At 46.7% G+C, this 57,353-nt stretch carries 48 protein-coding genes, 1 other RNA gene and 1 pseudogene; 11 read left to right on the top strand and 39 right to left on the bottom strand.

All coding sequences use genetic code 11. From position 1 onward, the window contains the following. Positions 1–633: 633 nt before the first annotated feature. The 8 genes from GKG43_RS11725 to GKG43_RS11690 form a co-directional block, all read right to left on the bottom strand. Positions 634–1,689: a PTS sugar transporter subunit IIC gene (locus GKG43_RS11725; RefSeq protein ID WP_055154937.1), complete on the bottom strand. Its 1,056-nt coding sequence runs from the start codon at positions 1,687–1,689 to the stop codon at positions 634–636. Between the two features lie 401 nt (positions 1,690–2,090). After that, complete coding sequence (locus tag GKG43_RS11720) at positions 2,091–2,675, bottom strand: helix-turn-helix domain-containing protein (protein ID WP_050640160.1); 585 nt, start codon at positions 2,673–2,675, stop codon at positions 2,091–2,093. Between the two features lie 286 nt (positions 2,676–2,961). Further along, entirely contained in the window at positions 2,962–3,696 is a 735-nt protein-coding gene (locus tag GKG43_RS11715) for an amino acid ABC transporter ATP-binding protein (protein WP_129879123.1), read from the bottom strand. A 39-nt stretch (positions 3,697–3,735) separates the two neighbouring features. Further along, positions 3,736–4,401 (bottom strand): amino acid ABC transporter permease, encoded by a 666-nt coding sequence (locus GKG43_RS11710; RefSeq protein ID WP_050640161.1) that lies wholly within the window; start codon positions 4,399–4,401, stop codon positions 3,736–3,738. Between the two features lie 12 nt (positions 4,402–4,413). Then, complete coding sequence (locus GKG43_RS11705) at positions 4,414–5,073, bottom strand: amino acid ABC transporter permease (RefSeq protein ID WP_050640162.1); 660 nt, start codon at positions 5,071–5,073, stop codon at positions 4,414–4,416. An 83-nt stretch (positions 5,074–5,156) separates the two neighbouring features. Further along, on the bottom strand, positions 5,157–6,023 hold the full coding sequence (locus GKG43_RS11700; protein ID WP_050640163.1) for a transporter substrate-binding domain-containing protein: 867 nt from the start codon (positions 6,021–6,023) through the stop codon (positions 5,157–5,159). A 45-nt stretch (positions 6,024–6,068) separates the two neighbouring features. Further along, the gene (locus GKG43_RS11695) at positions 6,069–7,241 is read right to left on the bottom strand and encodes a Xaa-Pro peptidase family protein (protein WP_050640164.1); all 1,173 of its coding nucleotides are present in this window, start codon (positions 7,239–7,241) and stop codon (positions 6,069–6,071) included. A gap of 46 nt (positions 7,242–7,287) precedes the next feature. Further along, positions 7,288–8,292, bottom strand: coding sequence for an asparaginase (locus GKG43_RS11690; RefSeq protein WP_055154936.1), 1,005 nt, complete (start codon positions 8,290–8,292; stop codon positions 7,288–7,290). A 245-nt stretch (positions 8,293–8,537) separates the two neighbouring features. Here GKG43_RS11690 and GKG43_RS11685 point away from each other — a divergent pair, with 245 nt between their 5' ends. Next, positions 8,538–9,506 carry an AraC family transcriptional regulator gene (locus GKG43_RS11685; RefSeq protein ID WP_050640166.1) on the top strand — a complete coding sequence of 323 codons (969 nt, stop codon included), beginning with the start codon at positions 8,538–8,540 and terminating at the stop codon, positions 9,504–9,506. 192 nt (positions 9,507–9,698) lie between these two features. On the opposite strand, the gene GKG43_RS11680 is transcribed toward GKG43_RS11685, so the two are convergent. Together GKG43_RS11680 and GKG43_RS11675 are read right to left on the bottom strand one after the other, a co-directional pair. Continuing rightward, the gene (locus GKG43_RS11680) at positions 9,699–10,658 is read right to left on the bottom strand and encodes an aminopeptidase (RefSeq protein WP_242843829.1); all 960 of its coding nucleotides are present in this window, start codon (positions 10,656–10,658) and stop codon (positions 9,699–9,701) included. Positions 10,659–10,761: 103 nt separating this feature from the next. After that, positions 10,762–11,706 carry a DUF1177 domain-containing protein gene (locus GKG43_RS11675; RefSeq protein WP_055154935.1) on the bottom strand — a complete coding sequence of 315 codons (945 nt, stop codon included), beginning with the start codon at positions 11,704–11,706 and terminating at the stop codon, positions 10,762–10,764. 97 nt (positions 11,707–11,803) lie between these two features. Between GKG43_RS11675 and GKG43_RS11670 the strand changes: the two genes are divergently transcribed. After that, the gene (locus GKG43_RS11670; RefSeq protein ID WP_050640168.1) at positions 11,804–12,955 is read left to right on the top strand and encodes a PucR family transcriptional regulator; all 1,152 of its coding nucleotides are present in this window, start codon (positions 11,804–11,806) and stop codon (positions 12,953–12,955) included. A gap of 10 nt (positions 12,956–12,965) precedes the next feature. On the opposite strand, the gene GKG43_RS11665 is transcribed toward GKG43_RS11670, so the two are convergent. After that, a complete protein-coding gene (locus tag GKG43_RS11665; RefSeq protein WP_050640169.1) occupies positions 12,966–14,651 on the bottom strand; it encodes an OPT/YSL family transporter in 1,686 nt (561 codons plus the stop codon). A gap of 263 nt (positions 14,652–14,914) precedes the next feature. Here GKG43_RS11665 and GKG43_RS11660 point away from each other — a divergent pair, with 263 nt between their 5' ends. Next, positions 14,915–15,970, top strand: a complete 1,056-nt coding sequence (locus GKG43_RS11660) for a DUF917 family protein (protein WP_173020101.1) — start codon at positions 14,915–14,917, stop codon at positions 15,968–15,970. Between the two features lie 865 nt (positions 15,971–16,835). Here the strand turns inward: GKG43_RS11660 and rd are convergent. Beyond that, positions 16,836–16,997 carry a rubredoxin gene (rd, locus tag GKG43_RS11655; protein WP_025656450.1) on the bottom strand — a complete coding sequence of 54 codons (162 nt, stop codon included), beginning with the start codon at positions 16,995–16,997 and terminating at the stop codon, positions 16,836–16,838. A 240-nt stretch (positions 16,998–17,237) separates the two neighbouring features. On the opposite strand from rd, the gene GKG43_RS11650 reads away from it, so the two are divergent. Next, positions 17,238–17,504, top strand: coding sequence for a hypothetical protein (locus GKG43_RS11650; RefSeq protein WP_055154933.1), 267 nt, complete (start codon positions 17,238–17,240; stop codon positions 17,502–17,504). A gap of 429 nt (positions 17,505–17,933) precedes the next feature. Here GKG43_RS11650 and GKG43_RS11645 read toward each other — a convergent pair whose 3' ends face one another. From GKG43_RS11645 to GKG43_RS11630, 4 genes are all read right to left on the bottom strand, one after another. Further along, positions 17,934–19,355 (bottom strand): ABC transporter permease, encoded by a 1,422-nt coding sequence (locus GKG43_RS11645; RefSeq protein WP_055154932.1) that lies wholly within the window; start codon positions 19,353–19,355, stop codon positions 17,934–17,936. Continuing rightward, positions 19,324–20,850, bottom strand: a complete 1,527-nt coding sequence (locus GKG43_RS11640) for a hypothetical protein (RefSeq protein ID WP_050640172.1) — start codon at positions 20,848–20,850, stop codon at positions 19,324–19,326. Before GKG43_RS11640 ends, GKG43_RS11645 begins: the two co-directional genes overlap by 32 nt. Next, a complete protein-coding gene (locus tag GKG43_RS11635; RefSeq protein WP_050640173.1) occupies positions 20,837–21,559 on the bottom strand; it encodes an ABC transporter ATP-binding protein in 723 nt (240 codons plus the stop codon). Before GKG43_RS11635 ends, GKG43_RS11640 begins: the two co-directional genes overlap by 14 nt. Positions 21,560–21,809: 250 nt before the next feature. Continuing rightward, on the bottom strand, positions 21,810–22,064 hold the full coding sequence (locus tag GKG43_RS11630; RefSeq protein WP_050640174.1) for a hypothetical protein: 255 nt from the start codon (positions 22,062–22,064) through the stop codon (positions 21,810–21,812). A gap of 107 nt (positions 22,065–22,171) precedes the next feature. Between GKG43_RS11630 and GKG43_RS11625 the strand changes: the two genes are divergently transcribed. After that, positions 22,172–22,390 (top strand): helix-turn-helix domain-containing protein, encoded by a 219-nt coding sequence (locus tag GKG43_RS11625; protein ID WP_129879121.1) that lies wholly within the window; start codon positions 22,172–22,174, stop codon positions 22,388–22,390. A 250-nt stretch (positions 22,391–22,640) separates the two neighbouring features. On the opposite strand, the gene ung is transcribed toward GKG43_RS11625, so the two are convergent. The 10 genes from ung to GKG43_RS11575 all read right to left on the bottom strand — a co-directional run bounded on the left by ung (position 22,641) and on the right by GKG43_RS11575 (position 35,042). After that, positions 22,641–23,309 carry a uracil-DNA glycosylase gene (gene ung / locus GKG43_RS11620; protein ID WP_050640176.1) on the bottom strand — a complete coding sequence of 223 codons (669 nt, stop codon included), beginning with the start codon at positions 23,307–23,309 and terminating at the stop codon, positions 22,641–22,643. A 126-nt stretch (positions 23,310–23,435) separates the two neighbouring features. Then, positions 23,436–24,197, bottom strand: a complete 762-nt coding sequence (hisF, locus tag GKG43_RS11615) for an imidazole glycerol phosphate synthase subunit HisF (protein WP_050640177.1) — start codon at positions 24,195–24,197, stop codon at positions 23,436–23,438. Beyond that, positions 24,197–24,817 (bottom strand): imidazole glycerol phosphate synthase subunit HisH, encoded by a 621-nt coding sequence (gene hisH, locus GKG43_RS11610; RefSeq protein ID WP_050640178.1) that lies wholly within the window; start codon positions 24,815–24,817, stop codon positions 24,197–24,199. The genes hisF and hisH overlap by 1 nt, the downstream gene beginning before the upstream one ends. A 15-nt stretch (positions 24,818–24,832) precedes the next feature. Further along, positions 24,833–26,245 (bottom strand): sodium:alanine symporter family protein, encoded by a 1,413-nt coding sequence (locus GKG43_RS11605; protein WP_050640179.1) that lies wholly within the window; start codon positions 26,243–26,245, stop codon positions 24,833–24,835. 275 nt (positions 26,246–26,520) lie between these two features. Then, positions 26,521–28,065, bottom strand: a complete 1,545-nt coding sequence (locus tag GKG43_RS11600; RefSeq protein ID WP_243125850.1) for a HAMP domain-containing sensor histidine kinase — start codon at positions 28,063–28,065, stop codon at positions 26,521–26,523. Beyond that, positions 28,062–28,742, bottom strand: a complete 681-nt coding sequence (locus tag GKG43_RS11595) for a response regulator transcription factor (protein WP_055154930.1) — start codon at positions 28,740–28,742, stop codon at positions 28,062–28,064. The genes GKG43_RS11600 and GKG43_RS11595 overlap by 4 nt, the downstream gene beginning before the upstream one ends. A gap of 120 nt (positions 28,743–28,862) precedes the next feature. Continuing rightward, positions 28,863–31,949 (bottom strand): FtsX-like permease family protein, encoded by a 3,087-nt coding sequence (locus GKG43_RS11590; RefSeq protein WP_129879120.1) that lies wholly within the window; start codon positions 31,947–31,949, stop codon positions 28,863–28,865. Positions 31,950–31,958: 9 nt separating this feature from the next. Then, positions 31,959–32,663 (bottom strand): ABC transporter ATP-binding protein, encoded by a 705-nt coding sequence (locus tag GKG43_RS11585; protein ID WP_055154929.1) that lies wholly within the window; start codon positions 32,661–32,663, stop codon positions 31,959–31,961. A gap of 235 nt (positions 32,664–32,898) precedes the next feature. Continuing rightward, positions 32,899–34,143 carry an MFS transporter gene (locus GKG43_RS11580; RefSeq protein ID WP_050640183.1) on the bottom strand — a complete coding sequence of 415 codons (1,245 nt, stop codon included), beginning with the start codon at positions 34,141–34,143 and terminating at the stop codon, positions 32,899–32,901. A gap of 77 nt (positions 34,144–34,220) precedes the next feature. Beyond that, the gene (locus GKG43_RS11575) at positions 34,221–35,042 is read right to left on the bottom strand and encodes a zinc dependent phospholipase C family protein (RefSeq protein WP_025656434.1); all 822 of its coding nucleotides are present in this window, start codon (positions 35,040–35,042) and stop codon (positions 34,221–34,223) included. 978 nt (positions 35,043–36,020) lie between these two features. Here GKG43_RS11575 and ssrA point away from each other — a divergent pair. Continuing rightward, positions 36,021–36,365: a transfer-messenger RNA gene (ssrA, locus tag GKG43_RS11570) on the top strand. Between the two features lie 191 nt (positions 36,366–36,556). Further along, positions 36,557–36,673, top strand: a pseudogene (locus tag GKG43_RS23345) (Fic family protein); the annotation flags it as partial. Between the two features lie 20 nt (positions 36,674–36,693). Here the strand turns inward: GKG43_RS23345 and GKG43_RS11560 are convergent. From GKG43_RS11560 to GKG43_RS11500, 13 genes are all read right to left on the bottom strand, one after another. Further along, the gene (locus GKG43_RS11560) at positions 36,694–37,863 is read right to left on the bottom strand and encodes an S-layer homology domain-containing protein (RefSeq protein ID WP_050640185.1); all 1,170 of its coding nucleotides are present in this window, start codon (positions 37,861–37,863) and stop codon (positions 36,694–36,696) included. A gap of 116 nt (positions 37,864–37,979) precedes the next feature. Beyond that, entirely contained in the window at positions 37,980–38,942 is a 963-nt protein-coding gene (locus GKG43_RS11555) for a Gfo/Idh/MocA family oxidoreductase (RefSeq protein ID WP_050640186.1), read from the bottom strand. A gap of 32 nt (positions 38,943–38,974) precedes the next feature. Further along, entirely contained in the window at positions 38,975–39,847 is an 873-nt protein-coding gene (locus GKG43_RS11550; protein WP_129879119.1) for an alpha/beta hydrolase-fold protein, read from the bottom strand. Between the two features lie 15 nt (positions 39,848–39,862). Continuing rightward, positions 39,863–41,554, bottom strand: a complete 1,692-nt coding sequence (locus tag GKG43_RS11545; RefSeq protein ID WP_129879118.1) for a glycosidase — start codon at positions 41,552–41,554, stop codon at positions 39,863–39,865. Next, a complete protein-coding gene (locus GKG43_RS11540) occupies positions 41,551–42,492 on the bottom strand; it encodes a hypothetical protein (protein WP_330581553.1) in 942 nt (313 codons plus the stop codon). Before GKG43_RS11540 ends, GKG43_RS11545 begins: the two co-directional genes overlap by 4 nt. 89 nt (positions 42,493–42,581) lie before the next feature. After that, entirely contained in the window at positions 42,582–43,193 is a 612-nt protein-coding gene (locus GKG43_RS11535; RefSeq protein WP_050640189.1) for a YesL family protein, read from the bottom strand. Between the two features lie 108 nt (positions 43,194–43,301). Beyond that, positions 43,302–44,183: a polysaccharide deacetylase family protein gene (locus GKG43_RS11530; RefSeq protein ID WP_050640190.1), complete on the bottom strand. Its 882-nt coding sequence runs from the start codon at positions 44,181–44,183 to the stop codon at positions 43,302–43,304. A gap of 68 nt (positions 44,184–44,251) precedes the next feature. Continuing rightward, positions 44,252–45,730, bottom strand: coding sequence for a PHB depolymerase family esterase (locus GKG43_RS11525; protein WP_129879117.1), 1,479 nt, complete (start codon positions 45,728–45,730; stop codon positions 44,252–44,254). Positions 45,731–45,889: 159 nt separating this feature from the next. Further along, positions 45,890–46,750 (bottom strand): alpha/beta hydrolase family protein, encoded by an 861-nt coding sequence (locus tag GKG43_RS11520; protein ID WP_129879116.1) that lies wholly within the window; start codon positions 46,748–46,750, stop codon positions 45,890–45,892. Between the two features lie 121 nt (positions 46,751–46,871). After that, a complete protein-coding gene (locus tag GKG43_RS11515) occupies positions 46,872–48,107 on the bottom strand; it encodes an MATE family efflux transporter (RefSeq protein ID WP_129879115.1) in 1,236 nt (411 codons plus the stop codon). Beyond that, on the bottom strand, positions 48,104–49,519 hold the full coding sequence (locus GKG43_RS11510; RefSeq protein ID WP_129879114.1) for a serine hydrolase: 1,416 nt from the start codon (positions 49,517–49,519) through the stop codon (positions 48,104–48,106). Before GKG43_RS11510 ends, GKG43_RS11515 begins: the two co-directional genes overlap by 4 nt. A gap of 91 nt (positions 49,520–49,610) precedes the next feature. After that, positions 49,611–50,813 (bottom strand): MFS transporter, encoded by a 1,203-nt coding sequence (locus tag GKG43_RS11505; protein ID WP_055155133.1) that lies wholly within the window; start codon positions 50,811–50,813, stop codon positions 49,611–49,613. 207 nt (positions 50,814–51,020) lie between these two features. Then, on the bottom strand, positions 51,021–52,550 hold the full coding sequence (locus tag GKG43_RS11500; RefSeq protein ID WP_129879113.1) for an ABC transporter substrate-binding protein: 1,530 nt from the start codon (positions 52,548–52,550) through the stop codon (positions 51,021–51,023). Between the two features lie 421 nt (positions 52,551–52,971). On the opposite strand from GKG43_RS11500, the gene GKG43_RS11495 reads away from it, so the two are divergent. The 4 genes from GKG43_RS11495 to GKG43_RS11480 are packed head-to-tail and all read left to right on the top strand — an operon-like array spanning position 52,972 to position 57,163. After that, positions 52,972–53,919: an ABC transporter permease subunit gene (locus GKG43_RS11495; RefSeq protein WP_129879112.1), complete on the top strand. Its 948-nt coding sequence runs from the start codon at positions 52,972–52,974 to the stop codon at positions 53,917–53,919. 18 nt (positions 53,920–53,937) lie between these two features. Then, positions 53,938–54,819, top strand: a complete 882-nt coding sequence (locus tag GKG43_RS11490; RefSeq protein ID WP_129879111.1) for a carbohydrate ABC transporter permease — start codon at positions 53,938–53,940, stop codon at positions 54,817–54,819. Between the two features lie 13 nt (positions 54,820–54,832). Continuing rightward, on the top strand, positions 54,833–56,293 hold the full coding sequence (gtfA, locus tag GKG43_RS11485; RefSeq protein ID WP_129879110.1) for a sucrose phosphorylase: 1,461 nt from the start codon (positions 54,833–54,835) through the stop codon (positions 56,291–56,293). Between the two features lie 30 nt (positions 56,294–56,323). Beyond that, the gene (locus GKG43_RS11480; protein WP_129879109.1) at positions 56,324–57,163 is read left to right on the top strand and encodes an alpha/beta hydrolase family protein; all 840 of its coding nucleotides are present in this window, start codon (positions 56,324–56,326) and stop codon (positions 57,161–57,163) included. The last annotated feature ends 190 nt before the right edge of the window (positions 57,164–57,353 follow it).

Here is a 57,353-nt window from a genome sequence, read left to right as displayed (position 1 = left end):
CAACGGCATATACAGCCCCAGCGCCTCCCCGGCCTCCCTGTCATAAAGCTGGCTCATCCAATCGGCAGGAAAACTCGCCAACCGGGTGGGATCCCGGACCAGGGCAGCGGATGTGGATTGGCTATGCGTATCTTTTCATCTTCAAGATGTGTATAAACTGTAAGCTGTATCACCTTGCTTATGTACACCTACTGGGGACATAAAAGTCCCGCCAATTCAATACCATACGCTGCCCCCGCTTGAGGCCCCTCCTTAGAAACGAGCTTTTTCCTGCCGGTTGGATGCGCCAGCTCCATGAAGGGATAGCCGAAAACCTCTCGGAGAACATCCATGTCCTTTCAAAAACGCTCAAAGCGGACCTTAGAAATTCTTGGTGGGAAACGGCCCTGAAAATGGAGAGATTTTTGGATTCCGAATCCAAAAATCAGCTGACCCAGCGCGAGAAATCATCGGATTTCTCGTGATGTGTCAGTGGTGCTCCATTTTCAGGGCTGTTTCCCGCCTAGAATTTCTTAGGTCCGCGGCCGCGTTTTTGAAAGGACATGGATGTTCTCCGGGAGGTTTTCGGCTATCCCTTTATGGAGCGTCCCCCATCCGCGCCGAAACTAAAGCTCGTCGCTAAATCCCGATTTCTTATAGTTCCAGCTTCATATCCCCAAATTTGATCCATTTTCGTTTCCGCATGAATTCGGATATGCCCAGCGTCACAAATGCCGGAAGCAGGATCTGTATTACAAGTATTTTAATCAATACCATCATGGGGGGTTCCGTCTGTGCCATCACCTGCCAAGTCATGATCTGTCCCACAAGCCCTGCTGTTCCCATTCCCGATCCGGTTGCGTTGTTCGTCATATGCAGTACCATAGTCCCCACCGGCCCGAGCACCGCGCTGGATAATATGGCCGGCAGCCAGATAATTGGCTTCCTGACGATATTAGGTACTTGCAGCATAGAGGTTCCAATGCCCTGTGCGAGGAGTCCGCCGATCTTATTCTCCCTGTAGCTTGCTACGGCAAAACCAACCATGTTGCAGCAGCAGCCTATCGTAGCTGCACCTGCTGCCAAGCCCGAAAGATTCAGTATAATTCCTAATGCTGCAGAGCTGATCGGCAGAGTCAGGATCATCCCCATAAGCACGGATACTACGATGCCCATAAGAAATGGCTGCTGCTCAGTCCCCCAGTTAATCAGTGATCCCAGCCAGTTCATAAACCTGGATATCGGGGGTCCCAGAAGCAGTCCCACTGCCGAACCTGTCCCAATACACACCAGCGGGGTCAGTATAATATCCAGTTTGGTCTTTCCGGAAATCAGAATCCCAAATTCAATCGCTATGTAAGCCGCAACAAAAGCTCCCAGAGGCTCGCCCGGTCCTGCAAAGACCATGGCGCCGTCCTGTATCACTTGCCCGGCCAGAAGTTTTCCTGCAAAAGCGCCCGCCATACCAGCTGTAGCAGCCGATACCGTCACCAGCTGGCCGGCTTCCAGTTTCCTGGCCACACCAACGCCAATCCCGGCTCCCGTCAAAGCAGCCGCCACCTTCCCTACCGCATAAACCAGGTCTCCCGCAGTCCCGCCCATAAAAGTGCCGATCTGCTGGATAATTGTTCCAATAATTAAAGTAGCAAACAGCCCCTGAGCCATCCCGCTGAGCCCGTCTATGAAAATCCTGTCAAGCAGCTTCTTCATCCTATAATCCCTCCTGCACATACACTTGTCTTGTCACTCCCCGCTATTCTACCACAGATCCCCCCTCTCGTCCAGAACCTCTGCCAATACAACTTAACACATCTTAGCCGTGTCATTCTCTGTTGTAACAGTTCAGACAGGCCTGAACTGTTACACATCCAGTCAATTGTAATTCACCTGCGGCGAAGGGATGCTGTACTCCAGCAGCGCAGATTTAGCACGGTTCGAAATAAAGACAGAATGAGGGGCATATCGTTTAATAGACGGTATGCCTGTTTTGTTAGCTTGTATTCTAATGTTCGACACAACTTGGGGTTTAATAATTATTTTGATAGTAAAACTGTTCTCCACGTTTCCATGTTGTTAAATCAAGCAGTGTAAATCTTATTTCTTTCCCAGCGTTATATCTCCATATAAAACAATCCGTGTTGATTGCAGTACCAAAGCAATCTCCCGTGTGCGAAAATAGGAATACGCACTTGTAGCCCCCATTCAGGGTATTGCTTTTTAATCATGATACTGTCTCCTGTCAGCAGAGCTACAAATGCAATATGGTGTTCCCGTTCCATTGCATGGCTGGAAGTGATATAAAAATCATTTTCAACCATTTCTACATTTAACTTATCATCATCATTTGCTTTTTGGGGCTGTAATGATTTCATTTTCTTCCCGCAGCAAGATATGTTGGTATCTGTCATTGCGGTAATCATGTTCCCGCAGGCAGGACAGATATAAAAGTGCATTTTTTTCATATTACCTCCCAGAATCTCGTTAGCATTTAGTTCACCGGATAGCAGTTTTTCTAAATCAACATTAAAGATTTTTGATAACGAGGGCAGTAAGGACAATTCTGGGCAGCCTAATCCTCTTTCCCATTTACTAACTGCTTTATCGCTTATATTCATCTGATCAGCTAATTGTAATTGAGTCATATGATTTTCTTTTCTTAGCTGATAAATCAATTTTCCGATTTTCACATTGTCCATTGTTATATCCTCCCCTGTATACAAGTATAAAACTTTCCAATCTATTTACAATAAACGCTCCGTAGAGTTTATCATATTTTCTCTTATATTGTACTACTTTGAGGCTTTCGGGCAAACTAAATAATATAGGAGGCGGGGGATTTTGCGCCCTAAGATAAGAAGGATTAGAAAAAGCAAAAGAAATCCTATGGTAAATCAGATGCTAAAAACACTGAATTCCATAGGATTTGCTTATTCTTTGATAAGGAGCTTAAAAATCGGTATTATCCGACACCCCCTCATGAACTCATTCTCCGATAAACTGAAGAAATTTGGCGATCCGTTCATTTTCTTTTCTCACTACGGAAAAGAAGTTTTCTGCAGTTTCATCTGCAGCCGCGATTCCTTTATCCATGAAGATGATTCTGCTTGCAACATGTCTGGCAAACTGCATTTCATGCGTGACACATAACATGCATACCCCTTCCCCCGCAAGCGTCTCGAGTATCTTGAGCACCTCGCTGGTCATCTCCGGATCCAGTGCGGACGTTACCTCATCCAGAAGAAGCGCCTTTGGATTCATCATCAGCGCCCTTGCTATGGCAATTCTTTGCTGTTCACCGCCGGAAAGTTCATTGTGCATGGCTTGTGCTTTAGATTCCAGGCCTACCTTTTTCAGGTAAAAATTGGCTTTCTCCTCTGCTTCCTTTTTGTTCATCTTCAAGAGTTTCACCGGACTCATGGTCAGGTTCTGCATGACATTTAAATGTGGAAACAGCACAGTTTTCTGGAAGACCATTCCGCAGTCCAGACGTATCTGCCGCAGATTCTTTTTTTCTTTTACCGACAGCCCGTTTACAATGATGTCCCCGCTGTCAATCGTCTCTAAAGCGTTAATGCACCTCAAAAGTGTGCTTTTGCCCGTGCCGCTGGGACCGAGCAGGACGGTTACGCCCTCCTGGTTAAAATCAACGCTAAAGTCTTTTAAGACGGTCAGGTCACCAAAACTTTTGGTAACATTCTTTACTTCAATCATAGACATCTTTTCTGTCACCTCTCTTATCCTGATAGCAATACTGTTCTAATAGTGGAACGATAATTTCTTCTCCAGACTCTTTGCCAGTCTGGACAGCGGACTGGATATCACGTAATAGATCAGAAATACAATTCCATAGATCAGGAACGGCTTTAACGTACGAAGAGCCAGATTCTGTCCCAGTTTTGTAAGATCCATGATTCCTATCAGTGCAACTAATGAAGAACACTGTAATTGTGATATATAAAGTGTTATAGCCTGAGGCACAAGAAGTCTCAGCGCCTGTCTGGATATCACGCTTATAAAAGTTGATGTTCTGCTGTGCCCCAGAGCCAGGCCTGCCTCCCACTGTCCCTCCGGAATTGCAGACACACTGTTGTGAACCAGAACGGCCATAAACGCGGCCGTATTCAAAGACAACGCCAGAATTGCGGCCGGAAACGGATCCAGCATGATCCCTCCGATCATCGGCAGACCATAAAAAATAAGAAACAGCTGTGTAACCAGAGGTGAATTCCGCAGAGGCTCAATCACAATCAACGGCAAGGCCTTTACTACTTTATTCTTGGAGCACCGGATCAATCCAAGAATCACTCCCACGATGGTTCCGATCAGCAGGGACATTAATGTGATATATAAGGTAACTCCCGCAGCCCGAAGGAACTGCATGGCATCATTGCCGGTCAGATTTGCATAATCATAAAATGACATTTCAGTCCCTCCTTATAATACAATACGGATTTTTTTGTCGATGAACTTCGCAATAAAGGAGATGATATATGTAAAAACACAATAACATAGCAATATCATCAGATAAATCTCGAAGGGTCTCGAGGTCCTGCCAACAATAATTTTGGCCGCTCCCATAGTCTCTACTACCGTAATGGAGAAGCAGACTGAAGAAGTCAGAACCAGATTAATAAAGTTATTCACAAGTGACTTAAAGGCGAGCCTGAAAGAAATTGGAAGCACAAAATACCAGAGTGTCTGCATTTTTGTATACCCAAGAGCCTCGGAACATTCGAAGTATTCTTTCTTAACAGCCAAAAGACCGGCCCTGATGATTTCGCAATTCTGGGCACTTGTGTTGATCCCCAGAGCAATGATAGCCGTGACCATCGCATCCGTCTGGATTCCAAGCGCCGGAAGTCCATAGAAAAAGAAGAAGAGCTGAACCAGAAACGGCGTATTCCGGAGAATATCCACATATACCGTTGCAAAGATACGCAAAATACGGCTCTTTGACTGTTTAAACAGTGCCATTACCGTTCCCAGCACGAGCCCGATCACAAGGCACCAGGCCACGATAATCACCGTCATCTTCATCCCGTCCAGCAGCATATCCCCATATACATTGAGAAAATTAAAGTTTAACTTATACATTTTAAGCACCCTCACCTCCTCATCCTATTGATGAAAGGATGCCCGCCCTGTCAAGACGGGCATTCGACATATATCTTATGTTATTACCACAGATAATTTAACTCTGCCGGTTTGGTTCCCCACCAATTCTCATAAGTATCAGCCTGCCATCCAGAACTGATCTGCCATGATACAAACATGTCCAGATATCGGGCAAATTCTATATCACCTTTTCTGCATGCTGCGCAGATAGGATCTGATGTATACATTTTCTCCTGTGCCTCCAGCTTATCGTTCTGGGATGCCGCATATTCTACTACCGTATTATCTTCGAAAGCCGCATCCGCTTTTCCCTGTTCAACCTGAAGTACAGAATCTGTAAAATTATCTACATAAAGAATGTTCGCCTCGGGAGCATTCTCTGTCACCAGTGCCTCACCGGTAGAGCCTCTGTTTACTGATACCGTTACATCCGGGCTGTTCAGATCTTCCAGTGTGTGCAGATCTGATCCTGCCGCTGTCAGCATCTTTATTCCGGCACGGAGATATGGGATAGAGAAATCGACAGACTGTGCGCGTTCCAGATTGCCCGTTACATTCGCAAACAGGACGTCTACACGTCCGGATGTTAATGCCGGAAGCCTGGTTTCTGCATCTACATTTACAATCTCCACTTCGACCCCAAGCACCTCTCCAAGGCGGTTGGCCCAATCAACGTCATATCCCATTTCTTTTCCGCTGTCATCAGTGAAGCCGATTGGCGCTCCGTTTAAAGAACATCCTACAACGATTTTCCCTTTTTCTAAAATAGAATCCAGAGTTGCGCTTCCGCTGCCGCCTGCTTCCCCTGCTGCCGCCGGATCATTGGATTTTCCCGATTCTTTTTTAGATGAGCTGCATCCGGCAGCCAAACCAGCGATTAATCCAATTGTTAACATCACTGCTATAACCTTTTTTGTTCTCTTTTTCATGACTTCTCCTCCATTCTTTTGCGGTCTTTGGTTTCACTAAATCTTTTACTTTTGAATCCACTGAGGACTATCGGTCAGCTTTCTGGCTCCTGCCTCCGTGATCAGATACCCGTCTTCCATCCTCATTCCTGATACATCCGCCTCGAAAAGCGGGATGTCGATCGAAATCACCATATCCTTTTCGATGACAGTGCTGCTGGATGGACCGAAAATAGGTGGTTCAAACTCAATCACGCCAACACTGTGAAGCCCGGAGTACATAAAGTTTTTCTCATATCCCGCCTCCTTCATCACCTGTCTTCCCATCTCCTCAACACGGCTTCCAATGTTTCCCGGAACCAGATTCTCTGCGCACAGGTTCTGCGCCCTGATCATCGCCTTTACTGCTTTCTCAGCCTTTTCCCCCGGGTTCCCCACCAGCACAGTTCTTCCGCAGGCTCCGTGATATCCCTCATATCTGGGAGCGAGTGTAATCACCACAATATCATTTTCTTCGATCACCCTCGTTGTCGTCCGGGCGAGAACATGAGCCGCATTGGGGCCTGATGAGACAATCGGGTCGATTCCATAACCCTCACATCCCATTTTCCGCATAACATACTCCGCTTCCGCTGCAATCTTCCTTTCTGTTATTCCCGGCCTCACCGCTGCAATCGCTGCCTGCATTCCAGCGTTGGCTATCTCATATGCCCTGCATATGACAGCGATTTCGCTTTGAGATTTTATGCCTCTTAAAGGTGCCAGAAGCTGGTCCGTGTCCACCAGTTCTGCATCAGGATAAGCCCGCAGTAAGGCTTCATATAATTCTGCCCCCATATATACCTTTGCTGCCAATCCAATCCTTTCAGGTTCTTTTCCTGCATACTGCCGGATAATCTCCTTCAGCGTTTCTACCTTTGAAAACGGATAATCCTCATCCTCCGCCGCCAATTCGGCCAGCACCTTGATCTCCCTGACAGCTGCTCTCTCTCCTGCATATCCGTCAGTCTCCGGCCCGGTTAAGATAAGGGGCTCTCTGTCTGGTACAAACATGACCAGTACCGGCTCAAAATGTGTCTGAAAATCTGTATAGTATCTTGCATATGCATTGCCATAGGTAGCTCTGTCATCACTGTATGCCAGAATAATATCCAATTTCCGTTCCCGCATAACAGCCTGTACTTTTTCCCATCTTTGCGGGTATTCTGTCCTCGGAATCCTGATTAACTCATCCTGCATGTTGCATCTCCTTTTCGCTTTCTCTTTGTACTGTATTATTCTCTACTTATTCCTTAAACAGCTTAAAAACTGCTTTCCGATACCCCACCATTTCCTTATTATCATTGACGACCGCTGCCGGATACAGCTCCTTAAGCTGCTCCGCCACCTCCTGATTGTCATAGTCAAGCTCTTCAAACACCCTCAGAACCGCGGCTGCAAATTCATCATGGCTGCCATCCATGATCTTCACAACGACTCCTACGCCAAGCGAACGGATTCCCAGTGCGTATACTCCCATCGCGCCGCTTTTTCCCAGCAGGTCGCCGCTGGATGCCAGTACCGAACATACAATGTCTTTTCCCGCGATCATATGGGGATATTGATGAATCATATTTATGTTTTTGATCACTGCCGTCTGCAGTACCAGATCCTGAATCAGTTCCGGACATACAAGCCGCAGATAGGAGGTCGCTATTGAGTGGAACGGCACGGCATATACCGGAACACCGCAGCCATCGACGCCTGTCCTTATGTCTTTTGCTGCCACATCCGTCATCATGGATATAATCCTCAGGATTTCCTGCTGAGTCCGGCTGTCCCGTCTCCAGTAACCGGATACCTCCTCCCCCAGCTCTCTCGCCAGCAGCATCATGCCCAAATGCTTTCCGGAACAATTGTGGTATACTTTACGGGGCGGCATATGATTCTCAATCAGACGGTTCCTCTCTGAGAGCCGGTTTGGATATGTTGGCAGCATAATCATCTGCTCTTCCTTCAGTCCGGTCTTTTGCATGATTGATTCCAATACTCTTACATGCTCTTCATCGCCCCAGTGAGATCCTGAGAACAGTGCTGTCTCTTCCTCTGTAAGGCCATACTTCTGATCCAGTCCATGAATCAAAACCGGCAGTGACTGAATCGGTTTTGAAGCACTCCTGTAAAAACAGGTCCAGTCAGTATCCCCCACTGCTGCCGTAATTCCGTCTTTGTCTACCACACAGGCAGCTCCGTGATGGACACACTCTAAAATATCCTCCCTGTATTCTTCAAACAGTACTTTCGTATTCACTTTTCACTCCTTTCGATATTATCATTTTCTCTTTTTTTACATTTTTAAATTTAAAGTCAAATAAAAGTATGATACAATGGATAACACCAATAGGTCTGAGAAAAAACTGTTAATTGTGCACAATATTCATTCTTTTTTTTAATTTTTTTTATCCATTTCCTTTAATTATACTCATATTGCCCGGGATGTCATTATTTTATCTTGTACAAAAATATCACTATCTTGGCTTAGAGGAGGAATTTTGAATGATTAACAAGACAAATCAAAAAGCGCAGAATCTCGTTGACTTTCCGCAGTATCAGGCTACTTTGGCTGAAACACAGACCGGAGCTCCCTTTATTCAGTACAATCTTGATGTCACCCCCGATTCACAATGGTTCATAGCACACACAAACCCGAAAGCCAGGGCGCGACTGCCTTACGTGCAGGAGGTCGGGGAATTCGTAACGGGAAAAAATTACATGACAACCCGGCAGGGCTTACAATCTTATCTTCTAAAAATCACGCTGGATGGACAAGGCTATATCAACTTCGACGGGAAGCATTATACACTTTCCCCCGGACAATTTTTCTGGATCGACTGCCGAAAGCTGAACTATTATGCCATCGATCCGGACATCCCGCACTGGAATGTGATCTGGATGCATTTCTGGGGAAACTCGACGCATGACTATTACGATAGTTTCATGGAGCTGAATAACAACAGCCCTATCGGAACCATGAGAAACAGCGATGCCGTTCAGCTGCTTCGGAAATTAATCGGATACTACAGCACATACATCTACAGTGATTACCAGACCGACATTAAAGCCGCGTCCATCATCACCACGCTAATGACCTGCTGCATGGAATCTGCCATACACGACAAAACAATGTCGCTCAAGAAGCAGCCTCCCAAATTTGTTCCGCGGGCTCAGGAGTATATTACAGAACATTTTAACGAACGGATTACCCTGGACTCTCTTGCAGAAGAATTTTACGTCAACAAATTTTATCTGCAGAAACAGTTCCGGCTCTATGTCGGAAGCACCCCGGGTGAATTCCAGCGCAGTATCCGGATCGACAAGGCCAAAGAGCTGCTGCGTGTCACCACAATGTCCATCAATGACATATCGGAACACTTAGGCTTCGAAAGCGTCGGATATTTTATCCGCTGCTTTAAGAAAGAAGACGGGAAGACGCCGCTGCAATACCGGCGGGAGTGGGGAGTATAAAAAAGAATCCGGCAGGAGCACACTGCCTCATAAGCAGAAAACATGCCGCCACGTCTGTGGCCGGACGCCGAATTACCTTTTTTGTTTCCGGTATCGGTATTACCGCTCAAATGCAAAAGAGGCTGACGCACTAAATAGTGCTTCAGCCTCTTTTTCATCCACATATTGCGGCAATGCATTTTCAAACATATTCTAGCGCAGGAACACGCCTTTTTTCATGATTAGTTCATCGTCCAGGTACAAATCGGGTTCCAGGATGATTCCATCCATATGGCAGTCCGCCTTATTGGTTCCGCCAAATGAAGTATTGCTTCCGAAAGCAATATGAACAGTTCCATACACTTTCTCATCCTCCAAAATATTTCCGCAGAGGACGGCGGCATGATTTGTTCCTATCCCCAGTTCCGCTGTTATGCCGTTTTCAGGTTTTGCAAACAGGATCTGCAATGTCCCGCTGTCTCCTTCCAGACTTTTCAGCCGGCCCTTTTCGATGGTTACGGTCAATGGCTCCTCAAGTATTCCCATTGCTTCCATTGAGCCGTCGATGACCATGCTTCCGTTCACACCGTCTTCCAACGGGGCGATGTATGCCTCTCCTGAGGGAAGATTGCCCGCCTCGCCGGGATTGCGGTAAACCCCTGTACTGGGTACACCGTTTCTTCCCTTCAGATTTAGTGTCAGAACATGTCCGTCCTTTTCGATCCTGGCCATGGATGCCTCTGTTAGCATCTGGGCATACCGCTTCGTATCAGCCTCTACCTTCCGAAAATCCGCAGTCATCGCCCCTTTTGAAAACATTTCCTCTGTGATCCCCGGCATAGTGCCGATTCTCGCACCGGCTTTTGCCGCGCCGATCCTGGCATTGGTGTGTGTCATGGAATGCTCTGTAATGCAGATTACCACATCCGATGCACACATGGCCGCTGCTATGGCGGCAGGCGGCTCTTCTCCGGAAACGCTCCGATTCTTCATGCACATAAAAAGTGCCTCGCAGTTCATACCTAAAGCGGTCTCATACACCTGGTATCCCAGATCATACTTATCCAGATCCGCGACCACCAGCACCTGCTCGCCCTCTTTTACATCCATACAGGCCATAAGGAGATTCTCTGCGCTTTCCCTGATATCCATCTCCGTTTTTCCCGTCTTCATTTCAGTTTCCTTCTTTCTGCTGCATTTTTTAACAGTTATTCTGCTTGCTTCAATCCACGCTGGATAATTTCAAAGTGTACGGCTGCAGCTTACTTATTCATGTTTATTCCCGGCCGTCTCCCAAAGTCTGCAGTTTCTTCATAGATCCGTATAGTTTCTGAATACGCGCAAATTCCTCTTCATCATAAAATCTGCACTGTTTTCTTCCATATGACTTCGCTGCCTCAATTACAAACCGGGTCGTCATTTCCACATCCGCACCATGGGTGGCTCCAGTACCGCATCCCGGTACCGCGGTCTCCGTCGTAATTGCAACACCAACCACAGGAACATCCGTGGCAACAGCCGGCTGAAGCACGCTGTTGAGGTGATAGAGGTCATTTCCGTAAGGTGTGATGTCCTGTGTGGTAATTGGAAATACATAAGGTGCTTTTCCCGTCGTTATCTCCACAATGTCCAGCAGATCCTCGCTGATTCTAAGGATATACCCCTCCTTAACGGTCGGAGATATTGCAAATCCCTTATGGTTAATCACTCGGTTTCCCTTGGTCGTGTCGACTGTCAGAATCGCATCCATATCCTCTGTAATCTCTTCGTCATTGCACTGCTGCATGCTGACCGGTGAATCCATGAAGTCCACCGGTTCATGCGGTTCCGTCGGTGCATCCGCACATACGTGTGTCACGAGAACCACATCTCCCTCCAGCGTATCCCCCTTTTTCTGCATATCCAGAAGCTTGGCTGCCGCGGTAAGTACGGTCAGTGCGCCGTCACCGTCAGACACGAAACCAATCCGTTCGGGACGCGCGCCAAGGCCGCCCAGCCTGCCGATAATTCCCAGGGTCGGCGCATCGCCGCCGCTTCTTTTTCCATTGCTTCCATGGACACATACCTTTACCACATCCGTTTTCCCCTTGTCTCCGTAAATTGGATATGCCTCCACATCCGCATCCTTCTGGATGCTTCTTAAGTATTCCTCTACTCTCCTGCCGTCGGCATTGATATCATCCAGAATATCATAGAGTTCCAGCATCTGCTTAAAAACCATTTTCTCATCCTCGCAATTTCTTATATTGTTTCTTCACATTGATTTGTGAAATCTTCTGTTATATAATTTGTTAAAACACACCCGGAGGTTTTTCATTATGAGCGTTATTACTGTGTCTGACGTTCTGCACCTGCCCTCTCTGTCCGGCGCCAGGATTAAAGCCGGTACGGACGGCCTGGACAGACAGGTAGAATATGTCAGTGTTTTTGATAATTACATCAGCGAACTGGACTTTGCATCGCTTGACACCAAATCCAGGAATTCCTTTTTTATGACAGCTTTCTATCACGGCAAGGACGATCCCCAGTACATCCTCTATGCCCTGAAGTATTTTCATGCCATTCATACCGCAGCGCTCTGCATTATTGACGAAAATATGGACGAACTGCCCGAAGAAGCTTATGCCTATGCCAATCAGTGCGGACTGCCTATATTATTTATCGACAAGGATGTCCCTTATTCCATTATTATTTCCGAGATAACGGAACAGCTGCTCTTTTACAAAAACCTGAACAGCCAGGAGGAGATTCTTGCCCAGCTGGCTGACAGGGAGCTGTCTGACAATAGAAAAGCGATGCTTATCCAGCGTCTGAATCCTTACTTTGCCAAAAATGTATTATGTTTTTACTGCCGCGTGGAAGCAGGCATGCCCCTGCCCCGTCCGGCTCTGGCCGAAAAATTCAGCCGGGACGTTTTGTTTTTTGCTGCGGGATACCGGGGAGGCATTTTGATTATCCGCTCTTTTAAGGATAATTCGCCCCATGCGATTGATAAATATATCTCACAGACTGCGGCCGCCATCTTTGAAAGCTATCCCGAATGTATGGCTGGTATCAGCAGCTGCTGTCCTCTTTACAGCCTGGGGGATGCCATTTCACAGGCGTACCATGCCGCTTCCTCCTGCCCGTACCAGCCAGGCAAAGTCATATATTTCCGGGCTCTTGGAGTACTGCGCCTCTTTTTAAAGCTGGAAGGCCACCCTGCCATAGATGAATTTTATCTGGAGACAGCGCAGCCTATTTTAGAGTATGATGAAAGATACCATTCTCATCTGATGCATACCATTCACGATTTTATTGAGAACGATATGGACTATACCAAAACAAGCAAGGCGCTCTTTGTCCATGAAAACACCATACGCTATCGGATCAACAAGGTAAAAAATATGATTCCCTACGGGCAGAGCGATACCGATTTTCTCCAGACTCTTTACATACTGTATATCATACGTAAGTTAAAGGATTATTAACGCAGCTGCGCTATTTGGACTTGAATGCCCCCAGCATGGAGTTGGCAAAATCATGCAGCGCACATCCAACCAGGGAGCCCGCGCCAAGAATCATCAGGATATCATCGTTTTTCGGATTCTTCTTAATTACAATAATACGGATGATAGTGGCAATGATGACGGTCAATCCATATATGGTTCCGCCCACCAGGATACCGGTGGCAAACAGGATTCCAACCTGGTGGTTTCCTCCTGCGATCTGAATGACGGCCCCCGGAATTGCCCAGATCGCCAGCCATTTCAATACCTCAATTGATGAACCCGCTTCAATCGTGGAGGCATATGTAGCGTTAATCGGCGGGAACAGCCCCTGTGAGAAGTATGTTTTTGCAAAGATAGCAACAATGACAAATGCCACTGCAAAACCAAGCAGCTCTGAAAAATACTGCTGTTTTCTGCCTGCCTTCTCAAACTCCGGATTTTTTCCGCTTCCTCTCAGTATATAGCCCGCTTTCAGGTCATTACCCATATCAGAGAAACACGGTCCTGTTGCCGCGGTAAAACCTGCCAGTACTGCCAGAGGGAGCTTCGGAAAACCGATCAGCATACCCAGAATTAAAAAGATGAGAGCCGTGGCAAATCCGGGAAACCATCCGGAATACATGGCGGAAACCCCTACGATCAGCTCGGATACAAGCGCCGCTACCGCTGCAAATAGTATCCATAAGATAAACATGCCCGGCTTCATCTCATACCACAGCCCCGATACAATTGCCAGTCCCAGGGCAATTACCAGATATGCGATAAATCCTTTTCCAAGAGCACTCCGCATATCTTTGATCGAAGTTCCGAACTGGCCTGCCGCCGAAGTTTCTTTATCCACTTTCTTAAACAGCATTCTGCCGCACTGGACCAGGGATATGATACCTGCCCCAATCATGATTCCATGCCCCATATAATTCAAAGCAACATGATCTGCCGCAACAAACCCTTTTCCAAAAATATCCTGTGCAATGACAAAATCATGTCCGAACACGGTAAATGCAAACGCATTGCTTTCAATAATTCCCACGATCAGGGCGCCTACACCGAATGCTCCGATAGCCAGTACGCTTCCCACCCATGCAACGCCGAATAAATCCATGGGTATTCCGGCCATAGCCCCTGCCCATCCGGCAACAGCGCCGATCACAAGCAGCCCGGCACGTTTTCCCTTTCTGACAGTCGCAAGAATCGTCTCAGCCGTGGCGATTCCAGGAGGCCACGGTGCATCGGCAGGAAACATCGGCGATCCGAATGACTTGTATAAAATTGTAGCATCTACAATCGTTGCAAGTGTAACACCGATCAGCATCGGATACATGAATTCCGTGTATCCCATAATATAAGGAACACCGATCGTCAGCAGCATACAGTTTGCCGCCGAGAATGTTGCCCCTGATGTCGATGTCTGTACCAGATTCTGGCAATGGATATTCTTAAATTTTTTCAAAAACCGGATGGGTATCTGACTGATCAGAACTGCAAGCAGCGCTCCCACCACAGAAGTATCCGGGGCCACCCCCGTATGTGTCAATACCTGCATCCCTACGATAGCTCCCAGCACACTGGCTATGACGGCTATTATAAAAATGCCCGGTTCCATTAATTTTGGCATTTCTTTGGAGTACTGTTCCAGTATCTCTTCGGAGCTGCCATTTTCTCTGTTGTCACTCATTATTCTCTCCTTTCCCTTTTGCACGATTTACACCGGATAGCGTGTAAACATAGTAATAATTATACAATTTTTCTTATTTTTATGCTTTGTTGATTTCTACAATAATTTGATATTTATTTTTGTAGGATTCAGGAATTGACGATTTTTTCATACGGCTTATGATGTAAGTATACCCAAAGGGCACCCCGTAACACATGCCCTGCGGGCGGTTACGCAGCGTTTGGCTGTCCAAAATACAAATTAAAATAAAAGGAGCAACACCTATGATATTTGACAAAGAATCCATACAGGATCTGCTGATCGGCAGCCTTCTGCTCGGAGGCGGTGGCGGAGGCTGCCCCAAAGAGGGGGCGGAACGCGCACTATCTGCACTGAAACTTGGAAACGTAGAATTGATTACTATTGAAGAATTAAAAGAGCGAAGCAGTGACGGCTGTATCGTCACGATTTCCGGAGTTGGTTCTCCTGCTTCGGACACTGCATATTATTCAGACGATGTATATCCCAGGATTCTGGAGCTGCTGGGCACACAGTCCGAAACCCCGATTGCAGGATTTATTTCCTGTGAACTGGGGGCTTCCTCCTCGTTTGAACCATTTATCCCCGCCGCGCTCTCAGGGCTTCCCATCATCGACGCGCCCTGTGACGGCCGCGCACACCCGCTCGGAGTCATGGGCTCTCTTGGCCTGGAGAACTCCGGACAGACCGTCATCCAGGCTGCAGCAGGCGGAAGACCGGAAAATAAAACATATACCGAATTAACAGTAAAAGGTACTGTCGAGAATACAGCCTCACTGGTTAGAAATGCGGCTCATCTGGCAGGAGGAGCAGTCGCCGTAGCGCGCAACCCCGTTTCCATCCCCTACCTGGAAACTCACGCCGCAGCCGGCGCGTACGCCCAGGCTATAAAGCTGGGCCGCGCGTACCGCACCGCTGCTTCACCCGCCCTGGCCATAGAAGCCGCCCTTTGCCAGTTAAACGGCAGAATCCTCTGTACCGGAACCGTAGAAAACTGTACCCTCGAAACCCGCAATGCCCTGGATTACGGAACCTTCCGTATCTCCACTGCCTCTATTCCTTGCCAGATTGGTTTCTGCAACGAATATATGTACGCAGCCATCGGTGGGGAACGGCTTGCCGTCTTCCCCGACCTCATCACAACAATTGAAACCAACACAGGCAGAATCATCGCCTCCGCAGACATACAAGAGGGAATGGAACTGACCGTAATCAGCGCACCCAGAAGTGAGCTTAAGCTTGGTGCGGGACTGTTAAACAAACAGAACTATCTTCCATTAGAGGGGGTTTTGGGGGAGTGAGTTTTTTTTAGAAGGGGGCGCTGTGCGGAAGTGGAAGATGCCTCTCCTGGATGCGGTATTAGGGCATAAGCGCCGCTAATCAAAATCGGAACCGGCATGGTGAACACCGCGGACACTTGCGAGAATTCTGATGAATTCTCACTGCGGGTCTGCTTGCTTCCAGGCCTTGTGGGCCTGGAAGCAGTTCACATGCCGGTTCCGATTTTGATGAAGCGGCGCTAATGCCCTAAAAGACGCATCCAGGAGAGGCATCTTCCACTTCCGCACAGCTGGTCTCATCCAAACTGTAGTAAAACCACTCTCCACGGGGGAACATTGGCGGGAGCAGCGGATTGAATCGAACTGGTGATACGTTGATTGTGCCAGGAAATTTTTGTATATATGGAACAGTTATCATAATTTGAATGTAAACTGTGACAATATGAGTTTTGTATTGTAGCCGAGATCCACACAAGACTTTATTACTACACCTTAATATTATGATCCGCAATTTACATCTTATCTTTCCCCGTTTTATCCCCTCCCGTGCAGCGTTCTCCTGCCGCCGGCCGCAGCGCAGCCTGAGGAAATCGGGATGTTTTGATGCTGTCCGGGAAGGCTTATGCTGATTTTGGAAGCCTCTAGCGGGTCGTAGAATTGCTTACTGCGAAAAAGCCGCATCTTATGGAGGATAATTGATCTCCAAATCAATTATCCAGAGCGTCTGAGCTTAGAAAGCATCGGCTTTCTAAGTGAATACGCTCGGTTCCATAAGATGCGGCTTTTTCGCAGTTAGCAATTCTAGACTAAGCGGCCGGTTTCCAAAATCAGCATAAGCCTCCCCGGACAGCATCAAAACATCCCGATTTTCTCAGGCGGCCCCCCCTTAAGCCTCCACTACAAAGACATCTTTGCCAAGTCCGCACCAGGGGCACACCCAGTCGTCCGGCAGGTCTTCGAATGCTGTTCCTGGCTCGATCCCGCTATCCGGGTCTCCCTCCTCCGGATCATATACGTAGCCGCATGGTTCACACACATATCTTTTCATCTGAAATTCCTCCTCTATTTATTTAACATCATAGTATCATAATACTTCTATAAGTATTTTCTTCCAGCACCAGTTTTATACCCCGATTCATTACCCTTTCCAAAAACCCCCGTAAAATAAAGCAAAATGTTACTATTCACGGCCTATGAGCTGTGCATAGTAACAGTAAAATCTTAACATTTACATCCCATCTTCCAAATGCTATACTAATAGTTATCCAAAAAAGAAAGAGGTCAAACTATGTTCCGTCTATGGGGAAAAGAAATTAAAGACAATAAAATGCTCCGCGACACTGTCATCTGCGACGAGACAGATGACACCCGCACCCACAAAATTTTCAACGCTCTCGACGCTATCTGCTACGAATTCGATCTAAGCAAGCCCATCTGGCTGGACACCACAATAGCCGAATTCAAACGCCACGCCAAAACCCGCTTCTACCAGGACAACTTCGTAGACTCCATAGATTTCGACTACCTCGAAATCCAAATCATCGAAGAAGATTAGTTCTGTTTAACAGCAAGTTAATTATTATTCGAGGTAACTAGATTCTCCCCTCTAGCCACTCCGCCTCAAAAGAATCCCCTCCGCCCTCCCGTCACCCGCCAGGATGCAGGATGCACCCAGCGGTATGTTCCCGCCAGGCGGCAGAAGCAGCGTGAAACGGATATAAGAGGTTCTGGCAACATTGGATCCGCTGTTAGCAGGAGTTAAGGAAAAAAGAAGGAAAAACGGGGTAAAACTTGTAATTCCGAATTACAAGTTTTCCTGGCCCCAGCGCGTGAAGCCATCAAGGCTTCACGTGATGTGGCCGGGTCGCCCCGGTTTTCCTTCTTTTTTCATTTACTCCTGTTTACAGCCGCTCCTGTTGCAAGAACCTCTTATATCCGTTTCACGCTGCTTCTGGCACCTGGCGGGGACATACCGCGCCCCCTTCTACTCATTGCGGATAGCCGCCAGGGGACTCAGCCTCATTGCTCTCAGCGCCGGGAAGTATCCTGCCGCCATCCCCACGAACACCGCGAACACCAGAGAAGCCATTACCAGCCACGGCGGGATATAAGAAATATTTCCGTCAAGTCCCATGGCGCTTCCATTACCCGTAAGGAAGTTTATAACAAAAGACATAATAAAGCTGAGTATATTACCTGCTACACCTCCGATAAAGCCGATAAATGCAGCCTCCAGCAAGAACATCTGCTTAATATTCCTGAGTCCGCATCCCAGAACTTTTATAACACCAATTTCTTTTGTCCTCTCATAAATGGACATCATCATTGTATTAGCAATTCCGATGGCAGCAACCAGAAGGGAAACTGCACCGATTCCTCCAAGCACTGCCTGAACCATAGCAAACTGTTTTTTCATGCTTTCCATATATTCTGCATTCGTTGTTACCTGGAATCCCATGTTTCTGATAACGGATGACAATGCATCCACATCGTCGATATCTTCCGCCTGCACTGCCGCAGAGGAATACACGAACTGTTTATACGGCTTGCCTGACTTGGTACTTGGCTGTCCGGGTATCACGCGTCCCCTGAATTCACGTTTGAGCAGATCTTCCAGCTTATTGATGTCGCAGTAGACATAGTAATAATTAGCATTGTAACTTTCCATATCTCCCGCCACAACACCGCTTGCCTTTACCACATGCTTTTTCGGAGGAAGCTTGGAAGTCTGGGAACCGCTTCCGCCATTTTCTCCCCCGCCGGATGCGCCCATACTGTTGTTCTGGCTCTGAAAATATCCGTCCTGATCCAGAATCAGGAACATCTGGTCATTTGCCAGGTCAACGTCCGGTACTTTTCCTGTTTCCCAGTACCCCTTCCCGGTTGACTTTTCATAGAATGAGGTCAGCACACCATTTCCAAATACCAGTTCCAGACTGGAACTGTTTGGGTCCGGAAGCCTTCCGCCCTCAGCAAGTTCGATATTCTGCTTTTCCAGAGCTTCAGGGGTCATTCCCTTCAGCTGCAGGTAACCCATATACTTTCCCTTCAGCGCAATTGCGCTGAGTTCCAGTACTGGATCTGCACTCTTTACATGTTCCAGCTGCCTCAGCTGCTGGATTACATCGTCAGTTATATACTTATTAGGTTCCTCCTGATCGCCAGAGCTTCCCCCCATGCTGACATACATCCCGCCTTCGCTCTGTTTTCCGGTTACAGTCAGGCTCGTCATGCCTCCCGACTGCTCCACCTCACGGTACATCGACTCCTGCATTCCGAGCCCAAGCGATATCATAACTACGATGGATGCTGTTCCGATCACGACTCCCAGGATGGTCAGAAAAGTACGCAGTTTTCTGCGTTTGAGGTTGCCACTACTCATCCTCAGTAAATCGATCCACCTCATCCACCAAGTCCTCCTCTTCTACAGACTCCTTCTTTTTCTTTCTTTTCTTCATGACTATGATAATAACTATGACCGCTGCAACGACCACTACAGCGATTATGGCAGGTACCAGCGGAAACCCTTTCTCTTCCGGCATCTCTGCCATTGTTGTTATATCCATCGGCGCCTGTTCCGGGGTGATCTGCAGTGAAAATTCCTTTTCGACTGTAGAGGCCTTTCCCGCATCATCTTCGTAGGAAACAATCATCTTGAACTTCTGGTTACCCGCTGTTTCCTGCATGGCGGTCACGATTCCGTCTATTGAGCCGGTTGCTCCGGAATCTACATTTCCTACGAATACTTCTTTTGCTTCAATTCCTTCCCCTTCAAACTTCACTTTTACATTGTACAGCTTAATTCGTCCTGTATTATAAAGGCTGCATGTAATATTGGCCTCTTCTCCAACTGCCACTGCCTCCGGTGCAATTTCCAGCTCACTGAATTCAAATCTTGCCGCCTGTTTCACTGGAATAGCCAGACTGGAAGAGCTTTCATACTGTGTTGCGCTGCTGTCCTCGTATTTCATGGACATGGATATACTGTACGGTTTTTGTACCAGATCTGCCCTGGCGTTCAGGTCAATAGAAATGTCCTGGGTTCCGCCTGCCGGAATACTGTCCAGATAAATCGTGCTGGATCCGGAGGATGGCAGAAATGCCGGCGCCTCCGCAGCTCCCTCTGTCCCTGAGGACGGCGCCTGCAGGTCAAACAGCATATTGGATACCGCTGTTCTTGTAGATGTATTTTTCAGATGTACAATCAGCTTGAAATCGCTTCCGGCATTTACAGCGCCTGGATCTGTATTAAAACCTGTTACAATAACACGCGGAACGGAATTATTTCCGGAAGGTGCTTCACCACCGCCTCCTCCGCTTGTAATCACAGGTTCATTATTAGAAATACCACCGTTGTCCTGAGGCTCCTCCGGGGTATTCGGCTCTTCCGGGGTATTCGGTTCCTCCGGAGTATTCGGATCCTCCGCCGGTTTCTTCTTTTCCAGTGTTTTTACGTAAACATACTTTGTTGTCTCATACTGCTGTTTTCCATCATTGCAGGTAATCTGAAACGTAAGTTTGTAATTCTTTTCGCCGGCATCTGCACGTACGGTCAGATTATCCAGTTTTGTTTCCACGGTCTCCCCCACTGGGATATCTACTGGAGGAAATTCATTATTCAAATTTTTTATCTCAAAAGGCCATGCAGAAGCATCATCAATAATGGGCGCTATTTTAACATTCTTCGCATCCGCTGTGCCCTCGTTCTTAAGTTGTATCAGCAGTTCCTGCTTTTTGTCCCCTTCCGTATAAACCGGGGTTTCCTGTGATTTACCAATTGACAATACTATATCCGGTATCGGTCCGGTCTCATCTGCCGCCCGTACCCCAACCGGCAGTATCATAGCAGCCATCAGCGCAAGACTCATTGCGATTCCTGCAGTTTTCTTAAACAGTTTCATGTTCCTTGTCCTCCCTCTTTTTACGGTTGTCTTCTATTTTTACGATCTTCCCATCGATTATATGGAAAATTCTGTCTGCATATGTAGCCAGATGGTTGTCATGCGTTACCATAACCAGCGTTTTCTTCTGCTCCCTGACTACCCTCTGCATTAAGGTCATAACCTCTTCCGACGTATGCGAATCCAGATTGCCGGTTGGCTCGTCGGCAAAGATTATCTTTGGATCCACAACCAGCGCGCGGGCGACGCCAACTCTCTGCTGCTGACCTCCTGACATCTGGTTCGGCAGATGCCTCTTATGCTTTTTCAGATTCACCAGGTCCAGCATCTTGTCAGCCTTCTTCAGGCGGCTCGCCCGTCCCTCTCCACGGAAGCTCAGCGGTAATGCAACATTCTCAAGTGCATTCATCGTTCCGATCAGATGGAATGACTGGAAAATGAATCCGACGTTTTCACGCCTGAACTTTACAAGGCCGTCCTCATTCAGCGTCTCCATGTGCTGTCCACCGATTATAACTTCACCTTTGGTTGGCTTTTCCAGTCCGGCAAGCATATTCAGAAGAGTGGATTTGCCTGAGCCGGAGGTCCCTACAATCGCGCAGAATTCACCTTCATATATCTCAAAGTCCACACCGTTGAGAGCACGTACCACAGAATCGCCTACACGGTACAGTTTGTATAAGTTTTTAATCTCGATGACCTTATCCACAGTGCCCCTCCTTTATCCCAATATTTTCAACTTACATCATACTTATGAAATCAAAATATTTCTATATAGAATTTGTTAATATTTTCTTAATATTATCCGCATTAAATTCTTTTCAATAAATGATGGATTTTAGCAGCATTTTATACAAAACCGCGTAAGTTTTAATGCTTTCATTTGTTTAATTAATGAAGGAGCTAATCTCCTCACCTTTTTAGCTCCTTTCCCACCACATACGTTAAGCCCGGATCCACTAGGTATCCGGGCTGTTTTTCTCAATAATGTTAATTTTTTCTTTTATCTTCTGATATATCTCATCTTCGTCTAAGTTTATTTTCCCCTCTGTATTGATATACTCAGAAAAAAAATCGGGTGTTATCCTGAAAAATTCGTTCTGTGATTCCGGTGGCAGATCGGATATGAACCTGTCGTAAAATTCGAAATCATCCATCATAATAAAATCCCAAAACCGTTTCTGCTGCTCTTCTGTCATAGTGTGTTTATCCATCTTGACCTCCCCCCATCCCTCTCTTGTGGTTTTATTATATTCGTAATTGCGAAGATATTCAAGTATAAGAATTTGAATTATGCTTATCCTAAAAAAGAGGTGGTGCCATGATTGATTACTCTCCATTCTGGGAAACTCTGGACAATTCTAAAGAAAATTGGTATACACTGACTACGAAATACCATTTATCCAACAGCACTCTATACCGTTTAAAACACGGCCAGGACATAAGCATGAAAACAATAAACGACCTTTGCCGAATACTCAACTGCAATATTCAGGACATAGCGAGGTATCTTCCCTCAGAAACCGATCAGGAGCTCTAATAAAGTATCCGCCGAAAGCGTAGTGAAGCATCCACTTCCATTCCGGGGGTATTCGTGTGCGTATGAGTCCCACAAAACAAAAACCACATCGGATTGGATGGCTAAAGCTCTGCTTTGAAAAACAGAGCTCAGCCTTCCAATCCAATGTGGTTTTTATCTTGTGAGACTTCATAAACAGCCGGGCTCTGGCCGGGGACAAGGACGTTCCCCTACATACAGCAATAGTCCTGCCCTGATCCCGGGTTCCCCCTTACTCTATCTGCCAGTCGACAGGTTCCACTCCATGGCTGCGCAGAAATTCATTGGTCTGGCTAAAAGGCCGGCTTCCGAAGAATCCTCTGAACGCAGAAAGGGGACTTGGATGCGGCGCCTGCAGGATCAGATGCTGCGGATTATTCAGCATGCTCTTCTTACGCTGTGCCGGGCTTCCCCACAGGATGAATACGATCGGTCTGTCCTGGCCGTTCAGGGCCATGATTGCTGCATCCGTGAATTCTTCCCAGCCGATACCGCGATGGGAATTTGCCTGATGGGCTCGAACCGTAAGTACGGTATTCAGCATCAGAACTCCCTGCTGCGCCCACTTTGTCAGACAGCCATGGCTGGGTATGGTACATCCCAGGTCTTCATGCAGTTCCTGGTATATGTTGACCAGGGACGGCGGGACTTCCACACCCTTTTTTACGGAAAAGCAGAGGCCGTGGGCCTGTCCGTCATTGTGGTAGGGATCCTGCCCCAGAATTACCACTTTGACATCCTTCAGCGGAGTCAGGTGAAATGCATTAAAAATGTCATTTGCAGGCGGAAATATCTTCCGGGTCCTGTACTCCTGATTCACGGTCTCAAATAATTTTTTATAGTAAGGTTTTTTAAATTCCCCCGCTAAAGCTTCATACCAATCGCCATTCAATCCAGACATATTTATTCACTCCTAAGCTTACATTTTTATCCAGAGCGTGTTTGAAAATTCATTGCAGCAATATTCAAACACGCTCAATCGTACAGTTTTAATCCACCCGGTTCTTTCACAGAGTGCGGCTGCGTCTTAAAGCCGTACTGAAACGCCCTCTTTCCGCAGGTATTCTTTTACTTCTTTTATCTCCAGCTCTTTATAATGGAAGAGGGACGCCGCCAGCGCCGCATCGGCTTTTCCGTCCGTGAGAGCTTCCTTGAAATGTTCCAGCGTCCCCGCTCCGCCGGAGGCGATCACAGGAATGGATACCTGCTCCGCCACGGCACGCGTAAGTTCCAGATCATAACCGGCTTTTGTACCATCGCAGTCCATACTGGTCAGAAGAATCTCACCGGCACCCAGGCCGTCTGCTTTTTTTGCCCACTCCAGAGCATCCATTCCGGTGTCAATCCGGCCGCCGTTTTTATAGATGTTCCAGCCGCTGCCGTCTGCACGCCGTTTCGCGTCAATCGCCACGACCACACACTGGCTGCCGAACTTTACGGCCGCATCATGTATCAGCTGCGGATTATTGATAGCAGAAGAATTGATAGAGATCTTATCTGCTCCTTCTCTGAGCAGCGCCCGAAAATCCTCCACAGTACGGATTCCTCCGCCTACGGTGAACGGGATAAACACACACTGAGCCACCTTACGTACCATGTCCACCACGGTTTCCCTCGCGTCAGAAGAAGCCGTAATATCCAGAAATACGAGTTCATCCGCACCTGCTTTATCGTAGGCCTTTGCAATCTCCACCGGATCACCGGCATCGCGCAGATCCACAAAATTGACGCCCTTCACTACTCTGCCGGCGTTGACATCCAGACAGGGAATAATTCTTTTTGTAAACATTACACTTCCTCCCGGTTGAGTTCTACAAAGTTTTTCAGTATCTTCAGACCCACTTCACTGCTCTTTTCCGGATGAAACTGGCAGCCAAATATATTGTCCTTTTCAACCGAAGCATGGATATGGGTGCTGTATTCTGTGGACGCTTTCACAATCGACTCCTCTTTCGCCTTCAAATAGTATGAATGTACAAAATAGACATAAGACTGTTCCTCTATACCGCGAAACAGTCTTCCGCCGTGCTCAAGGTGCAGAGAATTCCATCCCATATGCGGTATCTTCAGGCCTTCCTGATCCGGGATCTTTAATATCTCGCCTTCCAGCAGGCCGAGACCCTCGGCTCCCGGCGCTTCATCACTTCTCTCGAACAAAAGCTGCAGCCCGAGGCAGATCCCCAGAAAAGGAGTCCTCTTTGCCGCAACCTGGCGGATCACCTCATCCAGCCCTGCACGCTTCAGATTCTCCATAGCATCGCCAAATGCCCCTACGCCGGGAAGAATCACCTTTTCTGCCTTTAGAATCCGCTCCGGATCACCGGTAACTTCGACTTCGTGTCCCAGTAACAATAGCGCCTTCTCTACGCTTTTGATGTTTCCCGCATCATAATCAATCATTGCTATCATAATATGTAAACTCCTCTACTCTTTCCCTGTCTTTTTGCTTTTCCCGGTCTTCACTACAGGCACCTGCGTTTTATCCACCGCATCCAGGTTGTTTATATACTTTTTTGTCTCTTTTACGATCACCGGTGACAGTAATAGGACTGCAATCAGGTTCGGTATGGCCATAAGCGCATTCAGTGTATCCGCAATCAGCCAGACCAGATTCAGAGATACAACCGGCGCGATTGCCGCTACGATTATATAGAGGAGCCGGTAAGGAATTAATCCCTTTTTACCCGCAAAATACTCTACGCAGCGCTCTCCATAATAAGCCCAGCCCAGGATCGTGGAATATGCAAATGAAATAATCCCGACTACCAGAATAATCGGCCCTACATAAGGAATCTGGGCAAACGCTTTGGATGTCAGTATCCCGCCATTGGCAATTTCATTTGCATTGATTGCCGGATTCTTCATAATCGTTGATACCAGTACCAGCCCAGTCATCAGACAGACTACTACCGTATCCCAGAATGTACCAGTGGAAGATACCAGTGCCTGGCGCACAGGGTTTCTCGTCTGAGCCGCCGCTGCCGCTATCGGTGCAGACCCCATACCGGATTCATTGGAAAACAACCCTCTGGCCACTCCATACTGCATGGCAAGGCGGATTCCGCCGCCCACCAGTCCGCCGGCAGCCGCCCCGGGTGTAAATGCAAGTTTGCAGATGGTTGTTACGGCCGGAATGATATAGTCATAATTAATCCCCAGAATAATCAGACAGCCAATCACATAAAACACCGCCATAAAAGGAACCAGCTTTTCGCATACTCTTGCAATACTTTTAATTCCGCCGAATATAACAATTGCAGTCATAAATGCGGTAATAAGCCCGATAATCCATGGCTGGATCCCCAGGTTTTCCTCACAGATCGCAGCGATGGCGTTGACCTGTGTCGCGCATCCGATCCCAAAGGATGCAAAGCCTGCCAGAAAAGCAAAAATTAATCCCAGCCAGCGCATGTTCAGCCCACGCTCCAGAGCATACATTGCGCCACCCTGCATTCTTCCATCTTCCGTTTTGACACGGTATTTCACCGCAATCAGGGATTCCCCATACTTTGTGGCTATACCGAACACTCCGGTCAGCCAGCACCAGAGAACTGCACCAGGGCCCCCAAGCGCCACGGCAGTTCCCACGCCAATGATATTTCCCGTACCGATTGTAGAAGCAAGCGCTGTCGTCAATGCCCCAAACTGACTGACCTCACCTTCTGCATTCGGGTCTTTTGTAACCGATAATTTAATCCCTTTCGAAATCGTCTTTCTTTGAATAAAGCCTGTACGGATCGTTAAAAATAAGTGGGTACCAAACAGCAGGGCGATCATCCCCCAGCCCCACACTTTGGAATTCACATATTGGACCGCTTCGTTTACTACATCAAACATGATTTTCTCCTCTCTCATCCTCTCAATGACATTCCGGAATGAAAAAAAGAAAACACACCCGGCCTTATGTCCTCGCCGGCGGGACCGCTGTAAACAGCGGTATATGTAACGAGTAAGGCATACATAATACCGACCGTTGCCAGTTGGCACAATGTATGCCTTAATAGTAGCTATTTTACAGCATTTTGCATCGCTTTTCAAGTTTTTCAGCTATGGAGCCGATTAAATCCCCTCTATACGCAGTAACAGCTCAGGCAAGCCTGAACTGTTACTGATCATGATTGATCATGTTTTTCAGGCACGGCCAATAAAGACATCGTCTCCGAATCCGGCGAGTTTGTGCTCTCTGCGCACTCCATATCCAGCTCAAACCAGAATTCGACGCCGTTTTCAAAATTATTCACGCCGTAGTCCTGGTGGAAGGACTCCATTATCGCTTTTACGATAGACAGGCCAATTCCATTCCCGCCGTATTCCCGGGTATGAGCCTTGTCCACTTTATAAAACTTATCCCACAGCTTATGCAGATCTTCTTCCGGTATGGGGTTACCGCTGTTGAATACAGATACCCTTACCGTTCTTCCCCTGGATATTACCCGGATTTCGATACGCTTTTCGTTATCCACATGATGGATCGCATTGGTTAAATAATTTCTGACTACCTGTTCCGTCTTGAATTCATCCGCCCAGACGTATACCTTCTCATCCGCGATAAAGTCTACGGAAGCCCCTGCCTGCAGAATCAGTATCTCGCAGCTTGAGAGTACTCCCTGTATCAGCCCGACAATATCAAAGCGTTCGAATTCCAGTTCCTGAGAGCCGAATTCCAGTTGGTTCAGAATCAGAAGATTTTTCACCATCTGGTTCATCTTCGCGGCTTCATCCATGATGACATCACAGTAGAACTCCCGGCTTTCGGGATCTTCGTTGACCCCTTCTTTCAGCCCCTCCGCGTAACCCTGGATCAGAGCGATGGGAGTCTTCAGCTCATGGGAAACATTCCCCAGGAACTCGTTGCGCATGTCCTCCAGTCTGTCTTTCTGCTCTATATCTTTCTGCAGCTGGTTATTTGCGCTCTTCAGCTCCGATATCGTCTTCTCCAGACGTGAGGACATAATATTGAAATTCCTGCCCAGCACCCCAATCTCATTATCACCGCCGCTTGTATATTTTGCCTCAAAATCCAGCCTCGCCATACGCTGGGACAGTACTGCCAGTTCTTTGATCGGCTCCGTAATCTTCCGGGAGAAAAAGCATACGAGAATCCCGCCCAGAATTACTGCAATTACCCCCATATAGACAAGAAACTTATTGGCCAGGCTGGCGCTCTCTCTGATACTTTCCAATGGACTCTGCATAATGAAAAGAGAACCATCCGAGAACTCACCCCAAATCTCAAGATATTCTGTCTGATTCGTAAAATCTTTCGTCTTGCAGATCTGATAGTAATCCGTATTTTTCAAAACCTTTTTCGAGTTCTGGCTTTTATCAAACAAATAGGACAGCAGCTTGACATAGAGAGGGCCATTTCCGTCCCACACGGTCGAAAATACAAGTGTCCCGTCGTTTTGTATAACGAGCGCCGCGATATTTGTCCGCTCCGTCTGTCGTACGAGTTTTTCATACACTGACTTTGAGCTAATCTCCCCGCTGCGGATCTCTTTGTCAATGGAATTGTACATACTCAACAGATCTGCCTGCTTGTGCACCGTGTAATACTGTGCCAGGAATCCTGAATTCACCGCAAAGAGCAGAATAAGTATAAATATAATCAACCCGACAAAGATAACCATCATCTGCCGTCTTATTGATTGTTTCATCCTTCTACCTCGAACTTATATCCCATGCCCCAGATCGTCTTAATATAGTCGCCCTTCTCTCCCAGCTTGCTCCTCAGCTTCTTCACATGGGTATCTATGGTACGCGCATCCCCAAAATAATCGTAATTCCACACATTGTTCAGTATCTTCTCTCTTGACAGGGCAATTCCCTGATTCTCCACAAAATAGGACAAAAGCTCAAACTCTTTGTAGCTTAAATCAATGGTTTTGTCCCCGATCTTTACAATATGTGCAGCCCTGTCAATCACAATCCCGCCGGCATCCATGACATCCCCGGAATCTGTGCTCTGTGTTCTGCGGAGGATAGCTTCTACTCTGGCCACCAGGATCTTTGGGCTGAATGGTTTGGATATATATTCGTCCACGCCCAGGTCAAACCCCTGGAGTTCGTCACGCTCATCCGAGCGGGCCGTCAGCATGATGATCGGAACCTTGGAATGTTCCCGGATCTCCCGGCATACCTGCCAGCCATCCATCTTCGGCATCATGACATCCAGAATCACCAGCGAGATATCCTTATCTTCATAAAATAAATCCATAGCCTCCATGCCGTCGCCCGCCTCAAGTACCATATATCCTTCTCTCGTCAGGAAATCCTTTACGAGCTTGCGCATCCTGCTTTCATCATCCACAACTAAAACTTTGATTTTCTCCATTTTAATCGTCTCCTATCTGTTCTTTTTCCCGTTCTTATTCCTTTTTTGTATCATAACAGGTAAATTTGATGAAACTGTGAATTTGCGGGCTTTTCGGGCACTTTTCCCCGTCATCCGCTTTTATTCCACGCTCTTCAGAGATTCCACCATATCGATCCGTTTCAGCTTGAAATACATCACTCCGTTTACAAAGAGAGAGAATCCCATGGTAATCAGAAAACTGTACACATAACTGCTAAAGTCAATATTTCTTCCGAACATAGCAGAATCAATCTCCACAGTCACAATGACAAACTGATGCAGTATCCTACCAAGCAATATGCCCACTGCAGAACCGACTACCGTCAGGATTATATTTTCACGGTAAACATAGGCCGATACCTCATTGTCAAAAAACCCGAGAACTTTCAGTGTGGCCAGTTCCCGCTTTCGTTCTGTAATGTTGATATTATTCAGATTGTACAGAACTACAAATGCCAGCATTCCCGCCGATATAACAAGCACCACCAGCACAATATCCAGGCTGCCCAGCATGTCATCCAGCTGCTGCTGCATATTGTTCGTATAGCTGATGCTCAGAGCGCCTTTTGTCTCCAGAATGGACTCCCCAACTTTTTCAAGCTCATCCATCCTGCCCTCTTTCATCGTATAATAGATGGAGTTATACTCCGGCGCTTCTCCATACAGTTGTTTATAAAGGTCAGGTGTCAAATAAATATAATGTCCGATATAGTTTTCACATATCTGCGCAATCTTAACCTGAAGTTCACCCTTCACATCGTCTTTTATGCTGACCGTATCACCCACGCCTGCATCCAGCATCTTTGCCGTTTTTTCGGATATAATCGCTCCGGTATTGTCCAGCTTATAGTGTTCATCCGTTATACGGTTTTTAAAGATGACAAATTTGGAGAACTTATCCAAATCCTTCGGCACATTCAAATACACATCTTTCGTTGTCTTTCCATGTGTAACTTCAACCTGCTGGAGGAAGTTCTCTGCCGTGTCATCCACCCGTTTATCGGATGCCAGTTTATTATACGTTTCCTCTTTTTCATCCGCGGAAGCATCCTCTTCCAATATAACATTTCCATCATAAAGCTGGATCTCTCCATACTGGAGCACCGCGATGTCAAAGATTGAATCCTTCAGCCCAAATCCGACCAGAAGCAGAGCCATGCAGCCTCCGATTCCGAATACGGTCATGAAAAACCGTTTCTTATATCTGATCAGATTCCGCACAGTCGCCTTCCAGATAAAGCTTAGCCGCTTCCATAAAAACGGAATCCTCTCCAAAAACACCCGCTTGCCCTGCTTTGGTGTGGGCGGGCGCATCAGCTCCGCCGCCTGTTCCCTCAACTCATGAAAACAGGAGAAAATCGTAGCAAGCAGTGTGCATGCCAGGGCCGCAAGTGATGCCGCCATACCGTAATACATGTTGTATGGGGTCAGTACGGTATCCATGTGCTGATACATAATTCCATAGGCTGTAATGATAATATAGGGCAGTATCTTCTCTCCGACCAGGATTCCAAATGCGCTCCCGCTCACAGTTGCAAGACATGCATAACCGATATATTTGCCCGCAATAGAATGTCGTTCATAGCCAAGCGCCTTTAATGTTCCGATCTGGGTTCTCTGCTCTTCCACCATACGCGTCATGGTCGTCAGGCTGATCAGTGCCGCCACAAGGAAGAACAGTACCGGAAACACCTCCCCAATGGCCTTCATACGGTCTGCATTTTCCCCGTAGCTTGTGTATTCGGTCAGAGTGCTTCTGTCATAAATATACCACTTGGCATGCTCAATCTTGCTGATATCCTTCTCGGCATCCTTGATTTTTTTCTCGCCGTCTTTTATCTTCGTATCTGCTTCGGATTTAGCATCCTCGTACTCTGCCTGTGCATCGTTCAGTTCCTGCTCTTTTGATGCAAGTTCGCTCTCTCCTGCCGCAAGGTCAGACTGTGCCTGTTCTATCTGTGCCCAGCCGTCATTGATCTGCTGCTGGCCGGAATCCAGCTGCCCCTTTGCCTCGTCGAGCTGGGCGCGGGCCGCCTCGATCTGGGCATCTCCTTCCGTAATCTTAGCGTACATCACCTGCAGTGTATATTGGGTCTGCTCATCGGTCAGCCCGCTTGATGCAAGTGCATCATACTGGGCCTTCACCTGGTTCAGTTCCTCTACCTTGCCATTCAGCACTTCGACCTGTGCGTTCAGGTCCTCGTACCCCTGGTTGATCTCATCTTGTTTCTGGATCAGCTGGCTGCGTGAATCCTCCAGCTGTGCATAGCCGTTGGATATCTCCGCCTTTGCATTCTCCAGCTGGTTTCTGCCGTCATCCAGCTTTGCTTTTGCATCGTTTAATTTTTGATCTGCCTCGGTTTTCGCATCTTCCAGCTCTTTTTTTGCATCGTTGAGCTTATTCTCAGCCTCATCTACAATCTCCTGATACCGGGCGTCTTCTCTTGTTTTGCGGATCTTCTCCACTTCATCTATAGCAGTGTCTATATGGTCATCATATTCATCCGTGAACGCTGTCAGTTCTTTTGCCCCGTCCACAGCAGCATACATCTCCGTATACACATCCAGATCAAAGCTGTCCGGTAAAACGCTGACAAACCCGCTGACAGAACCGGTGCCGATCGTGCTGCTGCCGCGATGAAAAGAGATATAGCACGGGCTGCTGACCGTCCCCACAATGGTGTAGGTATCCGTCTTTAGTGTATCGGTGATCTTATCCTCTGTCCCTGATAAAAACGTAATCTTATCGCCGACCTCGTATCCGCTCCCCGTCAGAAAGTCTATGTCTACAACACACTCGTCCGCTGCTTTTGGCAGCCGCCCTTCCTCCACTACCAGTTGATTCATGGACGGCAGCAGCGAAGAAATATGTACCACCTTTTTGCTGTCATTCACAGAACAAAGAGCATCTGCCGAATAGCCGGCCTCCACGTGCTCAATACCGTCCACCTTCTCCAGGGCTTTCAGGTCGTCGTCTGTTAGGCCCAGAGTGCTGACCACCTTAATATCCATCAGGTTCTGCCTGTCAAAATATGCGTCCCCTGAAAGACGCATATCCGGTTCCGCAGAGCGGATGCCCGAGAAAAACGCAACCCCGATTGCCACTATGAAGAATATCGAGAGAAACCGGCCCAGGCTTCTGCGGATCTCCATGTAAAAATCTTTTCTAAGTGCTTTCCTGCTCATATGCATGCCCTACCATTCTATTTGGTCAATTGATACCGGATTGGGATTCTGTTCCATGCCGGATACTTTTCCGTTCTTAATGCGGATCAGCCGGTCTGCCATCGGCGCCAGCGCTGAATTATGTGTGATGACGATGACCGTCATGCCCCGCTCCCTGCACATGTCCTGGAGCAGTTTTAAGATTGATTTGCCCGTATTATAGTCCAGAGCTCCGGTTGGCTCATCGCACAGCAGAAGCTTTGGATTCTTAGCCAGCGCCCTGGCAATGGATACACGCTGCTGCTCTCCCCCGGACAGCTGTGCCGGGAAATTGTCCAACCGGTCTCCCAGCCCAACTTCCTCCAACACCTCCCTGGCGTCCAGGGGATTTTTGCAGATCTGAAGCGCAAGCTCTACATTCTCCAACGCCGTCAGATTGGGGACCAGATTATAGAACTGGAACACGAATCCAATATCATTGCGGCGGTAGCTGGTCAGCTGCCTTGCATTACAGCTCGTGATATCCGCTCCGTCCACCGTGATCTTTCCTCCTGTGGCAGTGTCCATACCACCCAGGATATTCAGCACCGTTGTCTTACCTGCGCCGCTGGGGCCCACAATAATGACAAATTCTCCTTTCTCAATCGCAAAATCTATTCCGTCCACCGCACGGATCTCAACTTCTCCCATCTTATAAATCTTTGAAATATCTTCTAATTTTACGAAATCCTTCATCTTAGCATCTCCTCGTCAGCTGCATATTTCTGATGCGGCAGTGCGGCCGCACTCACACACCGAAGGCTGGTAATCCCGCATTCAGGCCTGCCCAGTCTGTTTAACATTATATCACGTTCATATGAGAAAATGATGGAATTCTTACTAATTTCACAATTAATTTATTGCTAAATTTTATGGTAAAAAAAACGGGGCTGCCTGTCATAATCAGGCAGCCCGCTGCTTTTTCGGATATCTATTTTACAGCTTTTGCAGCTTTCACGGCCTTTCTGAAAAGGATGAATCCCACAAGGAAAAAAACAGACAGCGCGCTGACTCCTATATTTACATTACCGGTAATCTGGCTCAGCACGGATACGAATGCCGTGCCGAAGATGGAGGCGCCCTTTCCACAGATATCATAAATCCCGAAATATTCACCGGACTTTTCTGCCGGGATAATCTTAGCGAAATAAGACCGGGAAAGCGCCTGGATTGTCCCCTGGAACATTCCCACCAGAACCGCCAGTATCCAGAAGTCAAGCTGAGTATCTAAACCGTATGCATACAGCGCTATACAAAAATAGGCGGCAATACATATCGTTATAATTGTTGTGGAAGCCAGCTTTTTTGACAGCCTGCTGAAGATAAGAACACAGGGAAATGCGACGATCTGTGTCAGCAACAGCGCAAGCAGCAATCCTGTACTGTCCAGACCGAGTGCCTGCCCGTAGGCAGTGGCCATATCAATGACTGTATACACTCCATCTATATAGAAGAAAAAGGCCAGCAAAAAGAACAGGACATGCTTTTCCCTGGCAATTTCTTTAAAAGTACTGCCAAGGCGTCTGAAACTGTTCCTGACCACATGCTGCGTTGTCTCCACAAAATACTTCTGTTTATAGGAACGCAAGAGCGGTACTGCCGACAGCAGCCACCAGACAGATGTAATCAGAAATGCGATAACCATGGATGTCTGCATGCCAATCCCCAGTTTTCCGCCGCCAAGCACTACTCCCAGACTGGCAACAAAAGGAATACAGCTTCCGATATAGCCCCAGGCAAATCCCTGGGAAGATACGACGTCCATCCTTTCAGGTTCCGTAACGTCCGTCAGCATGGCATCATAGAAGATCAGGCTGGAAGAATATCCCGTTTTTGTCAGCACAAATACTCCCAGAAACCAGATCCAGGAAGACAAAAAGCCCAGGACGATACAGCCGATCACGCCCACTCCAAGGAAGACTGAAAATATCACTTTCTTATAATTCTTCGTATCCGCAACCGCTCCCAGTGTAGGTCCAAGAACCGCTACAAACAGGGTGCAGATAGAGGTTGCATATCCCCAGTACGCCAGATAATTGACAGAAGATATTCCCGCAATATCTGCCAGATGGTTGAAGTAGATTGGAAATATGGTAGCTACCAGCATAGTAAATGCGGAGTTGCCCACATCATACAAAACCCATTTCTTCTCCAAGGCCGTCATTTTAAATTTCATAGATTTCCCCCTTTTATCACTTTCTCTCACTCATATTTATAACTGCTCATTCCTTGTATATCCGTTTGGCCCTGGTCCTACAACGGCAGTTCCTTCCAATCTTCACCTGCGCCGAATGTCTCATGGAATCTTACCGGAAGCTCCGCATCCTGGAACAGGACTTTCTGAAACTTAATGATCAAGTCTGCAGCCAGCGGCACAGCTCCTGCATATAGTTTTTTCAGCAGCAGACAATAATTTTCACACTGCGGATTTGCCTCCTCACTCATAACCATTCCGTGCATAGAATCGTATTTTCCCATTACCTTCATAGCGCCAAAAACCAGTTTTCTCTTTTTCTGTCCGGGCGCAAGCAGGAGCTTATGGTAAGTAATCATGGAGCTCAGCGCCTTTTTTACGGTATCAGCAGACAGATCCTCAAAAAATGGCGCGATTACCTTTGCATTTTCCATCGTCGGGTGAATGTGTTTTGCAGAAAAATACGTCACCGGATTTATATGGTCTCCGGTCAGGAGATACCGGTCAAATTCCATCTCTATTTCGGAATGGCTGATCCCGCTGACCTGTATCATCTTTTCAATGTACTTATGGCACTCACTGTCCAGTGCAAAATGGCAGATAAACCCATACATATAAGCCCTGGCCGCCGCACTGTCATCTGTTTTTGAAATAATCTCAGCGGCATGGCTGAAAAACTGATCCGCCATCTTATCGTGCAGGGCGTATCCCTGCCCGCTCACCGGATTAGACTTCAAGGCTTTGTAATAAAACAAAATATCCGGTCCGTGAAGGCCGATATCAAATAATTCCCTGTTATTTTCCACCGCTTTTTCAAGCGGCCTGGGAAGGGCACTAATGACATCCTTTCCAAATCTATAGTGTGCATACGTTGTTGGCATAGCAAAAACCTCTTTTCCTATTAATTTTTATGTATTCCCCCTCCGGCAGAAACATTCCACATCCCGCGAGCGGCGAAGACCGGTGCACTTCAGGCTTTTACAATTCGTCTGATCTCCCGGTAAAAATAAAATAGTCCTGCTTTAAAACGTCCGCAGAATATCAATTATGGAATGCCCTTGGATATATATTATCACAGAAATCGGGGAAAGAAACCAGTATATCATAGAAAAATTTATGTAAAATTTCAATAGCAGCGTATTTCCTGTATGATTAGTAGGCATTTACATTCTTTTCCATATACTGAATACTACAGAAATAGCCTGCTGTATAAATAAGAGGTATATAAAATAAGACCAAAAACAAAACCGCATAGTGTATTGAATTATTTTGATACTGGAACCGTGTCCCATTGCTTTTGTACACCTACTGGGACATAAAAGTACCACCAATTCTATATCCATACGCTGCCCCCGTTTAAGGCCCCACCTTAGGAACGTGTCCTTTTCCCGCCGGTTGGATACGCCAGCTCCATGAAGGGATCGCCAAAAGCCTCCCGGAGAACATCCATGTCCTTTCAAAAACGCTCAAAGCGGACCTTAGAAATTCTTGGTGGGAAACAGCCCTGAAAATGGAGAGATTTTTGGATTCCGAATCCAAAAATCAGCTGACCCAGCGCGAGAAATCATCGGATTTCTCGTGATGTGTCAGTGGTGCTCCATTTTCAGGGCTGTTTCCCGCCTAGAATTTCTTAGGCCCGTGGCCGCGTTTTTGAAAGGACATGGATGTTCTCCGGGAGGTTTTCGGCTATCCCTTTATGGAGCGTCTCCATACGCGCCGAGACTAAAGCCCGTCGCTAAATCCCGATTTGAAAAAAATGTAAACTTTTCTGAATGCCTTGACTTTAAAGCTTCTTTTTTATAGAATAGATATGCGGCAGAATATACAAGAACTTTCTTTTCTGCCCACATCTAATACAAGGGCTTGTACTGGTTTCGACAGGGATCTTGAAGATGGAGAAGCTATCCGCAGGCTGATGCGTCAAATCGCAAACTTAAAATTAAACGCTAACGATAATTTCGAATTAGCTGCAGCCTAAATGCTGCATGTCAGCCCCGGGGCACCCGCACCCTGGGAATCTGGCACCGACTATGTGGGAAACGATATCAGCAAAGCTTTGAGCTGTTAGGCGTATCATGAAGCTACTGAAACCGTAAGGGTGTTAGTTCCCGTACGGCAGAGGGAATGAAAAAGAACTGACTATGATAGTAGAAGTACATGGGATAGGTTTTTGGACGCGGGTTCGATTCCCGCCAGGTCCACTATTATGGGGAACGGCGAATATTCGTCTGTTCCCCATTTATTCACCGTTCCGACCTCCCCGTTCATCTTATCTAATGTGGAATCTCTCTAAAAAATAGCAAGATAGTAAGTATGATAATAAGTAAGATAGAGGAACTGCATGGAAAATTATATTCCCCGTATCAGATCACAAACTGTATGCTGTGTTTTGTAGCATACATTAATTAAATCCGCTGTTTTTCACTATGAATTTGACTTTATTCATCCATTTGTTGATGGAAACGGTAGAGTGGCAAGGCTTTGGCAAACAGTAATGCTTTCTAAGTGTAAGCGTACCTTAAAGAATTGGTATTATTGCCCAAACTTTTGGAGAAATCTGGTTATAATCGTAGCGCATACAGCTCTGCTTGCGTTCGTTTGAGGATTTATTTTCCCCTGGTCACCCGAAATAAGCCCTGTTCCAACTGCCCATTTTACAGGCTCTTTTGCAAATTTGCTTATCTGATCTTTGTCCGGATAACTACTCAAATCACCGGAATTATCGGAGTTATAGCCTTTATACTTTGCATATCGATACATCATTGCTGCCATTTGTTCTCTGTTAATATCGTCTGAAGGACCAAAACATCCATCGTCGTAACCAGTTACTATACCAACACTATTTGCCCAGATAACCGCATTTGAGTAAAACAAACCATCCGGAACATCCGGGAAAACAGCCGCATAATCAACTTTTGGTTCTCCTTCCATACGGTATAAGATAGTTGCAAATTGCGCTCTCGAAAGGGTTTCCGATGCTCCGAAATATGTTTCATTTAATCCCGTCATAATATATCGTTGATACACATATAAAACGTAATCGTAATACCAATCACCCTTCCCACCTTCCGCATGTCTATGTGACACTACGTCATTAAATGGTTCATCAACAAGATTTCCTTGTGGCCAGTTAAGCCAAAACCAATTAGTAACAATATCTTCTCTTGAGAATTCAATCTGGAAATAATATCTTCCCCCATCAAAATCCTTTAGATAGAAAATAGATTTTCCGGATTCTCCGGAATTATAATTCGCAAATGGTGGCCAGCCGCAATTTTTCATTGCACTTTTCACCTCATTAAATGTAGTTCCCACTTTGATCCCATACATGCTGACCGACTCATCTTCGCATTCCATGCTGATCATAGTTCCTAGAGTTGTTTCGGGTACATCTTTAAATTCCATAGAAAAACCATTTTTGATATAGCGGTCACCATCATATGGCTCCCATTCTTCCCAGGTTGCCCCCAACCGATCAGCAAGTTCCTGGCATTGCTTATTTTCAGCATATTCAGTGGCATCAATGGTTGTAACAGCCTCTGTCTCAATGTCAAAAGATTCCTGTGCCTCATAATCCGTTGTTTCAAATTCATTTGTTTCCTGCGCCTGTTTTACTTCTGTTTCGTCCATGGCATAAACCGGCAAAACATTACCAATTGTCATGGATAATGTAACTAATAATACAAGAACTTTCTTTTTCATAATTCATCCCCGCCTTTTCTTATAAATTATAAGAATATTATAACACTTATCGCGCAGGATTCCATCAAAAGTTTATCTTGAATGCCAATAATCTGCAAATACAAACGTCCGGTTTCTTAATATCTCATCCTCCATCCCTTCCTCATATCATCCATCATCTTCAAAACATCCACTGTCTCTTCATGGGGCAATTCCGGACATTCTTTCCACCCGTTTTGGATTGCCCTGCAGCAGCTTTCCACTTCATATTCCAGTCCTGTAATCTGCACAGGCGGGAGCTTCTGCCCTATCAACCGGTCTCTCTGGTCATACACCTCTACATTCTCAGGATTATTGACATTTGTTATTTCCATATATCCCTTTTCTCCGAACAGCACCCCCTTCCGGTTAAACACGGAACCAATGCCGCTGTGAAGCACAGCCATTCTTCCGCCCTCAAATTCCAGAGTAATGCTGTCCGACATGTCAACTCCATTCTCATGTAAGACGCATGATGCCTGGACATTTTTGATTTCAGTGCCAAATATCATCCTCGCAAAATGAATCAGATAGATCCCCAGATCCAGGAGTGCGCCCCCGGCAAGCCGGGGATCTGTCAGCCTTTGGACTCCCAGCAGCGGATAGCCTAAATTGGCCGTAAGTGATTGGATTTCTCCAATGCTTCCCTCACCGATCATACTCTCAATCATTTTTCTGGAAGGCATGTATCTTGTCCACATTGCTTCTGTAACAAAACAGCCCTTTTTATCAGCCATTTCAAACATTTCCTCTGCCTGCCCCGCATTTACCGTAAATGGTTTTTCGCACAACACATGTTTTCTGTTTTCCAGGCATAATTTTATGTGCTCATAATGAAGTGTATGCGGCGTAGCAATATAGATCAGATCTATGTCCGGATCATTTACCATACTTTCATACCCGTCATAGGCTTTTTCAATCTTGTATTCCTGCGCAAATTTATGAGCGCGCCCTTCCTCTCTGGATGCAGCTCCATAAACGCACGCCGATTCCATCTCCGATATTGTTGCAGCCATCTTACGGGCAATGGAACCTGTCCCTAAAATCCCAATCTTTAACATGTCTTCCCCTTTCCTTTATCTGACTAAACAATTTACCGTTCAAACAAATAGGGCAGAAAATGATACAGATAGTGATACACCGCCTCATATGCATGCACCTCATCCTCCGCGAGCAGATAGTGGAAATTCCCCTTATGCAGGTCTTCATCCTCCACAAAAGTATCCGGATACCTCCTCATGGCGTTTACCTGGTTATTCAGCGCCTCAAATGCGATATCTTTTGTGCCGGTTGCAGTATAAATAAAGTATTCATCGGTGCCATACCCGGACCGGTCGGCATGTTCATGCAGTAAGGCGGCTGTTTCCTCCGGCTTCGTCAAACCGCCCTGCCCCTCAACTTCCCAGCAGTCCCCGCTAAGAGGCACGTAGTAGGCAAAATAATCCATATTCCTGGTAAACGCATACCACGTTGTCGCAGCGCCCATCGAAAACCCACAGAATCCCCGGTGCATTCTGGAAGCCCGAAAGGCCTCTTTGGTGATGTCGTCGGCATAGGTGTTGCATGCCCCTTCAACCGCCGGCAGCAAATCCTCTAGTAATTCCGTCTGGAAGAATTGGACGTGACCGCGTTCCACCTCCCGCACCGGCTCTCCTGTCCGGCCTGTTTTTTCCTTATAAAATGATGGAAAAACAACGATAAGAGGATCGATTTTCTTTGAATCAATCACGTAATCCAGCATATTTTTTATCTTGCAGCAGTCCAGCCATGCATCGGGATTGCCTCCCCCGCCGTGCATCACATAGAGGATATTGTACTTTTTGCTCCAATCCATTTCATCATAGCCATAGGGCAGATACAGATTCGCATATTTCTCCCTTGATTCCCCCTCTTGATTCGTGGTCAGATACTCGATCCGTTTTATGGTCCCTCTCCGATTTACATCATGGTATGTATACTTCTCCATAACTCTCCCGCCTCTCTATTCTTCCAGGATTTCCCCATTGGGGGCCGTTCCTTTTATTTCATAGGACATGTCCCACAGATCCGCCTTTAACACCGCAGTATAACCCGCTTTCTTCCACTCAAATGTCATGCAGCTTACCTGTACGTCAACAGAGATCTCGGAATCAAAGGAAAAAGCCGGAAAACGGGTTCTGAAGCGCAGCATATCAAGCTGTTTCCTGACGACTTCCTTGTGCAGCGCCTGCTCCATCTGTTCGGTTGATAAATTGGTTCTGTTAATTTCCTTATGGCCGGCTGCACCGGCTTTCTTGACTGCCTCATGGTCGTTCTTCCCTGCAAACAGATCCAGGTACCAGATCTGTGGCTTACCGGGCATAAACAGCTGCAGCGCGCGGGCCATGAGCATTTTCCTGTCGTTTTCCCCTAATGCGCTGTAATAGGTGGAATTTACCTGATAATAAATATTTTTCTGCCCATGAAGGTCTTTTACCATTCCGCCTCTTGCAACTACAACGTCAATTAGCTTTTGAATGCGCTCCTCCGGAATCAGCCCTTTTAGATCCAACAGCGGTATTCCGTCATGGCATCCAAGCATATTTACTGTTTTTATCTTCTTTTGAATGATCTCATCCGCCCATGTTTTCAAGACTGTGCCGTCCGCATTCTCTAAGGCATCGATGATCAGGCCCGGCAGAAAGAAATCATAGGTCAAATATCCCTTTGAGGAAATCACTTCATAATTCTTTTCCCCATAGCTTGCATGAATCTCAGGCAAAAGTGACAGACCATGTTTATCTGCCAATTCCTGCACTTTTTTTAAAACGTCCCAAGTGCCGGGTTCGTTTAAGAAGTTTTTCTCCCCCGGTTCCTTGGGGGCATAGGCAAACGCATCAAGCCTTATAATTTTTGCACCGTATCCGGAAAGCTGTTTTAAGACCGCATCGTAAAAATCCCATACCAGCGGTGACTTGATATTTAAATCCATCTGGCCCAGATATTTCCTGTTGGATTCCATGTACTCCACAACCGCCTCCTTATATGGGGCGTACTTTCCAAATTCAATTTCTCCGGGCTTCTTTCCCGTCTCAAGACCTTCCTGAACCAGATGCACGATTTCGTCTGCCGCGTAATACTGCATGCCGGCTGCCTTCATAATATCCTGCGCATCTAAAGCAGGATACCTGACCTCCTGATAAAACGTGTTCCAATAAGGAACATTTTTCCCATCCGGAAAACGAACCATCAGAATCGGAAGGCCCGGCTTTCTAAAGAACATATTCTTTATGTATTCTTCCTTTGGCTGGATATAACCTTCCGGCGTCATCTCCCCATAACCATCCCAAAACTGGTTCCAGTCAATGAAGAAATCCCTGTAGCCTGAATTCTCTCCGTTTTTAAGAATATCCTGAAATTGTTCTGAAAGTACGGAGGCATGGTTTAGAATAAAGTCCAGCTTCAGGTCTACGCCCATCTGGCCAAGCTCTTCGAGATCCTCAAGTTTTGCGAGCTGATCGTTCAGGTCGTAACTGATCACAGAAAATCCCCTGTCCAGGTCCGTATGAAACAGACTTGGAAGAATATAAAAGGAACGAAATGTATCTTCAAATTCCGGTTTTCTTAAAATACCGATGATATCTGCCAGTGTCCCGCCCATGCTGTCCGGATAAGCATTCAGCATTGGGGCGTTATTTGTACTTATATTCTTCATCTTTCTCCTCCCCTCAATTCTTCATAGGTTATCAGACTTCCGGGTTTAGAAATGATGATTTTCGCCTTATGCGCCTGTGCGTCCAGCATCTGCTGTTCAATTTCCAAAACCCGCATAGTAAACGGACTGTCGGTCTTACCGTCCCTGTTTCTGCTGCGTCTGTGGGCGAGCGTTTCTTCCGGCGTACTGTTTAATAAAACAGGAATATCAACGCCCTCATAATAGTCACTGTTTCCGTGGGTCCATTCGATTACTAAGACATGGATTGCTCTGAAATCAACTTTTTCATACCACAAGTCGCACTCTGTTCTCCCCATTCTTTTGAGCCAGATATTTTCTGCGCCCATTTTAAACTGCCTTACAATCTCCGATATCTCGTCAAAATCTATCTCATGCTTTGTTCCAAGATACCCTTTCAATCCCAAAACTGCTCCGTCCAGATATGTCTTGAACCAAGGGTACTGATTGAGATATTCCTGATTCGCATCATCGTCTTTTTCCTGAAGACTGCGAAGCGCAGAATATACCTCCTCATCCAGCATATCTGCACTGGCCAGTGCCTTTACGCCCGACTGTCTGAAGATACGGAGCCTTTCCGCATCGTTATATTTTGGAATGCGCCTCGGATAATTATCTCCCGAAAGCGTATAACTCCCAATCCCCAGCTGGTTCAAATACCAGGAAAGCAGCGATGCAATCTCTGATTTACCAACCCCGGAACCGCCGCAGACTGAGATAACCGCCTTACCGCTTTTACTGCTTTCAATGACATCCGGAAGTATTTTCAGTAGTTCTGCAAAAATGACTTTTGACTTTCTGATATGGTCCGGCCCAATGCATACCTGATCTCCGGGCATATCGCCGTGTGGAATGTCCGTTCCTGCTTCCGGAATGTTTCCGTTTTCTGCTTTTTTTAAAACCTCTATCATATGATCCATAATATCCTCCGTTCAACTAATTTCTTACCCATCCCGTGATGGGCAGCAAAATCACTGTAACCGTTCAGAAAGACCTGGACTGTTACAAACTACTCTTCAAATTTACTGAAAACCATAACAAGCAGATGGCTTTTTATGCTCAGTACTAATGCCCCTGCTATAAGCCAAATGAAAACCGCATACAGATACCATATAAAACACGCACAGATCACCGCGATATTGCACAGCACAAGAAGCAGGCTGACGCCAAACTTCCCGGTCCCGATCATCAGGGCGCACTTTAAAACATGAAGTGTGCCGGCATTAAACCGGGCCAGCAAAGCAAATGAATACTCACCTATGATGGCAGCCATAAGCGTAACAACCACAATGACCGACAACAGTACATAGGAGAGCAGTCCCAGATCCAGGTGCCAGACGATATACCAGTCTGCCGCTAAAACAGCCGCCGCAGTCAGCAATATGAGTTCCAGCAGAATTCCCTGTTTCAGGTTCTCCTTAAATGATTTCAGAAAAGACTGCATCACATTCGGCGATTCCTTTCTGGCTATCTTCATGGCGGTATAATGCTTAGCTGTCATCGCCGGTCCGATCGTAACAATCGGAATCGAAAAAACGAGCGTAAATAAAAGTAACTGCAGATAATCAAAAAATGTATCCAACAGCTGCATTGCCTTATTGTCCGTGCTAAAAAATCCCATATGTTTCTCCTTTACCCAAATCATTTTCATATGCAATCGTATCTTCTACGTCTTTGAATGGCCTGTACAGCATATCCATAGTTCTATCCTGAACAGCTGCGGGTAAGCTTACATTTCCACCGGCGGAATCAGTATGGCCGTCTGTCCCGCCGGAACTTCAACAAAATCCTTTGTAAATGTCCCGCCCAGGCAGACACAGACTGAGGAAGGATTATATACCGTCTTTCCATCCACTGAAAATACCAGCCTCCGGTATGACTGTACATATTCCCTGATCTCGCCGTTTGACGCATACCACACGTCTTCGTGCCCGGCTATATTTTCAATAAAGTTTTCAATATGCCCCCAGTTATCATTCTGGTCGAATTCATAGCTGTGTCCCCACACATAGAACAGCTTTGCGGGAGTCAGAAGGTTAAAGTACATTCTATCGGATAAAAACGCCTCTGCCAGATCCCATATTTTATCATCGTCGTGATGGCAGGTCGGATTCCAGGTAAGAAAATTTTCAGGAATATCAAATTTATGAGTAGAATCTATCGTCCGTGCATATGTAATTCCCGAAGCTTCAAGAGCCTTTATCACCACTTCATCATAAGCGCCGAATGCATAGGCATAACCAGTCACTGTTTTTTGGTACAGGATCTCAAGTGCTTTTCTGCTTTCCAGTATCTCTTCTACGCACCTTGCAGTATCCATGCCTGTCAGACACTCATGATACTGGCCATGGGCCGCTGTCTCATGCCCCTTATAGAGTACTGCCGCTTCCTGTGCGTCCACCTTCACATGGGGCACTTCCTTTTTTCCTGCGGCAACTGTGCCCTTTCTTCCAAACAGGCCTGGATTCAGGTTAAACGTTGCCTTTACATGATATTGGTTGAACAATTCAACCAACCTTCTGTCCTGTGTGATTCCGTCGTCGTAGCTCAGTGTGAACGCCTTTCTTTTTCCCTGCGGGAATAACATTCTGTCATTTACTTGTAAACTCATCTCCGCTCTCCTTTCCTCCGGCTGTCCGTTTTTTGGTAGCAGTTCAGGCTTGTCTGAACTGTTACGGTTTATTTTTTCAGCAGATCTCTGATCAGCCTTGCCATATTTACCGATAGCAGCGCGTAATGGTCTGTCGCATACATCACCTGGCTGCATACCGAAACGTGCCGGTTGAGGATATCTTTCCAGAACCATTCCGCCGAAATATACAGCATGCCGTACCTCTCAATGGGCTCACACAGCATAGCGCGTACCCGGTTATCAACTGTACAGCCCATGCAGCCCCTGGCAATCTGAATGATCCGGCCGTCTTTTAATGCCATTTCCGCCCGGCCGTTTTTTTCTACATAAGAAGCCCCCATGATTTCTGCAATAAATGATGCCGGAATCATGCAGTATTCTCCCCTTACTTTTGCCTTTCCCTGCAACCCGTGGTATTTTAATTTTTGCCACATCACAGACTTTGCGGGCATTTTCATCTTTTTCCCATGAACCCAGGCGTATGCACAGTCCGGTGCGGCTGCAAAGCAATACTCGTCCCCCTCTCTCTTACAGATCGGTTCCATATATTCGATTGTTCCATCTGCTTTTCTTTTTGAGCCGGAAAAGAGGTAGTCCCATACAAGCTCAGCCTCGTCAAAGGTCTGTCCGTGATCCCGGTTCTTCACGTCGCGGAAGACATAATCCGCCTTCTTCCCCCTGTAAAACGCAAAATTATTTTCCCCTTCTATCTTTAGCTCCGGCAGTCCCACGCATTCATTGATTCTCAGCCAGTATTCTCTGTTTTTAGCCACCACGTCTTCCACCGTGTCTGTGCTGCCCGGCGGCGACTGGTCAAATTCCATTCTGGCCTGCCAGACTGTGAGCGGACCGGCATCATTGACCGGGTTACCGTGTTCATCAAATAAAAGGCCTATGGTGCTCGGCCCCGCAGAACCCGCCATTGCCGCAAAGTGATCCCCATAATGTCTTGCCATCATCGCCGTCATTGCATTTCCAAGGGACATGCCCTGCATATAGATCCGTTCTTCATCAATATTGTATTTCTTTTTCATGATCTCCAGCAGCTCAAAGACCATCCTGACATCATTATTTCGGCTGATGTCATCCGGAAAATCATGCATGTAGATCCCTTCCTCATTGGGCGCGGACAGCTCTTCAAATAATCTTCTTTCACACTCGATCTGCCAGAATCTGCGCCGGTGCGCATTTGGGTAAACCACAATAAATCCCTCTCTGTCCGCCACGAGCGACCATGAAGTATAGATGCACTGTGCCCACCCCGTCATAATCCCGCCGTGCATGGAAAAGACCAGGGGCGTCTTCCTGGAAGGATCATAACTGTCCGGTACATATTCATACCAGGTATCATCCTCATCGTCGATCAGGCAGGCCTTCATTTCCTTAAGATTTGCCGGATAGACCTGGGAGTTGTTCCCATTCTCATTGACAACAATCTCGCTCTCCTTCAAGCGTTCCGGCAGATATTCACGATTGTCGTCATCCGGGATTCCCGCCAGAAGCTTTATTTTTGTCGTTTCACTCATATTTAACCTTTTTCCTTTCTTATACCTTATTCCGCAGTTTACTGCGGATCCGCCCGCAGGGCATGAATTACGGGGTGCCCTTTGGGTATACCTTATTCTGCAGCTGTGCTGCAGACCTGCCCGCAGGGCATGTGTTACGGGATGCCCTTTGGGTATACCTTATTCTGCATAGATCGGCGTTTTCCGAAGCGGCAGCCATTCGTCCAGGGCCTTTTTCAGATATGGATCCCAGAAATTCCAGTCGTGGGTATAGCCCGGCGCCTCCTCATAATGGAAGCTGACGCCCAGTTTAGCCAGGGCATCTCTGTCGCGCCTCACAACATCCCGGATAAAGTCATTTTCCCCCACAGCGATAAATATTTCCGGCAGTTCTGTCCCTTCTGCAAGGTGTCTTTTTACATACCCGCCCAGATCATACTCACTGTCTCTTAACCGGTCCGGATCTCCGAAGGCGGCCTGCATTCTCCGCATTTCCAGCGTCCGCACCTGTTCAACAAATGCATCCGTATCCACGCTGCATCCAATCCCGCCCGACAGATCCACGCAGGCTCGGTACAAATCCGGGCGTTTTAACCCAAGTGCCAGGGAACCGTTCCCGCCCATGGCCAGCCCCACTGCGAAGTTATCTTCCCGTTTTGGAGAAGATGGAAACATCGTCTGAATGACCTTGGGAAGTTCCTCTGTCATAAAAGTAAAATATTTGTAGCCATACTGTGTATCCATAAAAAAACTGTCATTTACCTGCGCCGTTACCGTCATCACACAGTTTTCTTCCGCATATCTTTCTATATTTGATTTCCGTACCACACAGGTATCATCGTCTCCGCCCCCGTGGAGCAGGTAAACGGTCTGCAGTTTCATGCCCTCCCGGTATTCCCACCGCCGCCTGGCAGCCACACCTTCTTCCCGTTTCGGTTCAGTGAGAGGGTAATAGGTCATATTTTCCGATGGAAATGTGACCGTAACATTCGTGTGCAGGCTTAAAATCTCTGATCGAAAGCTAAATCTCAATAATCCCATAATCTCTCCTTTACTGCGTCCTTAGTTGCAAACGGATCGTTACAGTTCACACATGGCCTATCACCACGCTGATAGGCCGTGCTCAACAACGGATCCCTTTACGGAACCTTTGCCGGCTGATTTACCTGGCGCTGATATTTTTAATCCATTTTCCTCCGCGCAGCCTGTAAAAACATAATATGCATTTTAATATTTCATCGATCCTCAGCGCACAGTAGGTCCAGAATGCAGGCGCTTTGAATACAACTCCCACAACGTATCCCAGAGGCACGCTGGCCGCCCATAAGAAAATAATGTCTGCCACCATAAGAAACCTTGTGTCCCCGCCGCCTCTTAAGACTCCTTTTGTAAGAATGCTGTTAATGGATCTGAAGAAGACAATAAACGCAATCGCCCACATTAACTGACGGGCAATCATTTCTGTTGCCTTTGTAATGTTATAGCAGGAAATAATCGGCCCGGAGACAAGCAGTATCACGACTCCGGCCACCACTCCCACTACAATGCCAAGCCCGACAAATGCATCGGCCTCTTCCCTTGCCCTTTTTGCATCGCCACTGCCCAGAGTATGCCCTACTACGATGCTGCTGGACTGTGCCACTCCCTGTGTCAGGACGCTGCTCATCTGCTGGATCACCGCCGTGATGGAAAATGCCGCTACAAACTGGGATCCGATGCGCCCGGTGATCATCGCTATGACGTTATTGCCAAATCCCTGTAATGTATCACTGATCATGACAGGAAGCGCAACTTTCATGAATTCTTTATTTAAATGTTTACTTCTAAGCAGAATATCTTTCAATTTATATTGGATTGACTTGTCGGCCAGAAGAAGGTACCCGAAGGTAATCCCAAATTCCAGTATTCTGGCAAGCAGTGTTCCCAAAGCGGCTCCCACAACCCCCATTGCCGGAAATCCCAGTTTGCCGAAAATGAAGATATAATTAAAACCGACATTTGCAAAAAATGCCAGGATAGCCGTATACAGCGGGATCTTCACCTGTCCCACACTTCGCAGTATGTTTGAGCCGATCAGCGAAAGCCCGCAGAATAGGTAGCAGTATGCCGAATACCCAAAATATCTGATACCTTCCGATATTACCTCTGCATCCGCTATATATGTGCGCATAATCGCGCCCGGGAAAAACAAGGTTGCAAACGTAAAGAGCAATGAAATAACCAGGGCAAACTTCAGCGCAATGGATACTGTCGTTTTCAGCGCATTTTCCCCCAGGGTGCCTACCATAATATTGTCCATCATATTCACACCGATCGTAATCAGGCACTGCAGGGTGATCGGCACCGCAAGCTTTACTGTTTTACTATAGAAGCTCTTATCCGATGTAAACAATTTCATGGCTTTACACCCCTGGCTTCCCCTTTGTATACCAGCCAATTGTCTTCCTGGTTTAACCGGTTTTTCATGGCGGTAATTTTTACCGTTTCGTTTTGTTTTTCAAACCTCATGATGGTCAGTGCCCAGCTGCTCATCCAATGTATGGTGATCTCCAGGGTATATCCGTTGATGTACCGCGCCGTGGCGCAGTATGCCGTAAGATCGGGAAATACATTGTCTGTGTTCCTCAGTACGAGCTTCCCGTCAAATCCCGCTTCGAACCTGGCATAACCGTTTACCTCCAATATACAGCGGTCTGCTTTCATTTCCAGCGTAAATTCTTCCATCTCACCTTTTCTGTCTTTTGCTCTGTATAATGCAAACATATCAGTGCCTCCCGGAGGCGCAAGCCCCAGCCAGGGTGTTGGATTTCCTTCTGTCACTTTATACTTGCCACTGAAATCAAGATCCGGGGTTATGTCATTCGGTCTGTCCGGCATAAACTCCATATTTTTTTCGATTTCCAATAACCGGTTATATTCCTCTTCATTTTCTTCTAAAGGCTCATCTGCGATCTTCAGAAGAAGTTCTTCGTAAATGACATCCAATGTGCGCTGCGGCCCGTATGGCGCTATGGCTCCCTCATGGACTACCACTGCGACCCGCTTCTTAGGCCACACGATTCCATACTGCCCCTGTGCTCCGTCAAACCTGTACACACCGGGTATGCTGCAGGCCCAGAGCTGATAGCCGTATCCACATTTTCCGTCCTTTTGTTCCGGTGCGTATTCATTCTCAATCTGAACGGAGAGGGCCTCTTTTATGTAATCGGGGTCGACCAGCTGCCTGCCGTTCCAGCTGCCTCCGTTCATATACAGAAGCGCCAGCCTTAAGTTGTCTTCCGTCGTGGAAAATGTAGCCGGTTCGGCATCCAGGCCGTTCGGCCACTTCAGCCACACGAACCGTTCCCCGTTGATTCCGATCTCATCAAACAGCCTTGGGGTAAGGTATTCCTTTAAATTCTGCCCCGTTTTCTTTTTGATCACTGCAGATAACATGCAGGCGCCGGACGTGTTATACATAAATCTTGTTCCCGGCTTATATTTCATAGGAGTCCGAAAATAGTCCCCGATCCAGTCTTCCCCGATTTCCGGATGGCGTGCATGCCCGTTGGTCATGGTAAGGACATCCCTGATTCTGATCTCTTTCATTAATTCTGAAACTTCAATATTTCTCTCTTTTATTTCTTCTGCAAAGATATCTGTCATTTTTTCTTCTAACGACAGCTTGTGTTCCATAAGCGCAATTCCGACCGCCGTTCCCGTATAGGTTTTCCCAAGAGAGTTATTGCCGTGGACCAGGTCTTTGCTATATGGCGCCCAAAAACATTCTGCAAATACTTTCCCATCCCTGGCAGCCATAAATCCATGCATACTTGCCCATTCATTCGTGAGCTTTTCCAGGCACCGCCTTACCTAACTGCTTTCAATCCCTGCATTTTCCGGCGATATTCTTTCCAATTCATCATGATTCGGCATAATTTTCTCCTTTCTTCGACCTTTGATTCATTTGCGGCGACGTTTTCCTTACCGTGAACAGGAAAAATACAAGCGCTCCCAGCAGCAAGAAACCGCAGATATCAAATATAGCGGTAAATCCCGCTGTCCCCGCAAACATTTGTACTACACATCCGCCGATCATCGGACCAACGCCCTGACAGATATCTCCCCCCAGATAATATGTACTCGTGGCAACCCCGCTTTTTTCGGTTCCTACCGTATGAATGCAGCCTGCCTGGAGAGACGGCTGTGCCGCGCCCTGTCCCAGTGACCTGACGGCCCCGGTCACCAAAATCAGCAGCAGCGTCCTGCTTCTTCCCAGCATAAACATAGCCGATGCCGTAAGCAGCAGGCCCGGCAGAACTGTAATGGCAATCCCCTTTTTATCCATCAGTTTGCCTGAGAACGGCCGGATGATAAACAGGACAATTGCACACACCGTAAAATAGATGCTGATTCCCTTCACTCCGATCTCATCCGCATATAAGACTAAATACGATGCAACGATCCCGTTCGTAAACGAAAAGGTCCCCGCAACCAGCGTAAATGGAAGCGCCTTCACCGCAATAATATCGCTGAACCCGATTTTTTTCTTTTCCACTGCAGGCTTCTTCTCCTCATGGAAAAAGCATAAGATAACATACGCTATGACGGTCAATATTGCAGAAACCAAAAATGTGGCTTTCATTCCAACAATATCCGCTATCGTAATTCCGATACCCGGAGCCACTGCGGAGCCGACTACCATGCCCAACCCCAGATAACCGATCCCTTCCCCCATTTTGGTCTTGGGAATATAACGGGAGGCCAGAGAAATCTGGCAGGTTCCGGATAACGCGAAGCCGATTCCATTGATAATCCGAAATCCGACCAAAAGGGGAATCTGCGTTGTCAGCGTAAAACCGAGCAGTCCAATCCCCATGAGCACATTGCTCCATTTTAAAAGCGTCACATTACTCAACCGGTCCGCCATGATTCCGCTGAAGGGCCGGCAGCACAGTGAAGTCAGAGAAAACAGTCCTACGATAAACCCTGCGATGGCCACCGTAGTCCCTATATTCACAAGATATTTGGACAGAATTGTGGCAGTCATATAAAATGAGAAAGCGTTTAATGTGTTGACAAGAAGTACTGAGATATAATGTTTATTCCACAATCTTTCATTCATTATTTTATTTCCTTTATATTGTTAATAATTATGGAGTTTCGCAAGCGAAACTCGCACCTGCGACGGCCGCATCGCGGCATCTGCCTTTTACGCCGCAGTGCGCATCCCCCGGAGGGCTTACTGTTTAGCGCGCAAGTAAGGAACACTTGTCTGTTAAACAATAAGAGAGGGCAACGCCCTCTCTTGCTAGTATTTACAACGGCTGACTTATTGTTCCGCGAGCCATGCATCAAGCTGCGCCTGTTTCTCTGCGATGATCTCATCGATTCCGGCATTTTTAAGATCTGCCTGGAATTTCGGAAGTGTGGATTCGATATCCACCTCTCCGTACATCAGCGGCGTATAGTACTGCGCCACAACATTTGCACAGGCCGTCATCTGATCCGCAACCTTTGTGGAATCAAATGTAAACCCTAATGCCAGAGACTTATCACAGGTTTTATTCTTTTCCAGCATCTGATCGTAAATATCTTCCGGTTCGTAGTACCATGTCTTGCAGAGCATTACGTTCGGCCAGTATGCCATAGATGCCGCTGCCCAGCCAAGGTCTGACATGCCGCTCTTGCCCTCCGGATATACCATCTGTCCGTCTTCATTCAGTTCATAATCAAGTCCCTCGATACCATTTGCAGCCAGCTGTGCCGCTTCCGGATCGGTATATAACACTTTCAGTATCCTCATAGCCGCTTCCGGTTCTTTACAGAAGGAACTGATATGCCACATATAGGTTGTTGCATCACTTGTCGTAGAAAGTGCGTCTGTCACCTTTGTCCCCTCTAATTCGAGGTTATTCTGTGCAATCGTTGCTTCCATAGATACCTCTGCATCCCAACCGTACCCGGTCGTTCCGTTTGCCACGCCCATCAGAAGGTTCATCAGGGACGCATTGCTGTTGCTGAGCGGATCCGGGCTGAATACACCTGCTTCCTTCCACTCTTTAACATGTCCCAGCCAATTTTTAAAGTATTCGGATTCATAGAAATTCTCAACCTTTGTGCTTTCTGTCGGATTCGTCAGGACTCCCAGGTAATTTGTGTCGCCCAGGTAGTCAATGCTCTTTGGAACCCAGTAAGCCTCCGTTGAACCCGGGATGTAATAGCTGTCCGGATTCGCCGCTTTAATCTGCAGGATGGCGTCAGACATACTGTCAATATCCGTCACCTTACTCCAGTCTACATTTGCTTTCTGAGCGTCTTCTGTTCTGGCATAGTAAAGATTTTCGGTACAATAGGAATACATACATGGAATGCCGTACTGTTTTCCGTTAACCTCTCCGCATTTTAAGTACTGTTCCATTCCATCCGCGAATAAATCTGTAATTTCACTTCCTTCGGATTCCAGCAGGCCGTCAAGCTCCATAACCTGTCCGTTCGCTACGAGATTGGAAACCGATGTGTACCAGAAGGAGTTAAATAAATCCAGTGAATCATCTCCGCCGCCTGTCAGCATCAGGTTCAGCTGTGTTGCCCAGTTACCGAATTCAATCCCCACCAGATCCACCTCTGCATGGGCCTTTTCTCTCAAAATCTTATTCAGTTCTTCTTCAATTGCTTCTTCATCCGGTGATGGGAACACAACGGAATATGCCATTTTTATTACAGGGTAGTCTTCGTCTGCCGCCTGATCCTCTGTTGCTTTCTGCTTGTCGTCCGCCTTCTTTTCCGATGAGCTGCACCCCGTGAACAGAGCCGCCGCCATGCTGAGTGCAAGCAGGCTGGCAATTATTCTTTTCTTCATAAACTCTTCCTCCTTTTCGTGGATCTCTTCTTCATTTATAGCCTTTGCGCTTTGGCCTTTCGTTGTCTTGCATGGACATCATACCAAATCCGAATGTTGCTCTTCTATCATTTTTTTGTCCTAAAACATCAATTTTTTAATATTCCACACTATTTTTTTTACATTTTCGTCATCTTTATATACTATTTATTTTTTAAAATCAGAATTTTGACAGTTTGAATCCGTTTTTTGATAGAATTTTGTGCACCTTTCCACTACATTTATAAGTAAGACGCCAGATGCCCCGCCGCAAACAGCTTCAGATTTGCAGCACACCACACGGCAGAGCGTTTGGCCCTTCGGCATCTGCCAATTGGACATACATACCAGTCTGGCTCGCTGCCCACGGGAATAAAGGAATGTAAAAATCAAGGAGGTTCTTATGAAACAAGAAAAATTGAAAGTCAAGAAAAAGGGAATGTCAAGGCACCGGATGAAAAGATATATCCCGCTTTATCTCATGATACTGCCAGGTCTGATTTACTTAATTATTAATAACTATATGCCAATGGCCGGGCTTGCACTGGCATTTAAAAAGGTCAATTATTCCATCGGCCTTTTCGAGAGTCCATGGTGCGGACTGGACAACTTCAAGTTCTTATTCAGTACCAATGATGCATTTATCTTTTTCAGGAATACAATCCTCTATAATCTGGGATTCATCTTCTTAGGGAATGCACTTGGTGTATTTGTAGCTATCTGCTTGGATTCCATTTATAACAAGTTTTTCAAAAAATTCAGCCAGGTGATTATACTGATACCCTACCTGCTTTCGACAGTCATCATCAGTTATATAGTATATGCATTTTTAAGCGGCAATAATGGTTTCATGAACCTTACTATTTTACCGATGTTAGGAATCAATCCGGTAAGCTGGTACAATGAGTCCCAATACTGGCCTTATATTCTGATACTCGTATATCTGTGGATGACGTTTGGATACAGTTCTATTCTTTACTATTCCACATTAATCGGAATTGATAAGTCCTATTATGAAGCTGCGGCAGTAGACGGCGCAGGTGTCTGGGCTCAGATCCGCCACATTACACTGCCGGCCCTGAAACCAACGATTATTACACTGGTCCTTCTTGCCGTTGGCCGGATCTGCTACTCGGACTTTGGCTTGTTCTATCAGATCCCGATGAACAGCGGCCTTCTATACTCAACGACTCAGACCATCGATACCTATGTATACCGTGCCCTGTTAGAACTGAACGATATTGGCCGTTCCACAGCCGGCGGTTTCCTGCAGTCCATACTTGGCTTTATCTGCGTATTTACCGCAAATGCAGTCGTATCGAAGGTAGACAAAGAAAGCAGCTTATTCTAAATACAGGAGGGAAATTTAATGATTTACAAAAATAAGATTTTTCGTTTCATAATGGGATTCATCATGATTTTATTCGTGTTGGCGTGTATCCTCCCATTCGTACTGTTAATTTCAAGTTCCTTTACTTCTGAGGTTGCGCTTGCCCAAAATGGATATTCCTTCATTCCTTCCGAATTCTCTTTATCCGCTTATAAATACATCTGGAGCGTAAAAAGAGATGTACTTAGGGCTTACGGTATCAGCTTTTTAGTTACAGGCGTGGGCACGGCAGTAAGCGTAGTTATGACGATGCTGTTTGCCTATCCGCTGTCCCGGAAAGATCTTCCCGGAAGAAGAGTTCTTTCCTTCATCATTTTCTTTACTATGCTGTTTAACGGCGGCTTTGTGCCGACCTATTTGATTTATTCACGGATCTTCCATATTACGGATACCATCTGGGCATTGATCGTTCCCTACCTGTTAATGAATGCCTTCTTTGTCATTATGATCCGTACCTACATTAACACAAATGTACCAAATGAGGTGATCGAGGCTGCTACGATTGACGGTTCAGGCGAATTGCATACGCTGGTAAAAATCGTCGTTCCCATGTCCAAACCGATCATTGGCACTATTGCTCTGATGACTGCGATTGCATACTGGAATAACTGGACAAACGGCGTATACTTTATCCACACCAAAAGAGAACTTTTCGGCATCCAGAACTACTTGAATTCGGTTCTCAGCAACATCGCCTTCCTGCAGTCACATTCTGACCCAAGCGTAAAGATTACTGAACTCCCCAGTGTCAGCATCCGTATGGCGCTGGCTGTGATTGCCCTGTTACCGATCCTTGTCGCTTATCCGTTTTTCCAGAAATCCTTTGCCAAGGGAATCACGGTAGGATCTGTGAAGGGTTAGAGGAGGCCGCCCCATGAAGAAAATAGAAAATAAAATCATGCTCATCACTTATGCCGACAGCATGAGCAAAGACCTAAAAGAACTAGATGAAATACTGGGCCGGCATTTCAAGGATGCCATCGGGGGGCTGCATGTACTTCCCTTCTATCCCGCATCCGGTGACCGGGGATTTGCCGTAATCAATTACGATCAGGTAGATCCCGCCTTCGGAACCTGGGACGACATCGACCGGCTGGCCGGACAATATTATATGATGGCGGATTTCATGCTGAATCATGTATCGATCCGTTCCGGAGAATTCCAGGATTATATGGAAAACGGCGATGCTTCTCCCTACAGAGATATGTTTATCCACTGGGAAGAATTCTGGCCCGAAGGAAATCCCACCGAAGAGCAGTACCACGCTTTGTACCGCAGAAAAGCTGTATATCCATACATTGAATTTACAAGAAAGGACGGGAAAACCGTTCACTTGTGGAACACCTTTTTTGAGGAACAGATTGACATCAATCCCTATGCTAAAGCCACGAAGGATTACTATGCAAGAAATTTAGGCACAATCAGCAGCCATGTCCCCCTGGTCAGATTTGACGCCTTCGCTTATGCCTCGAAACGCCCCGGGACAAGCTGCTTTTTTGTAGAGCCGGACATATGGAACGTTCTGGATATCGGCATGGAGCCGTTAAGGAAGACGCAGACCGAAATGCTGCCCGAAATCCATGAGAATTATCAAATCCAGCTTAAGATGGCCAAGAAGGGCTATTGGGTCTATGACTTTGCTCTTCCTATGCTTTTACTCCACGGGCTGAAAAGCGGAAGAACCGACCGGCTGATCCACTGGCTTAACATTTGTCCGAGAAAGCAGTTCACCACCCTGGATACACATGATGGAATCGGTGTCGTTGATGTCGCTGGTTTACTCACAGAAGAAGAAATTGATTATGTGAGGGACGATGTGGATGAAATCACCAAAGAAGCAAAGCAGTACATCAAGCTTCCCAGCATGATTACAGCAAAGGACGGCAAGTTTAAAAGCTACCAGCTGGGTTCCACCTACTACTCCGCACTCCGGTGCAGTGATCGTGCATACCTGATTGCAAGAGCCGTACAGTTTTATGCTCCCGGTATTCCCCAAATATATTACGTGGGCCTCCTGGCAGGAGAAAACGATATCGAGAGCATGAAGACGAACCCGGATCCCAGAACCATCAACCGCCACACATTCTCCAGGGAAGAGCTGGAAGCTGCGGTCCAAAAGCCGGTATGTAAGCGCCTGTATGAACTGATGCGTTTCAGAAACAATTATGAAGCTTTTAACGGAGACATCACAATCGGTGAAGACCGCGGCGATGGTACACTTACGATAACCTGGAAAAAAGACAATTATTACACGGCCTTAACAGCTGATTTCAAAGAGCTTACTTATCAGATTGTGTATTATGACGAAGCTTCCGGGCGGGAATGTATCTTATAGTTTTATAAAATATCAAAGGAGATTACAATTATGTCATTATTGACCTACAATTTTGAAAGCGAATATCTAAACAACAACCACCAGATCACCGTCATTCTGCCGGATAAGAAGCGTGGAATATCCCCCGCAGAGTTTTATGGCAGTAATAAAAAATATAAGGTTCTCTGGCTGCTCCACGGTACATACGGCGACGATACCGACTGGCTCAGAAAAACGAACATTGAGCTGTATGCCGCAGAAAAAAACCTTGTAGTAGTATGCCCTTCCGCCTTAAACTCCAATTATTCAAACTGGCCGAATGCAATGCTGGGTTACAATATGTATGATTATTTCACAAAAGAACTGATGCCCCTGGTCTATGGCTGGCTGCCGGTATCCGATAAAAGGGAAGACAACTTTATTGCAGGCCTTTCCATGGGCGGGCGCGGCACCATTAAGTTTGCGGTAAACTATCCACAGTTATTTGCCGCTGCCGCTGTGCTCTCTGCAGTACCTGTTCCATTTGATGAACTAAGGCCCGGGCACCCATGTCTGATTATGGACACTGCGAATCCCCGAATGGTACAAACGATCGAAAATGCAGGAGGCTTCGAGGCTTACGTGAATTCAGAAGAAAATGTATGGACCCTGATTGATGAACTGGCTCCAACCGGAGATCTCCCCAGGCTGATGTTCGCCTGCGGACACGAAGATGCAATCCTTTACGACAGATATAAGATATTCCGGGAGCATTGCAAAGAAATCGGGCTGGATGTCAAATGGTTTGATCTGCCAGGATATAAACATGAATGGCGTTTTTGGGATCTCGCAATACAGGAGGCACTGGTGTTCTTTGGGCTGGAAGATACGGACTGCGGGAATCCCTTCTAAATCGGGATATAGTGATGAGCTTTAGTCTCGGCGCGGATGGGGGCGCTCCATAAAGGGATAGCCGAAAGCCTCCCGGAGAACATCCATGTCCTTTCAAAAACGCTCAAAGCGGGCCTAAGAAATTCTAGGCGGGAAACAGCCCTGAAAATGGAGCACCACTGACACATCACGAGAAATCCGATGATTTCTC

It is taken from the genome of Eubacterium sp. BIOML-A2 (assembly GCF_009680135.1).
Classification (GTDB): Bacteria; Bacillota; Clostridia; order Lachnospirales; family Lachnospiraceae; genus Faecalicatena; species Faecalicatena contortus_B.
This window is presented reverse-complemented; position numbering and strand designations above follow the sequence as displayed.

What these genes read in the sequence shown, in the direction of transcription:
- GKG43_RS11725 (WP_055154937.1), bottom strand. Translation starts at nt 1,689, where the DNA reads ATGAAGAAGCTGCTTGACAGGATTTTCATAGACGGGCTCAGCGGGATG.
- GKG43_RS11720 (WP_050640160.1), bottom strand. Translation starts at nt 2,675, where the DNA reads ATGGACAATGTGAAAATCGGAAAATTGATTTATCAGCTAAGAAAAGAA.
- GKG43_RS11715 (WP_129879123.1), bottom strand. Translation starts at nt 3,696, where the DNA reads ATGTCTATGATTGAAGTAAAGAATGTTACCAAAAGTTTTGGTGACCTG.
- GKG43_RS11710 (WP_050640161.1), bottom strand. Translation starts at nt 4,401, where the DNA reads ATGTCATTTTATGATTATGCAAATCTGACCGGCAATGATGCCATGCAG.
- GKG43_RS11705 (WP_050640162.1), bottom strand. Translation starts at nt 5,073, where the DNA reads ATGTATAAGTTAAACTTTAATTTTCTCAATGTATATGGGGATATGCTG.
- GKG43_RS11700 (WP_050640163.1), bottom strand. Translation starts at nt 6,023, where the DNA reads ATGAAAAAGAGAACAAAAAAGGTTATAGCAGTGATGTTAACAATTGGA.
- GKG43_RS11695 (WP_050640164.1), bottom strand. Translation starts at nt 7,241, where the DNA reads ATGCAGGATGAGTTAATCAGGATTCCGAGGACAGAATACCCGCAAAGA.
- GKG43_RS11685 (WP_050640166.1), top strand. Translation starts at nt 8,538, where the DNA reads ATGATTAACAAGACAAATCAAAAAGCGCAGAATCTCGTTGACTTTCCG.
- GKG43_RS11680 (WP_242843829.1), bottom strand. Translation starts at nt 10,658, where the DNA reads ATGAAGACGGGAAAAACGGAGATGGATATCAGGGAAAGCGCAGAGAAT.
- GKG43_RS11675 (WP_055154935.1), bottom strand. Translation starts at nt 11,706, where the DNA reads ATGGTTTTTAAGCAGATGCTGGAACTCTATGATATTCTGGATGATATC.
- GKG43_RS11670 (WP_050640168.1), top strand. Translation starts at nt 11,804, where the DNA reads ATGAGCGTTATTACTGTGTCTGACGTTCTGCACCTGCCCTCTCTGTCC.
- GKG43_RS11665 (WP_050640169.1), bottom strand. Translation starts at nt 14,651, where the DNA reads ATGAGTGACAACAGAGAAAATGGCAGCTCCGAAGAGATACTGGAACAG.
- GKG43_RS11660 (WP_173020101.1), top strand. Translation starts at nt 14,915, where the DNA reads ATGATATTTGACAAAGAATCCATACAGGATCTGCTGATCGGCAGCCTT.
- rd (WP_025656450.1), bottom strand. Translation starts at nt 16,997, where the DNA reads ATGAAAAGATATGTGTGTGAACCATGCGGCTACGTATATGATCCGGAG.
- GKG43_RS11650 (WP_055154933.1), top strand. Translation starts at nt 17,238, where the DNA reads ATGTTCCGTCTATGGGGAAAAGAAATTAAAGACAATAAAATGCTCCGC.
- GKG43_RS11645 (WP_055154932.1), bottom strand. Translation starts at nt 19,355, where the DNA reads ATGAGGTGGATCGATTTACTGAGGATGAGTAGTGGCAACCTCAAACGC.
- GKG43_RS11640 (WP_050640172.1), bottom strand. Translation starts at nt 20,850, where the DNA reads ATGAAACTGTTTAAGAAAACTGCAGGAATCGCAATGAGTCTTGCGCTG.
- GKG43_RS11630 (WP_050640174.1), bottom strand. Translation starts at nt 22,064, where the DNA reads ATGGATAAACACACTATGACAGAAGAGCAGCAGAAACGGTTTTGGGAT.
- GKG43_RS11625 (WP_129879121.1), top strand. Translation starts at nt 22,172, where the DNA reads ATGATTGATTACTCTCCATTCTGGGAAACTCTGGACAATTCTAAAGAA.
- ung (WP_050640176.1), bottom strand. Translation starts at nt 23,309, where the DNA reads ATGTCTGGATTGAATGGCGATTGGTATGAAGCTTTAGCGGGGGAATTT.
- hisF (WP_050640177.1), bottom strand. Translation starts at nt 24,197, where the DNA reads ATGTTTACAAAAAGAATTATTCCCTGTCTGGATGTCAACGCCGGCAGA.
- hisH (WP_050640178.1), bottom strand. Translation starts at nt 24,817, where the DNA reads ATGATAGCAATGATTGATTATGATGCGGGAAACATCAAAAGCGTAGAG.
- GKG43_RS11605 (WP_050640179.1), bottom strand. Translation starts at nt 26,245, where the DNA reads ATGTTTGATGTAGTAAACGAAGCGGTCCAATATGTGAATTCCAAAGTG.
- GKG43_RS11600 (WP_243125850.1), bottom strand. Translation starts at nt 28,065, where the DNA reads ATGAAACAATCAATAAGACGGCAGATGATGGTTATCTTTGTCGGGTTG.
- GKG43_RS11595 (WP_055154930.1), bottom strand. Translation starts at nt 28,742, where the DNA reads ATGGAGAAAATCAAAGTTTTAGTTGTGGATGATGAAAGCAGGATGCGC.
- GKG43_RS11590 (WP_129879120.1), bottom strand. Translation starts at nt 31,949, where the DNA reads ATGAGCAGGAAAGCACTTAGAAAAGATTTTTACATGGAGATCCGCAGA.
- GKG43_RS11585 (WP_055154929.1), bottom strand. Translation starts at nt 32,663, where the DNA reads ATGAAGGATTTCGTAAAATTAGAAGATATTTCAAAGATTTATAAGATG.
- GKG43_RS11580 (WP_050640183.1), bottom strand. Translation starts at nt 34,143, where the DNA reads ATGAAATTTAAAATGACGGCCTTGGAGAAGAAATGGGTTTTGTATGAT.
- GKG43_RS11575 (WP_025656434.1), bottom strand. Translation starts at nt 35,042, where the DNA reads ATGCCAACAACGTATGCACACTATAGATTTGGAAAGGATGTCATTAGT.
- GKG43_RS11560 (WP_050640185.1), bottom strand. Translation starts at nt 37,863, where the DNA reads ATGAAAAAGAAAGTTCTTGTATTATTAGTTACATTATCCATGACAATT.
- GKG43_RS11555 (WP_050640186.1), bottom strand. Translation starts at nt 38,942, where the DNA reads ATGTTAAAGATTGGGATTTTAGGGACAGGTTCCATTGCCCGTAAGATG.
- GKG43_RS11550 (WP_129879119.1), bottom strand. Translation starts at nt 39,847, where the DNA reads ATGGAGAAGTATACATACCATGATGTAAATCGGAGAGGGACCATAAAA.
- GKG43_RS11545 (WP_129879118.1), bottom strand. Translation starts at nt 41,554, where the DNA reads ATGAAGAATATAAGTACAAATAACGCCCCAATGCTGAATGCTTATCCG.
- GKG43_RS11540 (WP_330581553.1), bottom strand. Translation starts at nt 42,492, where the DNA reads ATGGATCATATGATAGAGGTTTTAAAAAAAGCAGAAAACGGAAACATT.
- GKG43_RS11535 (WP_050640189.1), bottom strand. Translation starts at nt 43,193, where the DNA reads ATGGGATTTTTTAGCACGGACAATAAGGCAATGCAGCTGTTGGATACA.
- GKG43_RS11530 (WP_050640190.1), bottom strand. Translation starts at nt 44,183, where the DNA reads ATGAGTTTACAAGTAAATGACAGAATGTTATTCCCGCAGGGAAAAAGA.
- GKG43_RS11525 (WP_129879117.1), bottom strand. Translation starts at nt 45,730, where the DNA reads ATGAGTGAAACGACAAAAATAAAGCTTCTGGCGGGAATCCCGGATGAC.
- GKG43_RS11520 (WP_129879116.1), bottom strand. Translation starts at nt 46,750, where the DNA reads ATGGGATTATTGAGATTTAGCTTTCGATCAGAGATTTTAAGCCTGCAC.
- GKG43_RS11515 (WP_129879115.1), bottom strand. Translation starts at nt 48,107, where the DNA reads ATGAAATTGTTTACATCGGATAAGAGCTTCTATAGTAAAACAGTAAAG.
- GKG43_RS11510 (WP_129879114.1), bottom strand. Translation starts at nt 49,519, where the DNA reads ATGCATGGATTTATGGCTGCCAGGGATGGGAAAGTATTTGCAGAATGT.
- GKG43_RS11505 (WP_055155133.1), bottom strand. Translation starts at nt 50,813, where the DNA reads ATGAATGAAAGATTGTGGAATAAACATTATATCTCAGTACTTCTTGTC.
- GKG43_RS11500 (WP_129879113.1), bottom strand. Translation starts at nt 52,550, where the DNA reads ATGAAGAAAAGAATAATTGCCAGCCTGCTTGCACTCAGCATGGCGGCG.
- GKG43_RS11495 (WP_129879112.1), top strand. Translation starts at nt 52,972, where the DNA reads ATGAAACAAGAAAAATTGAAAGTCAAGAAAAAGGGAATGTCAAGGCAC.
- GKG43_RS11490 (WP_129879111.1), top strand. Translation starts at nt 53,938, where the DNA reads ATGATTTACAAAAATAAGATTTTTCGTTTCATAATGGGATTCATCATG.
- gtfA (WP_129879110.1), top strand. Translation starts at nt 54,833, where the DNA reads ATGAAGAAAATAGAAAATAAAATCATGCTCATCACTTATGCCGACAGC.
- GKG43_RS11480 (WP_129879109.1), top strand. Translation starts at nt 56,324, where the DNA reads ATGTCATTATTGACCTACAATTTTGAAAGCGAATATCTAAACAACAAC.